Genomic DNA, 57671 nt, shown 5'->3' with positions numbered 1-57671 from the left:
AGCTTATGGATGATAGGGCTTGTGTCCGTTGTACAACTCAGATTTCTCCTAAGCGGTCAATCTACCCTACCCAAAAACCCAATTAAAAAGCTTTTGGGGACGGTAGCAGCTTGTTATAGTCGAAGTTCGATGGCGTTTCCCAACGTCCATCTTCGTCAAAGTTCGATAGCAATTTCCTTATTTCTGGAGTCATAATCATTACCTCCAACGCCCGGATAGAGCGAGTGGCCCTCCCGGTTCTATGAAAAACTAAAGTAGCTAAATCTGCCGTGTGATGCAACTGGCAAGTTCGCAGTGCGCCGAGAAAGAGAAAAAACCTTCGCTCTGTACCGGATAGAAAACACCTGATTTTCCCAGGGCAGATTTAGTGGTCACTTTAGCAGAGAAGATAGCGATGAAATGCTTTAGGCCATTCGGCTCTATCCAGTGTTAGATTTCGTTCTACAAGCCGGTTGAGTCTGGATGTTGCCTGGTATCCCAAACTCTTAAGATCTGAATTTCATCGGTTTCAATCCGATAGAAAATTTTGTAATCTCTCACGATTTTTGAGTACACATTCCGGTAATTCGTTCGTGCTCCTAAGTTCGGAAAGTTGGAAATGAGCTCAGCAGATTTTTCGAACAGCCGTTCGAGTTTTTCAGGGTAGATGTCCGATTGGTTGCGCTCAAGCCAATACTTGTAGATATTTGTTCGGTCAATAATAGAGCGGGTTGTCCACCTTATTTTTTTAGCCATTTCTTAACCAGTTGGCTTGCTTCTGAGTTTGAATAAAGATTTCCAGCTTCAGCATCTGAAATTCCTTCGTCTATGGCGTTCTTTTCAGGTTCGGATAGTTCATCCAAATGTTCAATTTCGTACTCAAGTTCAACTGCCTTCAATAGTTCATCCAAAAGGCGTGGATCATTGATGCTGTTTACCCGTTCCTTAATTTTTTCCTTAATATTCATTCCATAAAGTTAAGAAGTAGAGATGACAGTTGCTAGTGTACCGAAATGAAATCTAACATCAGGAAAAGTATCCCTGTAGCAGGTCCAACCTTTTATATTATCTACCATACAACTTACCAAAACCTACCCTTAAATGCAATTGGCTTATCCTGGAAGTCATGTCCATGCGGAGCGCAAGGCGTTTTCCGCTTACCGAAGCTCTTCCTGCATAGCGTAGGGTACCGTCTCCCTCACCATCTCCATAGTCTGTGACCACAGAGACCAGCTTTTTTGTACTTCATGGACTGACCTGTGAGGCCACAAGCCAGGGTGAAGGATTTTACTCGGAGATGATCAGTTTCATATCATTCGGGATTAAGGATAGACGTTCTAAAACGAGGTTCTTTATTTCAATAGGCATATCTTCCTTAATAAGTTGTCTTTTGAGTTCCCCTTTTCGATTAAATACCTGAAATCCATAATAATACCCCTCGCCTATTTTAAGTACAGATATCTTCTCGATAACTGTCTGATTTCTTGAATGCATCTCGACATAATATTGCCCTTCCTTGATAGGAAACTTCCTATTTGTTATTCCCTTATATTCGTTTGGAGGTATTTCTGGATAATGGGCAGTTAACATCTTAGCCTTTTCATAGTTATCCAATGATATGACTGGTTTATCCAAGGTTTCCACTTTGTAACAATTGCCTTGAATCATATCGTAATCAAAAAGCACTATTGATATGTTATACAAAGGGTAATTAAAATTATTATCGATTTGAATTAGAAACTTTGGTTGGTGATTTTGAACAGCAAATTCTCTCATATCTAAAAAAGGAAATGCATCTCCTCCTGTCAAAAAGTTCTGAATGTATTCAGCTTGATTCGCAATTTTTGTACTTTGATTGATTATTGTACTAGTCTGATCTTGGATTTTGGAGTCTCTTTCTTCGAGGGCTTTACTTAATTCATTCCTCTCCCTCCTTATCTCCTTAAGTTCATTTTTTAATTGGATATTCTCTTCTTTAGTAGTACCTATTATATCAGATTTGTCCTTTTGGGAACTAATTGATTGTCCAACAGCAAGCAATATTGCTCCAATACCACCTAAAAAAATTAGTATTAGAGAAATAATAGTTAGGAGGTTCATTTTAACGTTCATTCAACTTTATAAAAAATCATGAAGTATAATTCGCACCCTCAGAGACATTTAAAGATAACGTTTAGCTAAGGTGAGTGTGTCCTCCCTCACCTCAGCAAATGACATTGAAGATAGCTATTTGCTCTGAATTTCCAGATAACAGAAAGACACATTCACCATTGGTATCGCCTTTTATATTCATTCACCTCATTTTTCCTCACTCGTGATTTGTAGCAGTTTCTTTTCCAGTTCTTCCATTCTTTCGTCCTGCAGTTCCATCTTCTCTAGCAATTCTATCTGATAAAGTGTGAGCTCTTCAATCTTCTTCAAAAGTCGCATATTCATATCACCAAGATCAATCCCGTTCTCTCCAATTTCACTGGCTGAAGGAATTTCAGGAAGATGTTTGTTTTCTGCAAAATATTCCTTCGTTTCTTTTAGAGTTCGGAGTTCGTAATCAGGTTCAAAAACATAATCCGGTACGCTGATATCAGCTAGTACTTTTACTTCAGTCGCACGAATTTGTCCATCAACTGAAAGTTTTGATTTTGGATCAAGAGTTCCAATACCTACAAACCCGTTCTTTTTTATTGTTAATCTCGTTTGAGGGTAGTCAGTTAAGCCAGACGAAACAGCAAATCTGAAATTGCCTGTTGTCGGGTCTAGCCTAATTTCAGATGCATATCCATTTGGGTTAAGATCAGTTGAACCAGAACCTTTGCAACCAAACCCTAAGACTTCATGGCCTCCATCATGAAATGTAAATGCGCTACCAATCTGTAATTTTTCTTCCGGAGACGTTGTTCCAATTCCAATATTTCCGTCATGTCGCAGCGTTAAGCTTTTATTGGTTGAATAACCGATATCTAGATTGGCATATGGACTGTTATCTCTAGCTGTGAAAAACCAATCTGAGCCCGCATGTGTAACAGGTGCAAGGAACAAGCGTTTTATTTCTACCTCAGAACTTGGTGCTCCTGTGTGATCACTATCTCCAACTTGGAGAGTGGCATTGGGATTTGTTGTGCCGACACCTATGTTTCCACTAACAAAGAGACTAGAATTTTGGCCACCGTAACCTATAAGCACTGGCTGGCTTGTATTATAGTTAAGATATAATTGGTGAACCGATGAATTCTGATGGTGTTTTCCATCAATGTGACGAACTTTCAAATGATAATTTCCCTCTCCGCCAACATTAACATGCCCGTTTATTGTCACATCGTCAGACGTTGTTAGGGTACTACCATTATCATTCCATTGAGCTTTTGTACTGCTAAATACAAAGACAGCTAGTAATAGAAATATTATTTTTTTCATTTTGCTAAATTATGATCTTGGTGAAATTGAATATAACACTAAAAATAACCCGCAATAGCGCATATTTACCGTATAGCTTTATATTATCTGCCATACAACTTACCAAAATCCACCACTAAATGCAATTTTCGAAAATGAAATGAAACCTGGGGTTATGGAGTTCTCTCATATACAGCATATGAAAGAACCATCTATTCCGAGCTTTCACTTCTCGGCACACCGCACTCGAACGGGACGGGAAGTTTGTGAAATCTTCACCATGCACAATCTTGGCCAACCGCTATCAGCTGCTTGCCGGTCAAACCCGACAGATCATTTGCTGGAGGTATCAGATTACTTTTTACTCGCATCAGATTACTCCAATCCTCATCAGATTACTTTTCACCCCCATAAGATTACTTTCCACCCTCATCAGATTAGTCTAAACCCTTATCAGATTACTCTGAGACCCCATAAGATTACTTTTTACTCATATAAGATTACTTTTCACTCGCATCAGATTACTTGCTGACCTTTCCGGATTACTTTTTACTTGCTCCGTTTTGAGGCGTCCTAAAATAACTTGACAGGTTTTACATTAATTCTGATTGTAGTTTACAATAATAATTGATAATCCTAATTGTACTTTACCAGTATTGCTTTAATCCTGGGAGAAGTAGACAGGCTAGGATCTAGTCCTGCTTTGGGTTGTCATGTAATTTGTTATTCCTTCATTTGCTTTACAGTTTAAATGGTCATACTAATTCAGCTTTACTTGCTACCTAGTAATCCTGTTAATACTTTACGGGTTGTCAGATAATCCTAACAGGAGTTGACCCTTAAGGAGCTTAATCCTGACTGCTCTTTTCACCTTTTCTTACAGTCCTGTTTAAGCTTACCGATTCCTCAATAGCCTTAGCTGTATGTACCTGCTGTGGTGTCATTCCGTTCAGGCTATCATGAGGACGCAAACAGTTATAAGATGCTACTGCTTTTTGTACCGCCTCTTCTGCTTGATGAGGTGTATCAAAGGACTTCCCTAAGTTATAATCTCCTTTTAAGATACCGTTTACCCGTTCAGCAATCGCATTCTCATGAGGGCTCCCTCGGTGGGTCATGCTTATGCTTGCCCTATGGGTTTTCAGCATGTTTACATACCCCTGGCTGCAGTACTGCACGCCCTGATCACTGTGGTGGATCAGACTCTTCTCCACGTATAGCCTGTTCGAAAAAGCCATTAATAATGCTCTCATGGGGCCATCTGCAGAAAGGTTGTCCAGCAAGCAGTACCCCATGATTTTCCGTGAATAAGCATCTGTAATCAGGCTTAGATACATGAAACGCCCACCTACTGTCAGGTAGGTAATATCCACCACCCAAACTTGCTCTGCTCGCTTTATTTCCAGTCCTTTTACCAGGTTTGGATAGCGTCTAAAGCCATGTGTACTGTCAGTGGTCTGAGGCCTCCTGCGCTTTCTCTGCCGCACTTTCAAGCCATTACGCTCCATCACATCGAAGAGATAGTCCCGACCAATACGCAACTCGTTTTTCGCCAGCTGTTCATTAATAAGCGGCAGTAGTTTACGTGCTCCAAGCTTCTGGATACCGATATGATTACGGATGTCCTTTACCAGCTTAACCACAATGGTCTCTAGTAATGCATGGGATGTTTTGGACTGATGCCAGTGGTACCACCCTTGGCGGGTTTTGCCAAACAGTCGACAAAGGGACGCAAGCCCATTGTCTGGATATATTAATCGCATTATTTGGACTGCTTGGCCCCAGGCTTTTTTCGGATCTGGATGTTAAACTGGTCCTCAGCTACATCCACTAACGTCTCCAGAGCTGATACTTTCAGCATAGCCAGCTCTAAAGCCTTCTTCAGCTCTGCATTCTCCTTCTCCAAGGCCGAGGCGTCTTTATTTTGGTTAGAGCTTTTCATGTTGTTTAAAATACGAAAATATCCCAGATGCTCCAAGGCTTCCTGCTTAAAGGTGTGGACAGTATGGTTTTCCAGCCCATGTTTCCTGGCGATAAAGCTTGTGGACTCCCTGTCCATAACCAATTCTTCCAAAACCACTTGCTTGAACCCAGCACGATACAAGCGCTTACTCTTGTACTTTTTCTTGATTTCTAATGCTTCTGTTGTTTTCATAACTTGACTTGTTTGGTGTCAAGCTATTTCAGGACGGGACCGTTTTCAATATTGAAGGTGACCACTTGCTGACCCAGTGAGTGAGGCCCTAAAACCCGATCAATACAAACGGCGACCAATAGTAAGGATGGCTAAACGACTGGGATCGGATCAATTCGGTCTTAGAGCGGTGAAGCGCGGAGCTAAACCCACCGGTACTGTGATTTAGAAAATGCCTGTAGAAGTTAATCATCAGCTCAGAAGTGCTTCGGTCTGAGACTTTCCAGTAAGACATAAGGATATTCTCAGCTCCGGCGTATAAAAAGCCCCTGGTTAGTCCCACTACTCCCTCCCCTGTAACGAGTCTACCCAATCCAGTCTCACATGCAGAAAGCGTGACCAGCTCAGCGTTGAGATCTAAATCATACACCTCTCCGGAGTAGAGGATGCCATCTTCTTTCTCGTCAGATTGCGCTAACAATAAGCCGGAGAGTGATGGCTCCAGGGTATTTACAAAACCGTGCGTCGCAAAGTGGATAAACTGGTAGTTTTTCAGTTGCTGACGTTTAAGTGTACTTTCTTTTGCCTGCCTTCCAAGCAACAAAGTGGTTTTATACCCGGCAGAATCGAGTAAACTAACAATAGACCTGACTTCAGATGCGCTGCCTGGCAGGGGCTGCACATACCGCCCATCTTTCAAAAAGCCACGGGAGTTGGCAGATTCCAGTGATGTATACTGCGACAATGCCTCCTGATTGCTGGCCGAAAGCTCTGGCCCGGAAGAATCATCATCACTAAATATTGGAGCTAAGGCTAAAAATTGACCATTTGCTTTTTTGCCAGTTTGCAGGCTCTTAAAAAATGAAGCGGAAAGCAAGTAGGAAACTTTAAAATCTTTCACCAGATACGGGTACGTCTGGTACTCCCCTTCTGTCCTGACCTTTCCGGTAAGCAATGCCTCAAACGGAATGGTATATAAGTTTCCATCCGGAATGATGATCAGCTGGTCAATTTCTTTATCGAGCTTCGGGATCAACGTCTTTCCCAGTTCCAGTCCACTTTCAGCATAAACCTCATCCTGAAAATATAGAATCGAATTCCTGAAGCTTTTTATTTGTGACTCCAACTCACCATTCTCCATCAACACCTCATATTCTGCAGGGTCATTTTTTGTTATGGTAATCCTCAATAACTCATTTGGCCCATAAGAATAGGAAATTAACGCCGCGTGCTCCGGAAGCATGTCCTTGATCTGCCGGATGGTGTAAGGCTCTACGGAGCTGGAAGAAGCAGCATATTTAGGATAATTTTCCCGCAAGGACTTTTCAAGTGAAAGGAGTTCTCTCTTATAACCAGAAAGACTATCCAAATACGTATTGTCTTTTTCTGCCACTTTTCTTTTAGCATCCCTGATTTTAGCCTCCAGAGCCATCTTTTGGTTGATCAAGCGCTCCGGGATTTGACTTTGTCGAACGGCATTCACTTCTTTCATGGAATTCAACAAGGTGAATGCTTTCGTTTTTTCCATGTAATAAAAAGCCTGCTCTAACTCGGACTTACCTTTCACCCGCTTTTTACCCTTCATCAGCTGACCCAAAGCTAAAAGTCTGTCTTCACGGGTCTTGCTTGCAAGCAAAAAGCGATCTTCTTCGTGAATGAGGTTAGCAACCATCAGATCAACGTACCGGTCGTAATCTTCCATGGTGGCCAAAGAATCACCAAGGTGTTTCAGCTGTTTGAGGTGATGATGAAATAAAAGTAAGTCATCACAACGCCCAATCCCTTCGGCGTTAGACCCGTCCTCAAACTTCACCCAATCTTCGTATTCTTTTTGATTATCAGTGGGGGGCATGATCTCTTCGATGTAAGGAATGGTATACATGCTTTTGGCGAACAAACCCTTTCTCAAAACCTCTCCTGAGAGCACCAGGGAATTAAAATCCAGTATCTCCAATCCATCTAACAAAGCTGAGGCGGCGTTTTGCCAGTGATAATACCTGGCCAGGTCAGCTCGAAAAGCTTTCGAAAAATAGTTTAGCCTCTCCTCCTCAAGGTGCAAAACCTTTTGCTGGTAATAAAAGAAATCCTGAAGAAGGCCTTCATACTTCTTGGTGAGAGCTTTCCCTGACTCTGAGCTTCCACTGTAAGAAAGCCTTGATTCCAGGTCCTTTAACTCATCGTTTAGTCTCTCCAAAAAGGTATAATATGAAGGAAGTATGGCCTGATAAAAAGTGGCTATCTCTATGTATTGATCAGCCACTGTTGGGTGATAAGAGCCATAGGACTCTAATGTATATTCAAAGGTAGATTTATACCGCTCGGCAATGTCATCCAGGTACCTCTCATTCTCATCAAAATTTTCGACTATGACCTCAATATCCAGCTTTGTATCTTCCGTACTTTGCATTCTATTTAAGATCCGCTCAATACCTCCACTCAATCCTTTCCCTACCTTTTCCCATTTGTCTTCAATGGCCAGGTAAAATTGCTTGTTGGTTTCCAACATCAGCTTGTGGTATTGCCCCACAGATGGGTGATTAAACCCCAACCGATCCGCAGAAATATCAATCAGAGAATCGTAAAGGTCTAGCTTTTCAGTTAATCGCTCATCCTCCTTGTATTGGTTAGCCTCACCATACAACACACCAACCTGATCTACCTTCAGGTCACTTTCTGAAAACCGCACAGGATTAAACTCAAGTGCATGAAAATCACTGAAATAAATGGACGGATGGGCTGCCATCAGCCCTTCAGTTCTTATCGCCAGGGCGCTATCTGCCAGCACGTGCGATAGAGGTCTTCCTTCCCCGTCACCCCCTACACCTTCCATTTGCTTCATGGCATTGGCTTTAAGCGTCAGCGCATCAGCTAAACGTAGATCTGAGCCCTTGAGAATATCCCCCTTCATACTCAAACTTCTAGAAAACTCCTGATCTGCTTTCTTAAAATCATTAGACTGATAATGCGCAAGACCGATCAGTTCGTGCGTTCTTGCTGTAGCCAGTTGATTGGATAATCTGCTCCTTATCACCAATGCCTGTCTGTAGTGATCAAGCGCTTCATAATAGTTTCCCGTGAGGTAATAGTAATTCCCGAAGGTCTCCAGCCAAAACGCCTTTAGCTCAGTATTACCCTGCTCAAGCATGCTCTGCGCAGCATTGAGGTGAGAAAGCGCCTCAGAAACTCTGGAAAGTTTTACCTCCAGCCCGGCAGTTCTTATCAAAAGATCCGCTTTTGAAATGCTTAAGCTTCCATTGTAAAACTGAAGGCATTTTAAATAAGCAGATGCCGCATCATCAAATTTTCCTTGTCGCTTCAATACTTCAGCCAATATCAAGACCGAATCAACAGAGGCCTCATCCGTATTTTGGATTAATCCATCTATAAAATCATCACTAAGGTCAACCCGCTCATAGTCTGGGAATCCCTCAGCGCTGCGAAATTGATTACTCAGAGGCAATAGAAAGTCCCATTTTGAATAGTCAAAGCTTGAAGTCACCTGTCTTTTGACCTCCTTTTTAACCGGAGCTTCATCTGGCTCCTGCTTCATTTCTAAAAGTTCTGCTCTGAGCTCTTTGCGATAAGTATTGTAAAAGATCCCTACTCCTTTTTTCGGTTTATATTCCATTTGGCCCAAATAACCCAGAGCCTTATCCCGGTTACCCAGCCACCGGTGACCAACGGCCAGATTATACAGGCTGGCTGTAAGTACTCCCCAGTGTTTCTTTTTATCCCAACTGTATTTTTCCAGGCCTTCCTCCCAAAACTTCATAGGCTCCTCAAGCAGACTGTCTCCCTGAGTACCTCCGGTGGCTATATGTTTAATCGCTTTAAAACCCGGGATTATCCTTTTATCATACCCGGTAAAGTCATATTTCCCTTTTGAAATGGCTGCTGCAAGGTGAAGTGTTATTTTTTTCTGAACTGGTGAAAATTTTTCCAACTCCTCTTTGGCCTTTTTTAGTGCATCGGATAAGACGCTTCTTTGCATGATTGTAATGTCCCGGGAGTAATCTCCCAACATAATATCATAAGCAGAGTGATAACCGGACTGTGACTCTCCCTGTTCGTAAAGCACCTGATTAAGAAATTCGAACCCTTTTTTATCCTTCACCATAAAGCGAATGGGATAACTAAATTCCACTTGGAAATAATAAGCATGTTCCCCCCTGGAAGGGTCTTTCCTGAGCTCGGTATTAAGCATTCTGAAACTTCCAACCTCCATCGATATGACAAGGTCAGAAAGATCATGGTCTACTAACGCTTTCCCATCCAGCTTGAGCTGATTGATCCTGTAGGGGGAAGTCAAATATTCTTTAGTGTAGTCATCATTAGCAGTAACCCTGACACTATACGTCTGTAGACCATCAGGTAGCTGATAGGTAGGTTTTAATTCCGTAGAAAGGTAGTAATCTCTGGTAATAATCCGGTGACCCTGGCACGAGAAGAAGATGAGTGAAGAAAGCAGTAATATTAAACGCATAGCAAACAGCAGTATAAATTATTTTTCCTTTTTCATGTGTTCAAAGTTTCGAAATTAGCGGTTTGCCGCAACTCTTTGATTGCGGCCGGCCAGGCATACCAGGTTGGTATGGCCGCTTCGGACTCTTACGCTAAAGCTTCAGCGTCAGCGTGCGGTCCGATCAATATCTAAGTTGAGACTACGTGTCCCGGACTACGCGTCCCGGACTACGCGTCCCGGCATCATGCTCATTTCCTGTACTTTTCCATTATTTCTTCCATAACTTCAGGGATACCTGTTTCTATGTCCTTTTTTAATTCTTCCATGTAGGGGGCGTAATCATGTATGGAAGCAAGATTATCAATACTGATCAAACTATTTGGATCCACGTCAAATTTCTTTCCCCTTTCATAAACCACATTATAGCCAAGGGATTTACCGACACCTTTAACTCTTCCATTTTCCCGGGTGGTCACAAACCTTATCCCCACGCTTTTGACTACCTGTGCGTAGTTTCGTTTTTTAACTTCATGATAATCTTTTTCGTAAGTAACATTAAGGTCAGGAAGCACCAAAAAATCAATTCCCATAAGTTTCCACTCATAGCCATCTACCTCCACTTCTTCACCGAGAAATACGGTTTTTTTATGGGGAATATCCTCTATGGACATATAATAAAACTTATCCGTGTCAAATGCATCGTTTAATAAATCAACTATGAGAGCCCCGTATGTTTCCAGGACATCCTCATCAAGTGATATGGGTGTAGAATCATACTTTTCTCCGGGTAACTGTGAAAAAACACGCAGATTGATCAGTGTTGTTTTGGAAAAAGCATTAAAAATGACAGGGATCTTTTCAGACGCTTCTACCAGCTCAGGAATCTGAGGCTTTCTTACCTTTAGAGAGGTTGTGACAAGCAACAGAACCACAACAAGACAGGTATTAAATAACATTCTGAAATTCATAAGGGATCTAATTTAGTTAGAGTTACATAAGCTCCGGGAGCTGCGTTAGTGGTTTTCCCAATACCATTGATTATATTCTTTTATAATTCTATAGAGAGGTAGCTCAGACCCGGCAAAAGTATCTCTCAAAAGAGCCATTATCTTCATTGAATAGCCCTGCTTTTTTTTCTTTATTTTCTTTGCTAACTCCGGATAATCCTTGACGTACTTGCTCATCTTTCTTTTGAAACCACCCGGAAGAACCATCCACAAACCTGGGTTCACTTCATCTTCTTCCAGCTTTTGCATAGTCATGGTCTCGGTATATGTTGTGACTGGTGGAAACGAGGCGCCATTGGTTTTGGCAATGAAAAAGAGTAATTTGATGGGACCCGCAGCATATTGGGCTCGCAGAAAGAAATCTTCCTTCGTTACGATTTCCCGTTTACTTTTGGACAGCCATATTTCACCATCATACATATAACCCTTAATTTCTCCTGGCAAATACTCTTTTTCCCTCCTTCCCTCTCTAAACGAAACACCCATCTGTGGTATGTATTTCAGCTCATTGACCGCATTCAATGCTTTTGTAGCCTCCACACTTTCTACTCCTGAAAACTTACTGTACGCTGCCCGAGCTTCAGCTAATAGTTCCTTATAGGTTTCCATGTTGAGATTCCGCGTCTCGTGACTATCCCAATAGGCAAAGTTCATTTCATCAAAGAGAAACTTCACCTCTCCGTAAATTTTCTCCCCATCTTTAGTTACAATGTAGGAATACTCATCATTGGTGGTCCATATCTCATCAGCCTGTGCGCTTACTTCGCCGTAACTTAAAAGCAGAATAAAAGTGATTGCTAAAAGATATTTCATGGAGATTCTGGTTAAGAGGACTAAAAAACCTCTTGTGCAAAACTATCGAAATTAACAAATAGCACAGATCCGGTAAGCGGCGTACCACTGAACCGGACCCAAGCTATCAGAAGTGTATTTTTAGAAAGAGTAAGTATATCTATGTAGGTCACGCTAAATGTCATCATTTACAGGGTGCTTTCCTTCGTATGAAAACTTGGTAGCAGAACAAAAATTACACTTCAATAAGAAACCTAAGTTGAATCTTTCAATTATTCTCCCGGTGCCACTGGTTATACTCTTTGATGATTCTGTCAATGGGGGACTCAGATCCCGCATATGCATCTTTTATTAGAGATACCATCTTCATTGAATAGCCTTGTTCTTCATTTCTTACTTTCTGGGATAATTCCGAGTAATCGCTAACATAATCACTCATCTTTTTCTTGAAAGTTCCGGGAATGGCCAGCCACAACGTAGGACGCACCTCATCCTCATCCATTTTTTGCATTGTAACATCTTCGTTATATTCAGTGACTGGGGGGAATTTTTCTGTGTTAGCCGTTTTTGATACAAAAAAAAGTAATTTGATCGGACCCGGCGCATATTGAGTTTTCACCAGAAAATCTTCCTTTTTCAGAACCTCTCGCTTAGTTGTAGTGATCCACACATCTCCGCCATACATAAACCCTTGCAAGTCACCCGGTTCATATTCTTTTTCCCGTTTGCCATCACTAAATGAAATACCTATTTGAGGTACATATTTCAATTCATTAAGGGCATTTAATGCAAGGGCAGATTCTTCACTTTTAGCATCGGAAAATTGATTGTATTTTTCCTGCGCTTCAGAAAGGAGTTGTGCATACTTCGTCATATCCAGATCCCGGGTTTCTTGTTTGCTCCAATACTTAAACTTCATATCCTTGAATAGAAAGGTTACTTCTCCGTAAATTTTCTCACCCTTATCGGTTACAATATAGGATTGGTCGTCATCTGTGGTCCATGTCTCTCTGGTTTGAGCGCTTGCATTAAAACCAGCTATAATTAAAAAACAAATCGCAACGGTAATTTTCATTTCCAGTTGTAGTTTAGGTTATAAAAATGATAGGTTATAAAAATTATGCTGGTTAATGGAATCAAATAGGTACGAACCTAAATATTCCAAGATACAAAATTCATACTTCAATCGAAAATAAGGCTCTCCTTCATCTTTTAGTCCAAAAAATTGGAGAGCCTTATATGCATTAAAAAGAATAGGTATACCCTATAAAATACCTCATATAGGTCACGTTAACGTCATCATTTACAGGGTGCTTTCCTGCGTATGAAAACTTGGTAGCCAAAACAAAACCTCCAATTCTCAGGCCTAGCTCTGGCGAAAATCCAAAATTTGTTTTCTTTTCTGCCGGAACTACTACCTCTTCAGAACCATCATCATTTACTACGGAGATCTCGGGTGTCTCCACCTGGTATAATCCGGTAGCAATAGCTCCATAAGGTGTAAATTTTTTATCCATAAAGCTGTAATAACCTTTAACCAGGTAACCGGTCATACCTGTAGCATCCACATCACCAAAACCATCCCCTACCGTTACAATAGCTGAGGCATCGTATTCAATGCCTGCATCCAGTTTTTCATTAAACATATACCGTGCATTGAATGCATACCCGATACCGAGATTCGAATCGCTTCCAAAATCTCCGGTAGCAGTGGAGACTCCAAAATTTGCATGAAGTCTTACCTGACTAAACCCGAACATGGTTACGAACAAAGTCGAAATTGTTAATACTGTTTTTAACATAGTTTTAAGCGTAAAAAAGTGATTGTTTTTTGAATTATCTCAGGAAATTTAGAAGTTAGCCAGTATCCTTTTCAACTAAGATTTTTGAACGGATTGCTTTTCTTGGTGAATTGGTTAAAAACCTTGATAGAGGATTTTAGTGTCAAAACCCCTATATATAGGTAATTGAATAAAAACAACGGGACTAAAATCAGGTCAATCAAGTATCTTTAAAGTCCCAATCTGTTTGCTATGCCAGAATTAAAAGTCTTGATCGTTGAAGACGAACTGTTAATTGCTGAGGATTTACATAATAAACTCAAAAAATCAGGGTACTCTGTTACCGAGATTGTTGATAATGGTGTAGATGCTATAAAATCCATATCTGACAACCCTCCTGATATCATCTTGATGGACATTGGTATAAAAGGAGAGCTAAATGGTATAGAGCTTGCCGAAAAAATCCGAAAGAAGGTCCAGTGTCCATTTATCTACTTAACTCATTATTCAGACTCTAAAACCTGGCAAGAGGCTAAGAAAACAGGACCTAGTGCATACATCATCAAGCCTTTTCGTGAGCGAGACCTTAACATAGCTATTGAACTGGCCATTCAAAACTCCTATGACAAGCTCTCCGAAGGAGAAAAAAAGGAAGAAAGTGATGATGTATACCTACTAGAGGATCGTGTCTTTATCAAGCACAATCACCGGTTTGAAAAGGTAAACCTGAGGGATATTCTGTATCTCAAAGCCGATGGTAGCTATACCGAAATAAAAACCGTGGATAAGGATTACATCTTTTCGGAAACACTGAACATTTTTGAAGGAAAGCTGCCCTTCAAACAATTTATCCGCATCCATCGCAGTTGGGTCATCAACGTAGACCGAATAGAGGCTTTTGAAGAGAACTCTGTGGTTATTGGTAAGCGTACCATTCCCATTAGCAAAGTCTTTAAAAGCGAGTTTAAAAAGCGGTTTAGGTTTGTTTGATCTGAAGCGGGTTGCGAGGTGCGAGGTTGCGTGGTTATGAGTTGAGCTCCTACATCTATCCCCTTTGGGGGATTATCAATGCTATTAAGCTAAGGTTGTAATTTTATGAGATCAGTCATTCCAGCAATGGAATCTATGAATTACTAGGACGAAAATGCTCAAAATACCAAAGACTCCATTCTGGAGTGACCTTAGCTTAACAGCATTGGGGGGATTATAGGGGGGATTGGTTGCGGGTTTTTCCGTTGTGGGTCTCTCGGGTTACTAGGTTCACACCGATACACATACCGATCACCGAATACTGATTACCATTTCACCGATTACCGTTTCACACAGGTTGCGGTTTGTAGAAAGTCTATTTCTCTCCTTCAGTAACTTCTGGCCCTGATCCGGCCTATTACGAGTTGCCTATTCCTCGGTGATCTTCACAAAGGAAGCGTGATAAAGAACGCCGCTCCTCCTTCATTGGTCCGTGTCAAAGTGCCTTTGAGCTGTTTTATCAGGATCTGCACCATCTTCATACCAAATGACCTGGTTTCATCAGCAACCGGTTCTGAAAAGCCTTTGCCATTATCCCGGATACTCAGATCAACCGTATTGGAGTTTTTTCTGATTGAAATAAACAACTTGGGATCCTTTACATCCTTAAATGCATACTTAAATGCATTGCTGATCAGCTCATTGATGATCAAACCAAGTGGGATCGCCTTATCTACATTGAGTTTAAGGTCTTCCGGTACACAGTTATAATCCGTAGCTACCTGATGCTGCCCATAAGAGTCCTCAATGTTTTCGATCAATCTCTTGACATATTGCTGAAAATCCAGTTCCTGATTCTCATCCTGAAAATACAGGTCCTGATGGAGTAAGGTCATGGCCTGCACCCGCAACTCACCTTCTTTAATAGCCTCCCTGGCCTTGGTACTTTTCATTTTTTCTGACTGTAGGCTAAGCAGGCTGGACAGGATATTCAGGTTGTTTTTCACCCGGTGATGAAGCTCCCGCATCAGGAAGGTGATCTTTGCATTGGCTCGTTTCTTAATCCGGTAACGATTATAGGCAAGTCCGCTGAGTAAAAACAGCAGAACCGTACTGCCTACCAGCATATAAATTGAAATCTTCTGCTGACCAAGAAGGTCCCTTTGCACTTCATTGATCTCATTAAGCGAAGCAATGTCCCGCTCCTTTTGCTCGGTTTCATAGCGCACTTGCATCTCAGTAAGCGCTCGCTGCTTCTCAGCATTGAGAATGCTGTCCTTATAGATCGTATACAATTTATGATACTCCAGCGCATTGGAGGTCATTCCCATTTGCTCATAAAGCCGGGAAGTAAGCTCGTAGTTGTCTCTTAGAATTTCCAGCGTCCCCATTTCCTGTCCCAGAGCTTCCCCTTTTTCTAAGTATTCTTTTGCCTGACTATAATTTTTTTTCTGGAGATAAAGTTTACTCAAATCATTATATAAAATAGCTTCTGTTGGCCTATCACCAATTTCCATTGCCAGGTCCAGCGATCTGAGGTAGTGATCTTCTGCTTTTTCATGATTCCCCAACTTAAAGTAGATCTCGCCCAGGTTATTTAGAGAAGAAGCTATTCTTGCAGGATCACCAAGACGTTCTTTAATGGTTAAAGCCTTTGTGTGATAATCGAGTGCTGTGCTAAGGCTATCCATATCTTTATACACATTGCCAATATTATTCAGTGAGCTGGCTATTCGCACCGAATCATCCAAAGATTGCCTGATTTCAAGTGCCTTAAAGTGGTAATTCAGAGCTTCCTCACTTTCATTTGTATTATTATAAATGTTTGCAATTGCATTGTAACACGAAGAAAGGGAAGCTTTTCTGTCTAACCTGGAGAAGGCTTCAATGGCTTGTTGCAGGTAAGAAATGGAACGATCAAATAAAGACAATTCCTTGTAAAGAATTCCGATGTTAAGCAAAGTAGATGCTTTTTTGCCTTCTAATGTTAACTCTTCATAAATATCAAGAGATTCTTTATACAAATCCAAAGCCCTCTGATACTGGCCTTGACTGTAGTAAATCACACCACAACTCACCAATGCATCTGCGAGAAATTCCGTTTGTTGATTTTCCCTGGAATATTTAATTGACCTTTGACTATAATAAAGCGCACTATCGTAACCGTTATTTCGTAAATAAATGATCGCAAGCCTATTATAGAATATAGGGTAGTGATTTTTGGTATGCTCAGTTATGTACTCTAATGCATTCAAATATGTTTGCTTAGCCTCTGATAACCGTCCCCCAGACTCAAGTACAAGACCCAGCTGACTGTGTATTTGCAATAAAAAGTCTTCATCAACATTATTTCTTGAAATCAGTTCTCTTAAAATCTTCTCAGAATCAAGTAACTGATGATTAATATAGAGTTTCTGAGCCTCTTGCAGTAAAGAATCGGTATTAACCTGTGCAAACCCCGAAACAAACTGAAGTGAGGAAAGAGACAGAAGAAAGAAAATAAAATATCGGTTGACCATTATCTTCTTCTAAGATACACAGAATTTAATCTTGAAAATCATTCAATTTTACGGCGAAAATATACATTATAGTAATAAGAGAAGGAGCAAAAAGCTCCTTCCCAGATAAACTTTCCAAATCATCAATCTGCGGTGATACACCCGGAGCATGGAAGATCCGGATCTTCATCATCATTCCCATCAAAAGACCCTTTAAGATCATTCTTTTCAATAGAAGAATTCGGCTCTACAAGCTGCTCTTCACAGCTACTAGATCCAATGACTGTGGCCAGCATGATCATTACGATCACAGACCATTTCTTTAACGTTTTCATAACAAAATTGCGTTAAACGGCGAAAAACAAAAACTGAGAAATAACTGTGCTTTAGGCTGCACAGCAGTCATCGGAAGTAGGACCTCACCGGCCTGACCCATCAGAAAAACTTCCGAACTTTCCGGATGGATCAGAACCAGGTCCTGTGTAATGCTCACTCGTGATTGACCGGCTGATCGAATCACTTAAGCAAATTAACGGCAGGGTTACGAGGGGGTATTACTTAGAGTGTACTGAAGATTTACGCTTTTTTTACATAGTTTTTTCAAGCGTAAAATGGGCCTAAATGAAGCTTAATCGGTGATTTTTTGTAGAAGAGTAAACAAGGGATCTACGGGTCCCAGTCTTAATCGAGGTTTCGGATTGGTGGCATTGGCTAAAAATAAACGCTGAGGTTCTTCACTATTTCCATAGGTTACCTGGATCCAATATTCACCTCCATCTCCACCCATGGAAATTTCTTTTAAAGATCCCACATGGGAAATTTCGATCTGCAGATCTCCGTCAAAGTGCAGAGTGCGATTGTCGCGAAGTGACAAGACTCCCTGATCAGGGCTTCTCCAGATATCCCAAATTTTGAATTTTCTTTTGGTGCACCAAACTTTTAATGAGTCAGGGTTTGCCGTAGGTGGAGGAACTTTGTCATCCAGTTTGCCCTGATCAAAGTATTTTTGAAACTGGAAGAAATCATCAAACCCAATAAATTGCGCCAATTTATGTAAGTAGGTGGTGTTAAGTCCAATTTTGGCATTTTCATCAGATTCATTTTTTTCGATTTCTTTAAACAGGTTGTAGTACAGGTATTTTTGGTTAAAAACAGGTTCGCCGATATGTTCGTTTATTCGTTCACTGAGCACTTCCATTCCGGCATGATTCAAAGTGACTGCTGCTTTTTCAACAGCTCTTTCAAGGAGAGATCCCGCTACTTTGACATTAATCTTCATATCCGCTAACTTAACCTCATTTTACAAACCTAAGCCATGAGCTATCCATTTAAAACCGTTCTTTTTTCTCTAGTGTGCTGTCTTGTTACACAGGGCTTGTCCGGACAAGACCAGGATTTGACAGAAAATACCAAATTTTTCGAAAAGAAATTACCTGAATATAATAAATGGCTTGACCATTTCGGGCTTTTGAGTATCATAGAATTGGAAAAATTTGATGTCACGGAAAGCTCCATTACGTTCACCCTAAAAAGTAAAGGTAAGTATCGAAACCCGGAGTTTATGGCTCAGGCCTGGGTGGATATCAGAAAGGAATTTGAAGAAGCCTCTGGTTTGAGGCTCGAGAAAACACTGTTGGAAAAATTTGCCTACATCATGGAAGTAGCGCCGGATCAGTCCTTTATGGAAGTAGTCAGCGCTGTCCCTTCACTATTCCAAATTCAGGCTGGTTACAAGGCTGGGAGCTTTTATATAGAAGAAACGATGGGAGACCTGAGAGGAAATGATGACAGGATCAAAATAAATGTAAAAGACCTCAAAGCTTTGGGTAACAGGGAGCAATCTTATGGGAGCCTTGAATCAACGAAGATGCTTCTCCTAAGCAGCTTAAAGGATTTTTATCAAAATGCAGATTCCAAATTCGGTAACACACCAAAAGTAGATGTGCTGCTGGATCGTGATAAAGAATTCACACTGCTAATCTCCAACATATCAGATCAAATTATAAACACTTACTTTGAACTGATCAACCTGAATGTACATTTGACGCAGCAAGGTGATGAAATTGATATTTCTTACACGGTTTTTGGTAAATACAGTTCAGGGATCTTCTCTGCTCCCAGGGTCACCTCATCTGACTACCAGGACATGTATCCAAAGTATAGCGCAGAGTTAACACTCTATATAGATAAGCTTGGACAAAAAATTCAGGAGTACTTAAAAAAGGAAAATTGAGGGAAACACAACTAACCTATAGAATAAGTAAACTCATCCTGTTTCTTGGGGTTTTGTTTTTATTGGAACTAATTGTCTATTCAATCATAGGTGGTTTCACCGGAAGCGAATTCACAACCCTCCTGGGTATGTGTTTGCCAATGCTTCTACTCTACCTGACTGTAGTGATTAAGTTTGCTTATGAAAACCGCTACCTTGAATCCGGAGAAAAAGTAAGAACTATATTCTCTTATTTCTCCACATTCATCATACTGTTCCTTTTCATAGCAATGATGGTCTTTCTGTCCCTCAAAGCCTTATTTAACCTTATCCAATTTGAGCAACTAAAGCTGGTTATCCTTATTATCCAGTCAGGGTTTGGCATTTACGGTGGTTACATCGTTACCGAAATATTTGCTAAAAGGGTTAATAGTTAAAAAAACCAGCCAAAATTGACTGGGCTTTGTCAATCATATACGGAAAAATACGAGTGATCAGATCACAGGATTATCCTAAAAACTAATCTTCAGATAGGATGATGATTTCTGTTCGTCTGTTTGCTTCATGTTCTGAATCCGTGCAATCATCTCCACAAGATATTAGTAGGTCCTCTTCTCCCCTGGCTTTAGTTAAGATACGTTCTTTATCTATACCTTTTGCTATCAGGTATTCCCGGGCAGCATTTACCCGCTTTTCTGATAAGGTTTGGTTATAAACGGATCCTCCTCTGGTGTCTGCACGACCTGTCAACTCCACCTTAACTCTTGTGTTTTTACTTAAAAAATCCACCAGCTTATCCAGCTCAACAGAGGCCGTTTCGCTTACTGAATGCTCATCAAATTCGTAAGGAACACTACCTATAGCTTTTTCTCCAACAATATTTATACGCTCCGCCTCAAGTTTATCTTTGAGCTCTTTCAAATCTCCTTCAAATCCAATCCAACTGGTTCCATCAGAATAATAAAGCTGATTGGTAAGGCCATTTTTTGTAAAAGTATAAACCCATGTTTCAGCAATCACTTCTTCTTTCAGCTTCACCTCATACTCCAGATTTCTGTCATCCAGGCTCAGGGATTTTGTATCCACCATTAATTCGGCTACTCCATATCCCTCTGCCATCCCTTTTACGGCTATCTCAGCACCTCTCAACACTTTGATCTCGGCTGTAGAATTTTCCTGACGGCTTACAACCTTGTTTTGTGGTTGTTCCATAATCTCAATCATTCCGGAAAGCGGCTCACCTGTTTCAACATCCGTTAGCTTAAAGCTGAGCTGATAGTCAAACACTTTTACCTTATAAATATCATCGCTTCCTGAGCCACCTTCCCTGTTGCTGGAGAAGTACCCATCACGACTATCATCAGACCATACCAACCCAAAATCATCGAATTCTGTATTGATGGGATAGCCCATGTTTTCAGGCTTACTTTCTGAATCTCTAAGGTCTACCCTGAAAACATCGAGTCCGCCCAAACCGGCATGCCCGGAGCTGGCAAAGTAGAGTTTACCACTCTGAAAGAATGGAAACATCTCGTCTTTTCCCGTATTAATTCCGTTTTGAAGAGCTACCGGATCAGACCAATTTTCACCATCAAAGGTAACTTTGAAGATGTCCGTTCCACCACTTTCACCCATATCACTGGCAAAGTAAAGCTCACTTCCATCTTCACTAATCGCCGGATGCCCGCAGGAGTAGCCAGCCTTGTTAAATGGCAGCATTGTTGCCTTTTCCCATTTTCCATTTTCTTTTCGTTCTGAATAGAAAAGCTTTAAGTGATTGACAAACTCACCTGGCAATCGACTGTTGTCCCCCTCATATTGATTTCGGGTAAAGATCACTTTCGTGTCATTATCATAAAAAACTGCCGGACCCTCATGATACCTGGTATTTAGCCTTTTTCCCATTTCGCTGGGGGCCTCTCCATCTTTAATTTGGTAAAGGTCCAGGAAGCTGGAATTATCCCAGTTAAATTTGGGTGCAAGTGGATTATTGTCTGGTCGGGAAGCTACAATGACAAGGCCATCCTCATAAAACGCAGGGCTAAATTCTGATCCTGATGTATTAAAAATGGCCTCTTGAATAGTGTACGCTTCCTCATAGTGATAAAATGACTCCAGCGACTCAAAGCCCTTCACTTTGAATTGGACCCATCCGGACTTATCTCCATAATTTTTCATGATTGCACTGGCTTCATCATATCTTCCGGCACTGGCCAAAACCAATCCATAGTTAAGCATATGCTCTTCTGATAATTCTCCCATTTCAAGGGCTTTTTCATACCAGTTAAGTGCTTCCCCATGATCGTTTAGTTTCTGGTGGCATGATGCCAGCTTCACTGCGGTTTCCTGGGAGGAGTTAAGCTCAAAAGCTTCTTCATAATACCTGGCTGCTTTCTCAAAGGAATAAGCTTTAAATGCTTTGTCAGCAAAATTCAAGATCCGCTGATGCTTATTACCAGACAGTGTTTCCGGAGTAGACCTGGCAACAAATAACGCTCCTGTTAGAAGGAAAATAGAAAGTATATATTTCAGTTTCATAATAGGCTATTTTAAAAATATCTGGGTGTCAAAATTCTCTTGTTGACCTTTTCGATGATATAGCTAACCATGATCTCATGAGAGGTTGCGCCCATCTGATTCACAGTAAAGTCATGGGCATAACTCACCAGGAACCTTGGGTTGATCTGGATGCCCAGCAGGCCATCAATACTCTCAAATGACCGGTAAGAAACTCCCAACCAAACAACATTGCTAAAAAGGGCATTCAGGTTAAGGTCAACCTGAACAGGTGAGCTTTGAACTCCTTTCACTAAAATATTGGGTTTCAGATATAACTTCTCACTTACAGGGATCACCAATCCGGCACTTCCGTAGAAATGTCTGACTTGCTTTGCAAAAGAATTGTCAGGATCATCAAACTCTACTTTTTGCGCAAGCACACGAGGTACCGAAAGACCAACGTAAAACTTATCTGAATGCAATAGCAAGCCCGTCCCGAAGTTCACTTTGAAGGTATTCAGGTTTCCACTCACCTGAGTATCTCCCGGATCAAACAGGTCATTCATACCTTCCCCATAGTTCACGGAATAGTTGTGCAGGTTGGCCTGCAAACCCATGGATAACTTTACATTAGGAGCTACCTGTATCCGGTAAGCATAGGAAAAGTAGCCTCCAAACTGACTGGATATACCGATCTGGTCACGAAACAATGTGGCTCCAAGGGAGAAGTTGTAAAAACTGATCGGGCTATGGATGGTAAAAAGTTGAGTATTAGGGGCTCCTTCCACTCCCACCCACTGCTCTCTTGCCAGGGCACTGGCACTTATCCCGCCATGCACACCGGCATAAGCCGGATTCAGGAAAAGTCCATTATGCATGTACTGAGTTATCATCAGTTCCTGCTGAGCAAAACACCCAAAAAAAGAGGTTAATGCTAATAATGTGGTCAATAGTACTTTCATTTTTCTTTCTTTTAGGTTTCTTAATTCAGGACAAAAAAGCCCTTTTGTGGTTGCTCTCCCTCACGGATCAGCAGATAGAAGTAAGTTCCATCAGGTAATTCCGAACCATTGCCTGCTTTGTTGGAGATCCCCTGGAAAGATCTGCTTGGATCTTCATTGTCGTAGTTTTCCATTTCCCATACTACCCCACCCCATCGGTTGTAAATGATGACTTTATTGTTAGGGAATTTGTCTATTCCTTCAAAGACCAGGTTATCATTGAACCCATCATTATTGGTAGTTAGGATCTTTCGTGATTCCAGGTCCTGACAGCTATATGGATCCAGATAATCCGGAATACCATCTTCATCACAATCTTCTACTCCCTCATCCACATCATCAGTACCGTCATCATCCGAGTCGTTATCCATATAATTTGGGATACCATCGCCATCCGTATCGGCTAAGCCTTCCTCACTATCCGGAATTCCATCACTATCTGCATCAGATGTTCCATTTGGAATGAGTGGGAATTCATCTTCAACATCTGGAATCCCGTCATCATCATCGTCGGTATCTGCATTATTGCCGGTACCATCACCATCCGTATCTGTATCCTCATTTGGATCAAGAGGAAAGTCATCATCTCCATCAGGAGTACCGTCATTATCATCATCGGTATCTTCGTTATTGCCTGTGCCGTCTCCATCGGTATCCGTATCTTCATCGGGATCTAGCGGGAAGGCATCTTCAGTATCCGGCGTACCGTCTCCATCGTCATCTTCATCTGCGTTGTTACCCGTTCCATCTCCGTCGGTATCAGTGTCCTCATTCGGGTCAAGAGGGAAAGCATCTTCAGCATCCGGTGTACCATCATCGTCATCGTCGGTATCTGCATTATTGCCTGTACCATCACCGTCTGTATCTGTGTCTTCATCAGGGTCTAGCGGGAAGGCATCTTCTGTATCCGGCGTACCATCTCCATCGTCATCTTCATCTGCGTTGTTACCCGTTCCATCTCCGTCGGTATCGGTATCCTCATTCGGGTCAAGAGGGAAAGCATCTTCAGCATCCGGTGTACCATCATCGTCATCGTCGGTATCCGCATTATTGCCAGTACCATCACCGTCTGTATCTGTGTCTTCATCAGGGTCTAGCGGGAAGGCATCTTCTGTATCCGGCGTACCATCTCCATCGTCATCTTCATCTGCATTGTCCCCTGTTCCGTCTCCATCGGTATCGGTATCTTCAGTTTCATCAAACGGAAAGGCATCATCCTCATCTGGAGTACCATCATTGTCATCGTCAGTGTCTACATAATCGCTAGTGCCATCTCTGTCATTATCAGGATCTTTCCCGGTAATCGTTATTGTGATCATTTGTGAAGACCCATCAGATGCCGATAGGCTAATACTGTCTACTACCTGATCAACCGCATCCAAATGTTCTACAGCGGAATGTACCAGGGTATAAGTCCATGTAGTACCCGTCAGGCTAAAAGCCCCGTATCCGTTTTCTCCAGTTACACCATCTATTGCTGAGAACCCGGGGGTATCATCCGCATCTACATCACTAATTGAAATGCTTCCGGTAATCGTTACCTCCTCTTCCGGAAAGCCTTCGGTCACGTCTCCTGAAAACGTGCCAGAAATAACGGACAGGTCATCTGAACCTATAATTGTTACAACAAGCAATTGGGAATTCCCATCAGTAGCGGAAACTGAAATGGAATCAACGACCTGATCGCCACCATCAAGGTCCTGCACTGCATCCTGATCCAAAGTGTAAGTCCACACTCCGTCAGCTAATTCGAAAGAGCCATAAGCATTCAGACCAGAAATCACATTAAAATCACTAACCGCAGGTGTATCATCCGCGTCCGGATCATCAATACTTATGGTACCTGACTGAGTTGTTACATCTCCAGGGTCACCTTCTGTAACAGTTGCAGTAAATTCCCCGGCCATTTCAGAAGGATCCTCAGTTCCATTTATGGTAATCGTTATCGTCTGGTCCTTACCATCGGAGGAGGTATAGGTAATAGCATCCGAAACCTGATCGCCTGCATCGAGATCCTGAACAGTTGACTGATCCAGAGTGTAAGTCCATGATCCACTTTCCAGCACAAACGTTCCAAAACCTGAATCACCCAAGGTTTCAGACACATCTGAAAACTGTGGGGTATCATCCGCATCTACATCACTAATTGAGATCGTTCCTGTTATCTGGCTTTCATCTCCACTGTTTTTTTCACTCACGATTCCCGTGAAAGTTCCCGAAATGATTGAATTATCGTCTGTTCCTAAAATGGTTACCGTAATTTGCTGGGTTGTGCCATCGGAAGCAGTAAAAGTGATAGAATCCATTACATTATCACCAGCATCAAGATCCTGAACGGTACTTTGATCCAACAGGTAAGTCCAGATATTACCTGACAGTGTGAATGAACCATAGTTATTATCTCCCGAAGTTTCACCAACATCAGAAAAAGTAGGGTCCGTATCATCTACATCACTTATGGAAAGTGTTCCGGTTGCTGTGACCAAATCATTCTCATCCCCTTCAGAAACTGTATCGCTTACCTTTCCGGAAACTACCGCAGGATCATCTACCGCCTCCACTGAGACTGAAGATGCTATACTTAAAGAGCCGGTATCATCACCTCCATTGGCTATACCGCCACTATCTACCAGGCTGTTAATGGTCACTACCCTGTCCAATGTGCCTGGGTCTTCACTGGCATTTTCATAACTAAGATCATTAACCAGATCCTGTAGTTCTGTACTACTTAAAGCACCATTGACAAAGGAAACAGTGGCTGTTGTACCTGAATAGGACACACTTGCTTCAAGGCCATTGTTGCTAGTTGTGGTTTGTGATCCATCGAGTAGTAAAATGGTTGAACCATCGACATTTAACTGTTCTTCTATTCCATCAGTTACGTTTGTGATGGAAACAGTGAAAGTAGAGTAAGTCTGACCATCTTCTACGGTTGACGCGGAGGCTCCGGTAAATAACACAGCTTCAACGCCTCCTTCCATGAAAGCGGGGTTTGTGCCAGTTGCTGTTAAAGTTGGTTCGTCATTCACACTCACTATCGTGACCGTGGAAGCTACAGATAGGGATTGAGTATCATCTCCATCATTGGCAGTACCTCCACTGTCCTGGATGGAGGTAAGCGTTACCACCCGGTTGGAAGTAGAAGGAGTGTTGCTGTTGTTCTGATAGCTAATGTTGTCAATGAGTGTCTGAGTGGTGGACGTGCTCATGGTCCCGCCTGTCAGCGCTATAGTCGCAGTAGTGCCGACCACAGAGGTCGTATAGCTCAGGCTGTTTCCGGCCGTACTGCCACTGGTGCCATGGGTGAGGACAATGGCAGTACCATCAATGTTGATCACTTCGTTGATCCCGTTCACTACATTGGTGACGGTAAAGGTCAGTCCTTTGATGGTCTGGCCGGATTCGATAGTACTGATGCTGGTACTGCTGTACAAGCTGGCTGCGGATCCTCCTTCTGTGAAAGTAGGATTGCTGCCGGTCGCAGTTAATGTGGGTTCATCGTTGTTTTGAACCACTGTTACTGTAGAAGCAACTGCCAGTGAGCCGGTGTTGTCCCCACCATTGGCCGTGCCGCCACTGTCCTGGATACTGGTTAAGGTAACTACCCTGTTCGAGGTAGACGGACTGTTGCTATTGTTTTGATAGCTCAGGTTGTCTATCATGGTCTCTGCGTCCGTTAGACTCAGATTGCCGCCAGTCATGGAGACCGTAGCAGTGGTGCCGATGACCATTACACTGTAGTTCAGGCTGTTGCCTGCGGTGCTACCGTTGGTTCCATGGGTCAATACGATGGTGGTGCCATCGATGTTGATCCGTTCGTTGGACCCGTTAGTCACATTAGTTATGGTGAAGCTCAGCCCTGTAATATTCTGTCCGGCCTCTACCGTGTTGATGTTGGTGCTGGTGAATAAGCTGGCGGCTGATCCTCCTTCGGTGAAGGTGGGGTTGCTAGCATTGGCGGTGAGCGTAGGCTCGTCGTTGACGCCCACTACGGTCACTGTGGAGGCTACTGACAGGGATTTGGTATCATCTCCGCCATTCGCCGTGCCACCACTGTCCTGGATGGAGGTAAGTGTCACTACCCGATTGGAAGTAGAAGGAGTGTTGCTGTTGTTCTGATAGCTAATGTTGTCAATGAGTGTTTGGGTGGTGGCAGTGCTCATAGTCCCTCCCGTCAATGCTACGGTTGCGGTGGTGCCAACCACTGATGTCGTGTAGCTTAAACTGTTGCCTACAGTACTACCACTTGTTCCATGGGTGAGGACAATGGCAGTACCATCGATGTTGATCACTTCGCTGATGCCGTTCGCTACATTAGATACGGTGAATGTAAAACCCTTGATCGTCTGGCCGGATTCTATCGTGCTGATGCTGGTACTGCTGTACAAGCTGGCTGCGGATCCTCCTTCTGTGAAAGTAGGATTGCTGCCGGTCGCAGTTAATGTGGGTTCATCGTTGTTTTGAACCACTGTTACTGTAGAAGCAACTGCCAGTGAGCCGGTGTTGTCTCCACCATTGGCCGTGCCGCCACTGTCCTGGATGGAAGTAAGTGTGACCACCCGGTTCGAGGTAGAAGGACTGTTGCTGTTGTTTTGATAGCTCAGGTTGTCTATCATGGTCTCTGCGTCCGTTAGACTCAGATTGCCGCCAGTCATGGAGACCGTAGCGGTGGTACCGATGACCATTACACTGTAGTTCAGGCTGTTGCCTGCGGTGCTACCGTTGGTGCCATGGGTCAATACGATGGTGGTGCCATCGATGTTGATCCGTTCGTTGGACCCGTTAGTCACATTAGTGATGGTAAAGGAAAGTCCGGTAATATTCTGTCCGGCCTCTACCGTGTTGATGTTGGTACCAGTGAATAAACTGGCCGCTGATCCTCCTTCGGTGAAGGTGGGGTTGCTGGCTGTGGCAGTTAGTGTAGGTTCATCATTGACACCTACGACTGTCACCGTAGAAGCTACTGATAAGGATTTCGTGTCGTCTCCGCCATTGGTAGTCCCACCACTGTCCTTAATGCTGGTTAAAGTAACTACTCTATCGCTTGTACCAGGATCATTGCTGACGTTACTGTAGGTAATGGCATCTACTAAAGTTTGAGTTGCCGAAGTAGATAGTGTGCCCCCGGTAAGTGTAAGTGTAGCGGTATTCCCGGATACACTGACCGTGTAACTTAAGCTGTTTGTATTTGTAGTACCGTTGGTACCATGGGTCAATCGAATGTTTTTTCCGTCTACTCTAATGATCTCATAGATTCCATCGGTCACGTTGGTGATGGTTGCTGTTAGAGCGCTGATGGTCTGACCAGATTCGACCGTGCTTACGCTGGTTCCGCTAAACAAACTAACTGCCGAACCTCCTTCAGTGAAGGTAGGGTCGCTTCCGGTCGCCGTTAAGGTGGGTTCATCGTTGTTTTGAACCACTGTTACTGTAGAAGCAACTGCCAGTGAGCCGGTGTTGTCTCCACCATTGGCCGTGCCGCCACTGTCCTGGATACTGGTTAAGGTAACTACCCTGTTGGAAGTAGACGGACTGTTGCTATTGTTTTGATAGCTCATGTTGTCTATCATGGTCTCTGCGTCCGTTAGACTCAGATTGCCGCCAGTCATGGAGACCGTAGCGGTGGTACCGATGACCATTACACTGTAGTTTAAGCTGTTACCTGCCGTGCTTCCATTGGTTCCATGGGTCAATACGATGGTGGTGCCATCGATGTTGATCCGTTCGTTGGACCCGTTAGTCACATTAGTGATGGTAAAGGAAAGTCCGGTAATATTCTGTCCGGCCTCTACCGTGTTGATGTTGGTACCAGTGAATAAACTGGCCGCTGATCCTCCTTCGGTGAAGGTGGGGTTGCTGGCTGTGGCAGTTAGTGTAGGTTCATCATTGACACCTACGACTGTCACCGTAGAAGCTACTGATAAGGATTTCGTGTCGTCTCCGCCATTGGTAGTCCCACCACTGTCCTTAATGCTGGTTAAAGTAACTACTCTATCGCTTGTACCAGGATCATTGCTGACGTTACTGTAGGTAATGGCATCTACTAAAGTTTGAGTTGCCGAAGTAGATAGTGTGCCCCCGGTAAGTGTAAGTGTAGCGGTATTCCCGGATACACTGACCGTGTAACTTAAGCTGTTTGTATTTGTAGTACCGTTGGTACCATGGGTCAATCGAATGTTTTTTCCGTCTACTCTAATGATCTCATAGATTCCATCGGTCACGTTGGTGATGGTTGCAGTCAGAGCACTGATGGTCTGACCCGATTCTACTGTGCTTACACTGGATCCGCTAAATAAACTAGCTGCCGAACCCCCTTCAGTAAAAGTAGGGTTGCTGCCGGTAGCAGTCAGCGTGGGCTCATCGTTGTTTTGGACCACGGTCACCGTAGAGGCTACTGCCAGTGAGCCGGTGTTGTCTCCACCATTGGCTGTGCCGCCACTGTCCTGGATACTGGTTAAGGTAACTACCCTGTTGGAAGTAGACGGACTGTTGCTATTGTTTTGATAGCTCATGTTGTCTATCATGGTCTCTGCGTCCGTTAGACTCAGATTGCCGCCAGTCATGGAGACCGTAGCGGTGGTACCGATGACCATTACACTGTAGTTCAGGCTGTTGCCTGCGGTGCTACCGTTGGTGCCATGGGTCAATACGATGGTGGTGCCATCGATGTTGATCCGTTCGTTGGACCCGTTAGTCACATTAGTGATGGTAAAGGAAAGTCCGGTAATATTCTGTCCGGCCTCTACCGTGTTGATGTTGGTACCAGTGAATAAACTGGCCGCTGATCCTCCTTCGGTGAAGGTGGGGTTGCTGGCTGTGGCAGTTAGTGTAGGTTCATCATTGACACCTACGACTGTCACCGTAGAAGCTACTGATAAGGATTTCGTGTCGTCTCCGCCATTGGTAGTCCCACCACTGTCCTTAATGCTGGTTAAAGTAACTACTCTATCGCTTGTACCAGGATCATTGCTGACGTTACTGTAGGTAATGGCATCTACTAAAGTTTGAGTTGCCGAAGTAGATAGTGTGCCCCCGGTAAGTGTAAGTGTAGCGGTATTCCCGGATACACTGACCGTGTAACTTAAGCTGTTTGTATTTGTAGTACCGTTGGTACCATGGGTCAATCGAATGTTTTTTCCGTCTACTCTAATGATCTCATAGATTCCATCGGTCACGTTGGTGATGGTTGCAGTCAGAGCACTGATGGTCTGACCCGATTCTACTGTGCTTACACTGGATCCGCTAAATAAACTAGCTGCCGAACCCCCTTCAGTAAAAGTAGGGTTGCTGCCGGTAGCAGTCAGCGTGGGCTCATCGTTGTTTTGGACCACGGTCACCGTAGAGGCTACTGCCAGTGAGCCGGTGTTGTCTCCACCATTGGCTGTGCCGCCACTGTCCTGGATGCTGGTTAAGGTAACTACCCTGTTGGAAGTAGACGGACTGTTGCTATTGTTTTGATAGCTCATGTTGTCTATCATGGTCTCTGCGTCCGTTAGACTCAGATTGCCGCCAGTCATGGAGACCGTAGCGGTGGTACCGATGACCATTACACTGTAGTTCAGGCTGTTGCCTGCGGTGCTACCGTTGGTGCCATGGGTCAATACGATGGTGGTGCCATCGATGTTGATCCGTTCGTTGGACCCGTTAGTCACATTAGTGATGGTAAAGGAAAGTCCGGTAATATTCTGTCCGGCCTCTACCGTGTTGATGTTGGTACCAGTGAATAAACTGGCCGCTGATCCTCCTTCGGTGAAGGTGGGGTTGCTGGCTGTGGCAGTTAGTGTAGGTTCATCATTGACACCTACGACTGTCACCGTAGAAGCTACTGATAAGGATTTCGTGTCGTCTCCGCCATTGGTAGTCCCACCACTGTCCTTAATGCTGGTTAAAGTAACTACTCTATCGCTTGTACCAGGATCATTGCTGACGTTACTGTAGGTAATGGCATCTACTAAAGTTTGAGTTGCCGAAGTAGATAGTGTGCCCCCGGTGAGTGTAAGTGTAGCGGTATTCCCGGATACACTGACCGTGTAACTTAAGCTGTTTGTATTTGTAGTACCGTTGGTACCATGGGTCAATCGAATGTTTTTTCCGTCTACTCTAATGATCTCATAGATTCCATCGGTCACGTTGGTGATGGTTGCTGTTAGAGCGCTGATGGTCTGACCAGATTCGACCGTGCTTACGCTGGTTCCGCTAAACAAACTAACTGCCGAACCTCCTTCAGTGAAGGTAGGGTCGCTTTCGGTCGCCGTTAAGGTGGGTTCATCGTTGTTTTGAACCACTGTTACTGTAGAAGCAACTGCCAGTGAGCCGGTGTTGTCTCCACCGTTCGAAGTGCCGCCACTGTCCTGGATACTGGTTAAGGTAACTACCCTGTTCGAGGTAGACGGACTGTTGCTATTGTTTTGATAGCTCATGTTGTCTATCATGGTCTCTGCGTCCGTTAGACTCAGATTGCCGCCAGTCATGGAGACCGTAGCGGTGGTACCGATGACCATTACACTGTAGTTTAAGCTGTTACCTGCCGTGCTTCCATTGGTTCCATGGGTCAATACAATGGTGGTGCCATCGATGTTGATCCGTTCGTTGGACCCGTTAGTCACATTAGTGATGGTAAAGGAAAGTCCGGTAATATTCTGTCCGGCCTCTACCGTGTTGATGTTGGTACCAGTGAATAAACTGGCCGCTGATCCTCCTTCGGTGAAGGTGGGGTTGCTGGCTGTGGCAGTTAGTGTAGGTTCATCATTGACAGCTGTTAAAACAACCGTTCTGGTATCTGAGCTACTGGCTGCATTTTTATCAGTAGCGGTAAATGTAACCGTACGATTTGATGTACCAGGGTCATCGGTCGCATGATCATATCTAACTGATTGTAAAACTTCTTGCACATTGGCATTGGTGGCATCCGAATCAAAGGTGATAGTTAATTTTGTGCCTCCAGTAACGATCCCGCCTGAAGCGCTTAGATCTCCGATATCCGTTCCATTGGCAAATATGTTAGTCCCGCTTATCGTAATGGCTGTTCCATCCCCATCCGAGTCTACAACGCTTATGCGATCTCCAGCTACGGCATTTGCCGTAATTTGAACAGATAATGAACCTCCGTCCCACTCCGCATCCCCATCTGAATCTGAAACGGTGGCTGCTCCATCAATTTGACCTGCCGCACTTCCTTCAGTGTAAGAAAGGTTGGCGTCAGCTATAGAGATCGTCGGAAGGGTGTTAGATTTTGTATTCGAGAAATACAACCGGTGAAAGCCATAATTGAGCAGGTTGATTTCCGTTACTTCGGTATCTGTTATTTCTACGTCAAAATAGTCCAGGCCGGTGAAATTGCTGAAATCCGGGAGGCTACTCCACCCCGGATCCCCGGAAGCATTGCTTCCGGAAGTAGTGACGGTGGTACCTGATGGTTTATGACCGGTGAAGGTGACGGAAAATGATCCTGATGTAGACACCCCACCCACATATTTATATACCATAAAATCCACCAGGTCAAATTCTGCCAGGTCTGATCCATCCCCTGCCACACGAAAGGTGGCGGTCTCACCATTGGTGCTTCCGTTTACCCAAAACCCTTCGTCAGATGCTATAAGTGATATATTCTGTGAGGTTTGTTTAGTGATCGTCAGATTATCTGCGGAATGGGACCCCGCGGTAGTTAATGATGATGGCCATCCGTCTGCCGTGGTAAATTGGTATTCACCATCTTCCGGCCCCGATTCATCCTGATCGGTCAAATTGATGGTTAAGCTGGCCGTGGATTGATTGACACCATCATCCGCCTGAATAGTCAGATTGAAGGTGCTGGTTCCTTCGTAATTCAAGTCTCCCGGGTCATTAACGATTATTTTTCCGGAAGAGGCATCAATTCTGAAGGGTAGCAAATTGCTGTTTACCACGCTGGAACCATTGTCTGAATCCTTGTCTGTATTGCCAGCAGTAATACTATAGGTTACATCTGCATCCGTACTGCCACCATCTCCATCGTTGGCATTTACATCATATATGAGTTTACCCAAGGGACTGTTTTCGGATAGGCTAACACTATGTGATCCGTCACTCAGGTCTGATTCAAAGGAAGGGGCACTATCAGGCACTACGGCCGGGCCAAAAACAAATGTGTCGAAAATGTCAAAGAATCCTCCGCTGTTAGAAGTGATGATCATTTTGTCTACATTATCAAACAACGTATTACTCAAAGTCACGGTAGCCGTGCCGGAACTCGGGAAACCGGAAGATTGGGTGCCTACCAAGCTTCCATCTTTATAGGCTGCAATAGAGGATATGCCACCTCCATAATTATTTGTATAAAAGGAACGAAAGTCCATTTCAGAACCATCTACGGTTTCAACCGTGATGGTCTCTACCCCAGAATATTCACCTGAAAAAATAGCATTACTGCTATTTTCACCAGACGATGCATACGTATACCAGTTTCCAGCGCTGTAGGTGATACTGATATTACTTTGTGTATACGTATCGGATCCGTAATCTGCTCCGTCGGAAAAACTCTGATCATCAAAGTCGATGGTAGTTTCTGTCGCTGAAGCGCTGGAAACGATCCCCACAAATAGGAGGAATAAGAATGAGGGTAAAAGCTGTTTCAACATCTGTGCTATTTTAAGTTGGGGGCTGATCTGTTATTCCCAGTAGATCATACAACTAGTTATTAGCAAATGTATTTTGTACTTTTTTGCTGTACATCAGAAATAAACCCAAATTCAACCAATAGGTCTTTTACCTACTTTTATCCTGATTTTACTTAATTGAAAGCACATTATACACGTTTTTGCTGGTATTCGAGAATGAAACAACTTTCAAATCATCATAAAATACTACCCAACTCAATAGAAAGAAAATTGTACTTTTCTAATTTTGCAAACTAAGGATGAATGCTGCAATTTGCCCGATAAAGCATTCCTTTATCAGGTTGTTTGGTAAGATTTTATCGACAAGGCTTATAAAAGAAAAACCAGCCCAATGTAATCTTGGCAGGTTAGGAGGAAACCTGACTTCTTCGAGAAATTTGCTAGAGATTTCTACCGAGATTTATTGTCTGTAAGCTGCACTTTTCCAAAATAAAAGTACAACATCGATCCAACAATGGGAATAAACAAAACCACAATCACCCAAAGGAGCTTGGACTGAATCGTAAAAGAACTTCGAAAAATGCTGACCAGACAAATGACCGGTAAAACAAAAACAGCAAACAGGATAAGCAGGATCGCAGCCTGGATGACCATAAGCGTAGACTCATCAGCAATGACTTCCATAAGGCGGACACAGTGGTTTACACTCCCAAAATAAAGGATATTAACTCCTTATTAAAGAGTTATATGGTAATTTCTTCTCCAAACATGATCCGATGACCATCAATCGTCTGAATAGCAAACTCGCGCTGGCCCCATGGCTGATCATGCGGTACAGTCCTGATCTTTACTTCTTTCTTTTTAAACTCCTCGTATAAAGCATCCACATTGTCTACTTCTATATAAGCAAAATACGAGTGATCTCCGAGATCTGATACTGGCATCTCATCAGCACATTCACCCATCATAATGAAACACTTACCGCGTTCAACAAAGTGCCACCCCTCCCCTGACCATACCGATCGGAAGCCTAATTGGTTTTGATAAAAGTCTGCTGATTTCTGAAGGTCTTTTACGGCAAGTACATACCTCGTACCAATGATTTTGGACGGCTTTTCCATTAGAATTGATTTTTCTCAATATAACACTTATTGGCTTCCCAATCCCTTATATCCCAGATGGTTTTCCGACTGACTGGTGCTATTATTGAATTGCCTCTGTCATTCTTATTGTTCATTTAGATCAACGACTCTACCTATTCGGAAAGAGTTGCCAGAAGGTGCTGATATCGGGGCAATCAAAAAGATGTTTCTATCAATCCGCAGGCTCTACATGGATCAACACATCTGATATCTCCGGATAGGTTTCACGGAGTTTTTCCTTTACTTGATGAGCTACCTCGTGCCCTTGTCGCACCGAGATGCTACCATCTACAATGAGATGCAAGTCTACCAGGAAGGAAAGCCCGGATTTCCTGACATAGCACTTTTCTGTATCTACTACTCCCGGTACTTCACCAGCTTCTTGTCTTATTTCATCAATAAACTCGCCGTATACGTGCTCATCCATGATCTCACTGAGTGCTGGTCTGAAAATCAATAGGCATTGTATATGATGAATCCTGAAGCAACCAACGCAGCCCAGTCGTCCGCTGTCTTGTATCCTTTTCCCATGAAAATAGCAACTGAGATACCTACAAGTGCCATAAGCGATGTGATGGCGTCACTTCGGTGGTGCCAGGCATCAGCTTTGAGTGAGGAGCTCTTCGTCTCATCACTTTTTCGGGAAACGAAACGATAAAACACTTCTTTGATCACCACAATTACCCCAAAACGATCAGCGTGTAGGGCTCAGGCACTTTGTGGGGAGTGCGGATATTCTCTATCGATTCAGTAGCAATAATGGTAGCTGAACCACTAGAAACCCTACAACGGCAAAGGTGATCAACGGCTCGGCTTTTCCATGACCGTAAGGATGATTTTCATCGGGAGGTTTTGTAGAATAACGCAACCCTACCAAAACCAGCAACGAGGAGAATACGTCAGTGGTAGATTCAATAGCATCCGCTATCAGTGCGTAGGAGTGTCCAAAATAACCAGCGATCCCTTTGCATATCGCTAAAAAAGCATTCCCAAAAATGCTCAGCAAAATGGCTTTTATCGCTTTGTTCCTATTCTGGTCCATACGGTAATTATCTAAAGCAAAGTAACCTAATTTTGAGGGCGCTCCCTATAACATAAAATCTAGATATCCTTCTAAAGGAAAATCCTGGACCAGACTATCAAGCTTGACCTCCCTGCACAGGGAGGCTTATTTAACTACACTAAGCTCCCATTCGTCCCCTTCGTAAGTCCAGTTCACAGCAATCATATTATCCTTTTCATGCCTTATCAATTCAATGTCTATGTTTTCAGTACCCAAATCCAGATTCCTAATAGTAATTCGCTCGAGGTACTTCGGTAAAAGTGGTTTATGAAAGGATATCTGCTTCCTCGAATAACTAATAGAGACCTGTAATACCGATTGTAATAACAAGTAAACTGCTGCCACAGACCAAGCCTGCGGTGAACATGCCACCGGATAAGCAGTGGGCCCTTCTCCTTTACGACAATCCATCCCACAAAAAAGCTCCGGAAGCCTCTGAAGTTGAATAAATAACGAAGCATCAAAAAGTTCTGTCATCAGTTGAAGGGCTTGATTTTGATAACCATACTTACCCATGCCACATGCTATCAGGGCCACATCATGGGGCCAGACAGAACCATTATGATAAGACATAGGGTTATACCTTAACTCTTTTGAAGACAGGGTCCGGATACCCCAGCCGTAAACATATCAGGCTTCACAAGGTGTATCAATGAGTTGATTGGCTTTTTCCGGATCAGCGATCTCTGTAAAACAGTACCTGACCTGCATTGGAGGTTTTAATACGGCAGGACTGCTTATGGCCATCAAGAGCTATGACATAACACCCTAGCTCCTCATCCCAAAAATCCTCATTAAATTGCTGCTTAAGCAGCCTGGCTTCCTCTTTCCACTTGTCAGCAGCAGGTTGTTCACCAAGCTCTATAGCCAGGTTTGCTGCATGCATCTTCGCACTATACACATATCCCTGAACCTCACACAAAGCTATAGGGGGTTCTGCCAGGTTTCTGTTGGCATGGGATACGGAATCATGGCTATCTTTCCATCCCTGGTTCGTCAGTCCATTTTTTGACTTGTGGATATACTCAATATACCCATCCCCATCTATATCTCCGTATTGGTTGATCCATAAAAAAGGCAGTCACATTTCTGTAACTGCCTGATTATCAAGAGCCCCCTGTCGGATTCGAACCAACGACCTACTGATTACAAGTCAGTTGCTCTGGCCAGCTGAGCTAAGGAGGCTTAGCTTTTAAGTCCCTCCTCATTATGAGAAGGGTATTTTATGTCCTCAAGTCAGTTGCTCTGGTCGGAACGTCGGATTGCCGTATCACAAACCGCATCTGACCTAAGGAGGCCTAACAAGCGATAATTAATCGCTTTGTCTTAGTTCGCTTGTTTCAAAAGCGAGTGCAAATGTATCACTCCCATCAAATAATCCAAAGTCAAAGAAGAAAAAATTTAAGCCTGATTCAAAACATCTAATTGTCTCCTCAATTCCTCAAGCTCTCCTTCTGCTTTTTCAATCTTATCCTGAAAATCATCCTTGAGCTGGTCCGCATTCCTAGAGTCTGCAAAAAACTCCATATTGGTCTTCCAGGTACTTATATCATTTTCAATGTTGGCAATCTTTCGCTTGATGGCATTTTCCTTCCGATTGATTTTCTGATTACCATGAGGGCTGTTTTTAAGCTTACTGACCTGTACCTGCATTTTAATCTCTGCCTGCTGTTCATCGGTGAGCTCCTCCAGGCTGATCAACTCATTTGTGACTTTATCATACCGCTCATGAATCTTTTTGATCGCATTTCTGGGCACAAACCCTATCTCAGCATACTGATCCATCAAGTCATACACCTGCTCCAGATCAATAGTGTCTGAGTTGAGATAAGCCTCCAGCATTGCACAGATCTCTTCTTTCTTTTTAAGGTTTGTCTCATATTCTTTGTTATGCTCAGAACCTTTGGCTCTTTTTCGCTCAAAGAAATGATCACAGGCTGCCTTAAACTGGTGATAAACCTCATTCCTGTGTTTTTCCGGTACTGGCCCTATCTCCTTCCACTGTGACTGTAGTGACTTAAGCTCATTGGCTGTTTTATTCCAATCCTCGCTATCCTTAAGTATTTCAGCTTTTTCCAGCAATGCTTGTTTCTTTTTGAGGTTTTCTTCTCGTTGCCCTTCCAGGGTTTTGAAAAAAGCATTTTTATTGCTAAAAAACTTCTTAAAATTTCCCCAAAAGTGTTTATTTACCTCCTTGGCTCGCTCTCTTGGCAACCCGCCAACAGCATCCCACCGCTTCTGTAATTCAAGGATCTCCTTGGTCTTTTTATTCCACTCTGTAATCCTATCTGAATCAAATGCTGCAAAGACCTCAGCTTCATCACCCAAAGCAAGCTTCTTCTCCATGTTCTCATAGAGATCTTTTTTCAGGTGATCAAAGTATTCTTTTCGCTTAGCGTATATTTTGTCTGATGCTGCCTTAAATCTCTGCCATAGTGGCTCTTGCTCTTCCTTGGGTACAGGCCCAATATGCTTAAACTCTTCGTGGAGCTCGTTTAGCTGAAAGATGGCTTCCTTGATATTTTCATAATTATCAAGATCCTCGGCACGATGGCATAGTTCGATCTTAGCCTCAAGGTTTTTCTTACGATCGAGCTCCTTCAGCTCAAAATAGATACTTCTGTTGTCATAAAACCTGTCAAGGAGCGCATTGTAGTTTGCCCAAAGGCTCTTAGCATACTGCCCCGGCACCTGCCCGATACGTTTCCATTCAGATTGAAGTTCCTTTAAAGCACCTAGTGATGTAGTGCTTTCCTCCCCATCTACCAACTCTCTGAGTCGCTCAAGAACCTCATTTTTTCTCTGAAGGTTATCGTCTTTGGCTTTATTTAGCTGGGAAAAATAGGCCTGTTTTTTATCTCGAAGTTTATTGTACAGGTAGAAAAACTGCTGATCTATCTCATCTCCCTTGTAATCAAAATCCGCTTCATCGTTCCCTTCTTCTTTGAAGACTTCCAGGGCAGCTTCTTCTTCTTTTTTATGTATTTTATCAAAATGCGGTCTGATCTCCTTCAGTGCCTTATCCAGTACACGCATGTTTTCCACCGAGGAAAACTTTTTTAAATCCTGATAAAGCTCCTCTTTAGAAGCCTCCTCCAAACTAAGTGATTCAAGCAACTTTTGCTCTTCATCAATATCGTCATGATCCTCCTCATCAGCATCGTCCTGAGGTTCGCTTTCCTCAGGGGGAGTTTCTGCTTTTTCTTCAGACTTTACTTCTTCAGAAGATGGTTTCTCAGATTCCTCAGGAGAGGATGTTGCTTCTTCACTTACTCCTTCCTCCTGGTCCTGAGGTGCTGACGTTTCTGCTTTTTGCTCTTCATCGATATCGCGATGGTCCTCCTCATCAGTATCATCCTGAGGTTTGCTCTCTGCAGCGGGGGTTTCTGCTTTTTCTTCAGACTTTACTTCTTCAGAAGAGGGTTTCTCAGATTCCTCAGCAGAGGATGTTGCTTCTTCACTTACTCCTTCTTCCTGGTCCTGAGGTGCTGACGCTTCTGCTTTTTGCTCTTCATCGATATCGCGATGGTCCTCCTCATCAGTATCATCCTGAGGTTTGCTCTCTGCAGCGGGGGTTTCTGTTTTTTCTTCAGAAGAGAGTTTCTCAGATTCTTCAGCAGAGGATGTTGCTTCTTCACTTACTCCTTCTTCCTGGTCCTGAGGTGCTGACGCTTCTGCTTTTTGCTCTTCATCGATATCGCGATGGTCCTCCTCATCAGTATCATCCTGAGGTTTGCTCTCTGCAGCGGGGGTTTCTGTTTTTTCTTCAGACTTTACTTCTTCAGAAGAGAGTTTCTCAGATTCTTCAGCAGAGGATGTTGCTTCTTCACTTACTCCTTCTTCCTGGTCCTGAGGTGCTGACGCTTCTGCTTTTTGCTCCTTTCCGTCTTCTCTGGCTGATTCATTCTCAGAGGAATCGGCCTTACCACCATTTAATTCAGCTTTTGACTGAACTTCTTCCTGATTCTCAGTTTCGATATCCTGGTTTTCAGTCTCTTTGTTTTGCTTGTCTTCCATAATGGACCTTGTCTATTGGCTACCAATCTATAAAATTAATGAATATGAAGTATTATGTGAAGACTAATTGAGGCGCGGATCTAGCGGATAATTAGAAATTACCCGATATTTCCCACCCATATTTTGCAATACTTCAGCCCATAAGGCTTCCGGGTTTGGATTAAACACCAGATCAGGGGTTGCCTTTTTATAGACAATCCATGATTTGGCTTCCATTTCTTCCATCAATTGGCCCGGAGACCAGCCGGAATAACCTACGAAGAATTTAAGATCGGTCGGATCTACCTGATTAAGATTAATCGCACTTAGTAACCCCTCAAAGTCTATTCCCCAAAAAACACCTTTAGCAATCTCTCTGTCACCGGCGAGTTGCTGATCTTTTCGATGTAAAAAATGTAAAGTATTTTGCTGTACTGGCCCACCCACAAACACATCCGAGTTAAATCCATCAGCTTCTTCAATGAGATCAGGCAATGAAGCATCTGACTGTTTGTTTAAAACAAATCCAAACGAACCGTTTTCATCATGCTCACAAAGCAAAATGACAGTTCGCTCAAAATTCGGGTCCGGTAGGTAGGGCTCAGATATTAGCAAGTCTCCTCTTTCGGGCTCAATCAACTTGTCGGTTCCAAAGTAATCCATTAATGCAAAGCAGGTTTTAATGGTAAATTTTTTATAACCTCCGCCTCATCCAAAGTCATCTTCTCCAATCTAGTATAGACATCCTTTTCATCAAAATAGTTTAAAGCCATTTTAACAAAGATCTCCCCATGCCGAGCTTCAGACGCCCACAGCATATGATAAAAGTCTTTTAGTTCCTTATCTTCCAAAGCTTCATAAACCAGGCGAAAACGCTCCGCACCACGTGTTTCTACAAGTGATGCGAGTAGTAATCGATCCATAAAACGCTCTTCTCTACCACTACGACACTTATCCAAAAGCGCTTTGATATACATATCCTGACCTATCTCATGAGAGAGTTTAAGGCCACGCTTCTCCATGATCTTATATACGTCCCTGAAGTGCTCCAGCTCTTCAACTCCTGTCTCTATCAGCTCAGGAATGATCTCTACCCGGTCCGGATACTTTGCCACAAAACTCATAGCCATGGCGGAAGCCTTACGTTCACAATCCGCATGATCTTGCAGAAAGGAATCAAAATCCTTCATCACTGTATTGATCCATTCCTTACTGCTTTCCGCTGCCAGATCTATTCTCAATTTCATCAGTTCCTCTTTTACCTGTAGTTATTTGAATGAAAATCTTTTTTAGAGATTTACAACTGTGTTTTAAAACAAATAAAACAATTTTAAACCTTAATTCTTTATCAGACTAAAAAAGAACATTATCAGTGGATATTGCCTCTTTAAGAAAAGAATACACCCAGGCCTCACTGGATGTAGACACAGTAGATAAATCACCTGTAGAACAGTTTAGAACATGGTTTGAGGAAGCCACCAAAGCTGAGGTTCTGGAGCCAAATGCTATGGTCCTGGGAACCTCCTCTGCATCAGGTTATATAACCCAGCGCACAGTACTTCTGAAAGCGTTTGACGAAAAAGGGTTTGTATTTTATACCAATTACAACAGCAAAAAATCACAACAGATTTCGGAAAATCCGCAGGTCTCCCTTCTGTTTCCATGGTACGCATTAGAGCGACAGGTATCAGTTACTGGGACGGTAGAAAAAGTCTCTACCGCAGAATCAGTCAGGTATTTCCTAAGCAGGCCCTTTGGAAGCCAGCTGGGGGCGTGGGTATCTCACCAGAGCCAGGTGATCAGCTCAAGAAGCATCCTGGAAACCAAGCTCCATGAGATGAAGCAAAAATTTAAAGAAGGCAAAGTGCCATTACCAGACTACTGGGGAGGCTATCGTGTAATTCCGGATTCCTTTGAATTTTGGCAGGGCCGGTCCAGCAGATTGCATGATCGTATTTACTACTCTGATGGTCCTGACTGGAAAATAGAACGGCTTTCACCTTGAGTTCTCTCTACCTGAAACGCTACGCATGGCCAGATCCAGTCTTAGCGGACTACTCTAAGTATTCAGCCATTGAGATGGTAGTGGTAATACCCTGCCACAACGAGCCCAACATCCTTTTGGCTCTGAATGCACTTCACCGTTGTACCCCTCCAACTAAACAAGTACTGGTACTGGTAATAGTCAACGAGTCAGAAAAATGCCCTGAAGAAATATCCGCACAAAACGCTAAGTCTGTTCGATCGGTCAGTTCATTTAAAAGCTGGTTTCAGCTGGAAGTCAGCTACACAAAGCTACCTACAAGGAAAGCCGGAGTAGGCCTCGCCCGAAAGATTGGTATGGATGAAGCTGTCAGAATATTTCGGAGCGCAGAAAAAGAGGGGGTTATCATTTGCTTTGATGCAGACTGTCAGTGTACTCCAAACTACTTTTTAGCAATAGAGTCCTTTTATACAAACCCAAAAAACCAGCTGGGACTTATCTACTATGAACACCCGCTGGAAACCCAAAACCAGGATGCAATTATCCGCTATGAGCTTTTCTTGAGATATTATATTAATGCACTGAGATATGCGGGATTTCCTCATGCTATTCAAACACTGGGATCCTGTATTACTGTCAGGTCAGAGGCTTACGAAAAGCAGGGAGGAATGAATACCCGAAAGGCCGGAGAAGACTTTTACTTTATCCATAAGGTGATACCACTTGGTGGCACAGGTGAAATCAACGATGCAAGTATAATCCCCTCTGCCCGGGTTTCAGGCCGTGTACCTTTCGGCACAGGACATGCTATCAACAAGTACCTGAATCATAATGAGGAGATTGAGGCCTATGCTCCACAGACATTTGATGATCTAATGAAGGTATTTCAAACCGCTCACAAGCTCTTTGAAGGTTATGGCCTCTCTGAACTAACATTACCCAAAAGTGTGGCGGCCTTTTATAAGGAAAATCAATTTGAAAAAGCACTCAGTACCATTCTTGATCAATCCAATAACCTCAAAAATTTCAATAACCGATTTTTCGCATGGTGGGACGCTTTTCGTGTGCTGAAGTTTGTTCATTTTGCCAGGGACCACTTTTTTCCCAATATATCTCTGACCAGAGGAACAACATGGCTTGGTCAGGAGTATTTCAACACGAACCTGGAAAACGTCAGCATGAAGGATCGACTGATTTTTTACCGGAAAATGGACAGAAATGCCAGTTACTATATAAAGTGATAAAGATCCTTTACCCCCACATCGATCTTTGTGGTAAAACCTTCAGCATATTTTACGCCTATCCTATGCCCATATTCCATTGCCCGGGCTTCAATCATATCTAAAAACTCAGGACGGGAAATGTAAGTTTGAGGCTCCTGACTCTGCGGATCGTAGAACTGAGACTTATAAGCCTTTATGGCTTTCATCTTCAGCTCATGAGCTTCAGATATATCCACGAAGAAATCAGGCGTAATGGAAACACTCTGAATTGCGTGAAAGACTTTTTTTGGCCTCCAGGCTTCTTGCTTTTCCCCATTTTCACCGACGGTTTCTACCTTCTTAAGTCCGGCTTTGAAACACGCCTCTTCTACAAGAGCGCTGCCTCTTACGTGATCAGGATGCCGGTCATAAATGGCATTGGCTAAAATAATATCCGGCTGGTATTGGCGTATCTTAGTGATCAGCTTCATCTGATGTTTTCGGTCATTGACGAAAAACGAGTCCTCGAAATTCAGATTATCCCGAATGGTAAGTCCCATTATCTCAGCTGATGCTTCAGCTTCCTTCTCGCGTTCTTCAGAGGTTCCCCTGGTGCCCATCTCCCCTCTCGTCAGATCAATAATGCCGGTAGTGTAGCCTTTTTTCTTATGAGAGATCAGGGTCCCGGCACAAGAAAGCTCAACATCATCAGGATGAGCGGCTATAGCAAGTATATTTATCTTCATTTAAATGTGTGGAGTCTTGCAGACAATAGTAAAGCCTTTAAAAAAGAACCCGCGTTGGTGCGCGGGATCCGGTATTTTTATGATTTTTAAATTCAGACTATAATCAAACGGCAGCTTCCTGTCCGTGAGACTCCTTCTGCATGAGTTCTACCTCTTTTTCAGCAATAAATTTTTCTGCATCCAGTGCTCCCATACATCCGCTTCCTGCAGCTGTCACAGCCTGACGGTATATTTTATCCTGGGCATCACCCGTAGCAAAAACACCGGGAACGTTTGTTTTGGAAGTGCCTGGTATGGTTTTGATATAACCAGCCTCGTCCATATCCAGGTATTTTTCGAAGATATCAGTATTCGGCTGGTGTCCGATAGCCACGAAAAAACCAGTTACCGGTATTTCTCTTTTCTCTCCTGTAATCGTGTCTTTCACGCGTACGCCGGTTACCTCCTCATCTCCGAGTACTTCATCCGTCTCTGTATTCCAGAGCACCTCTATGTTAGGAGCGTTCATTACCCGCTGCTGCATAATCTTACTGGCCCGCATCTCATCTCTCCTTACGAGCATGTATACTTTCTTCACAAGCTTAGAAAGGTACGTAGCCTCTTCAGCAGCTGTATCACCTCCACCTACGATGGCTACTTCCTGGCCCCTGAAGAAAAAGCCGTCGCATACCGCACAGGCTGACACTCCTTTACCATTTAGTCGCTGCTCGCTTTCGAGTCCCAGCCATTTTGCAGAAGCGCCCGTAGATATAATCACCGCTTCAGCTTCGATCTCCTTTTTATTATCAACAGTCACTTTATGCGGCCATCCTGAAAAATCCACAGCAGTGACCATCCCGGACCGGATATCGGTCCCGAATCGTTCAGCCTGCTTTTGAAAATCCACCATCATCTGAGGTCCCATGATACCCTCAGGGTATCCCGGGTAGTTTTCCACATCAGTGGTAATAGTAAGTTGTCCGCCCGGTTGTCCACCCTGATACAAGACAGGACTCATACCTGCTCTTGCGGCATAAATTGCAGCTGTAAAACCTGCCGGACCAGAACCTATAATCAATACTTTTTCTCTTTCCTTAGCCATTATCTAAATCTTCAGTATTTATTATCTTCAGTATTTATTTTTTTGTAACAACGTCTTATTTCCTTTTTTGTAACAAAGAAAAAGCAAGAATGTCTCCAAATGTCAGAAGGATTACTATCCAAGGTAAGGTTTCAGAGACTTACTTCGCGTCGCATGCCTCAGTCGCCTGATTGCCTTTTCTTTTATCTGTCTTACCCTTTCTCTTGTCAGATCAAAACGTGAGCCTATTTCCTCAAGAGTCTGCGCTTGTCCTCCGTTCAACCCAAAATACAGACTAACTACATCTGCCTCCCGGGGTGTAAGGGTCCCCAGGGCTCTCTGCACTTCTCTGCAAAGGGAATCATTGATTAAAGTACTATCCGGAGTACTTACACCTTCATCCTCTAAGATATCCAATAAGCTATTTTCTTCGCCATTTGCGAATGGGGCATCCATTGAAATATGACGCCCTGAAATCTTCATCACATCCAAAACATCTGACTCAGATATATTTAAAACCTGGGCCATCTCATCTGCTGATGGCTCCCGCTCATATTTTTGTTCGAGCTCAGAAAATGTTTTGGAGATCTTATTTAGCGACCCTACCCGGTTCAGGGGAAGCCGCACAATCCTGGACTGCTCTGCAAGAGCCTGTAAAATAGATTGTCGAATCCACCATACCGCGTAGGAAATAAACTTAAATCCCCTGGTTTCATCAAATCGTTGGGCTGCTTTGATCAGTCCCAGGTTACCTTCATTGATAAGGTCTCCCAGCGTGAGTCCCTGATTTTGATATTGTTTTGCTACTGAGACCACAAATCTCAGATTCGCTTTTGTTAACTTTTCAAGTGCAAGCTGATCTCCCTCCTTTATCTTTCGGGCCAGCTCTACTTCCTGTTCGGCGGTGATTAACTCAACCTTACCAATTTCCTGCAAATACTTATCCAGAGATTCACTCTCCCTATTAGTAATTTGCTTGCTGATTTTAAGTTGTCTCATTTAGTCGGCGGTTAGATTAAAAGTCCGGTGTAAGTCTCTCACCGGACCTGTAACTATCGCCACTAAATTTAATCAGCTTTGTTCGTTTTCTCCGGCTTAGGCAATAAAACTTTTCGTGAAAGTCTGTATTTGCCGGTTTTCTTATCAATATCTATGAGTTTCACCTTTACTTCTTCACCTACTTCCAGTACTCCATCCATGCTTTCGAGACGTTCCCATTTGATCTCAGAAATATGAAGAAGACCATCCTTGCCTGGTAAAATCTCTACAAAAGCTCCAAATGGCATGATGGCTTTTACTTTGCCTTCATACACTTCACCAATTTCAGGTACGGCTACTATAGCTTTGATACGCTGCATAGCATTATCAAGAGCTGATTTATCAGATGCAAAAACAGTAACCAGACCTCCTTTATCTGTTTCTTCAATATTTACAGTAGCTCCGGATTCTCGCTGGATCTCCTGAATGATCTTTCCTCCAGGTCCAATGACTGCCCCGATCATATCTCTCTCAATCTCCAGCTGAACGAGACGAGGAGCAGATTCCTTCATCTCAGCACGAGGTTCAGAAAGGGTCTTGTTCATTTCACCTAGGATATGTATTCTTCCTCTGTTAGCCTGTGCCAAAGCTTCTGCTAAAACATCATAAGACAATCCATCGATCTTGATATCCATCTGGCAGGCAGTGATACCTTTTTCCGTACCTGTTACCTTAAAGTCCATGTCGCCGAGATGATCTTCATCACCCAGAATATCCGAAAGTACGGCGTACCGCCCTGTTTCACTATCCGAAATCATCCCCATAGCAATGCCCGAAACAGATCTTTTGATCTGGATGCCGGCGTCCATTAGTGCAAGTGCGCCTGCACAAACAGTAGCCATTGATGATGAACCGTTAGACTCCAGGATATCCGACACTATGCGTATGGTATAAGGGTTGTCTTCTGTGGGGAGCATCGGTTTCAAAGCTCTCATCGCGAGGTTACCATGACCTACTTCTCTACGTCCCGGACCTCTGTTCGGTCTTACTTCACCAGTAGAAAACCCGGGGAAGTTATAGTGGAGGATGAACTTGTTGTAACCGGAATGAATAGCTCCGTCGATCATTTGCTCATCCAGCTTTGATCCTAGCGTAACTGTGGTAAGGGACTGGGTCTCACCTCTGGTAAATACAGCCGATCCATGAGCTGAAGGAAGGTAATCTACCTCTGTCCATATGGGTCTGACCTCTTCAAGATCACGACCATCCAACCTCTTCTTAGTATCTAAAACGCAATTTCGAACGGCATTTTTCTGAACATCATGGAAGTATTTATTCACCAGGAACTCATTGAGCTCCTCCAGTTCTTCCTCCGTATAGGTTTCCAGAAAAGATTCTTTTACAGCATCAAACTCTTCTGCTCTTTGTGTTTTATTAGCAATGCCTTTCTTGGCTATTTCATAGCAAGCATCATAACAGTGCTTCTCAATCTTAGCCTGTAGTTCTTCGTCTTTCGGCTCGTGATCGTACTCACGTTTTTCAGTAGCTCCTACCTCCTCAGCCAGCTCTACTTGAGCCTTGCACTGAACTTTGATCGCTTCATGAGCTACTTTGATCGCTTCCAGCATTTCAGCTTCGGAGACTTCTTTTGACTCTCCTTCTACCATCATGATATTGTCAGCAGAGCCGGCTACAATCAGATCCAAAACTGATTCTTCCATCTGCTTTGGTGTAGGGTTGACGATATAATCATCTCCGTGTTTAACTACCCTGACTTCAGAAATTGGCCCGTCAAAAGGGATGTCAGAAACGGAAATTGCCGCTGAGGCTGCCAGAGCCGCCAGTGCATCTGGTAAAACTTCTGAGTCTGCCGAAATCAGGGAAATCATAACCTGTGTATCTGCATGATAATCTGAGGGAAATAAAGGTCTTAATGCCCTATCAACCAACCTACAGATCAGCACTTCGTAATCAGAAAGCTTGCCTTCGCGCTTAAGAAATCCACCCGGGATCTTTCCTGCAGATGCAAATTTTTCCTGATAGTCAACTGACAGGGGTAGAAAATCTACTCCTTCTCCAGCTTCTTTCCTGGATACTACCGTAGCAAGAAGCATGGTGTTTCCCATACGCACTACTACTGATCCGTCAGCTTGCTTGGCCAGGCGACCTGTTTCAATGGTAATTTCTCTTCCGTCAGGCAACGGAAATTTTTTTTCTGTGTATTGAGGCTTCATAATTGTGAATGGTTAAAATGATGTTTAAGGAGCCCCATATCATTACTTTCTTCTTCAGGCGCCTTAGACAAAAAAAGGGAATCCTGAGTTGAATTCCCCTTATGGTTTCTCTTGTTTTCTTATTTTCGGATTTTTAACTCCGCGATGATGCTTCTGTAACGCTCGATATCATTTTTCTGAAGATAATCAAGCAACCTTCTTCTTTTACCTACTAACTTCATCAGGCCCAATCTAGATGAATGGTCCTGCTTATTTGATTTCAAATGCTCAGTGAGGTGATTGATTCGGTAAGTAAAAAGACCGATCTGGGCTTCTGCAGAGCCAGTATCTTCCTTCCCTTTGCCGTGTTTAGTGAAGAATTCTTCTTTCTTTTCCTTCGTTAAATACATTCTTTATCTTTTCTCTTTGTTTGTCGCTTAAATCAAAGCGCAAATTTAGAGTTGTTTGTGGTGAAAAACAATATATTTTAAGATCATCTTTTGGAAAACCGCTCTTTTAGCTTATCGATCCATACATTGTAAAAGTCCGTATCGAATAACCGGGCATCAATCCGAGCCTGTCTGAGGAAAAACAATCCAATCGGTAAAAGCATCAGATCCGCTATCCAAACGGATAGGATCGGGTCCATAAGACCTTCTTTTGCCCACTTCTCACAGGTGATATTGATTACGTAGTAGGTTAAAAAGAACAAAATAGATACTATAACAGGCACTCCAAGCCCACCTTTTTTGATAATGGCTCCCAGAGGCGCTCCAATCAAAAACATAACTATACATGCAAAAGCCTGGCTGAATTTCTTCCACTTTTCGATTGACCACTTACTGACATCACGCTGGAGGTTATCTACCCTGGCATTGGTTGAGGATAAGTTTACTTTGATATTTTGGACCTGATTTTTGGCATTTTGTATCACTTCTCCTTTACGTGTTCCTATCTTGTTATTTAAAAAATCCCAGGTCAAGCTATCAAAACCTACCTTTCCATCCTTTTCAGCAAGCTTAGGCCTGCTTCGGGATTTCTTATACTTAACCAAATTGGTGGTATCTATTACTGCCGGACGCTCCCTGTCTATCTTGAGCCCGCTTTTTGGCCGGACCAATGTATCCTTTTGTATCCGGGATTTTTCTGGTGACCGTTGAAAAAAAGGAAACATAGAAGCTGTGATGGTCCCTTTTTCTATAGTTGTATCTTTTTTGATGCTGTCAGCTTTATTTTTCCCAGGGTCCCACCTGTCCAGTTCAAAATCTTTAAGGTGGTAGGTGAAAAAGCCTTTGGCATTGAGAATGAATCCCTGCTTGGCCTTGTAAATCGAATTATTCAATGAGTCGATATCACTGGTAAGCTCTTTCACATTTTTCATTTGGCGGTTGTTCTGAAACAACTCCTCCTTGGTTCTTTTTAAGTCAAAAGAGGAAAGGCTGAAAACCATATCCATTCGGTCAAAATTAGTCCGAAAGAACTGGTCTACGGGTTCTCTGGGTTGAGGTTCTTCACTATAGTAGTTGCCATCATATAGCTCAAGTTTCAGGTACTTTTCATTCAGGATGGTATACATCCTGCTGGAATCTGCCAGGATCACACGGTTGTTTCCCCTTCCTTCGGTATGGTCATATATCAGCACCTTTTTCATGGTTTTCCCATCAGGCAGTTTCTCTTTCACTTTGATATTATAATCAGGAATCCCATTATAAAAAACGCCCTCTTTTATATCAAGAGCTGGTTTTTTATGCTTAATATCATATAAGAGACTGTAAGCTTTCAGGTTTGCCGCCGGGACCACATGGTTATTGAAATTGTAGGCCGCAAAAGTCAAAATGACCACAAAAAAGAAAATGGGTCGCAAAGCTCTGAGGAGTGAAATACCTGCACCTTTAATAGCTGTCAGCTCAAAGTTTTCACCCAGATTGCCAAAAGTCATCAGTGAAGAAACGAGCACACCAAGTGGCAAAGCCACCTGAAGCATATTCAGACTGAAATAAAAGAGTAATTCTGCAAAGACTTCAAAACCAAGATCCTTCCCTACAAAATCGTCGAAATACTTCATCATGTACTGAATGAGCAAGATGAAAGTAGCTACAACGGTAGTGAGAATAAAAGGACCTATAAAGGATTTTATTATAAGAGTATCCAGCTTACGCATGCGTCACAAAGATGCTAAGAAATATCAAAAAGGCATACGAAAGACCTGGGCAGTTGGTTACCCGCCAACAATTTCCTTCAGGTCATGAATCAGGCTTTCGTATAGTTCTTCTGCTTCATCCGGGTCCATGTCACTGGAGTCAGTAACTCGAATGAAAACTTCCTGGGTTAGTTCGTTCATCTCCAGCTTAAACTCCACAAACGGAGGATCATCCGGATCCCCACCATCCAAAAACTCAAACCTGACATGAGAATTTGTCCTGCTTGATACCAACCTAGCCTTGTTCTCATCTCCATCCCAGAAAAAAGTAAATACTTTATCCTCATTGATGTTTACATCATCAGCAAACCACTGAGCTAAGCCCGAAGCGGTGCTCAGATACGGATATAGCATTTTTTTTGATGCATTGATGGGATACTCGCCAATAAACTTATCATTTGCCATGGGCGAAAAATTTTTTGATAAGGTAAATAAAAAATTGAAATCCCCAATATGCTGGGATAAAAAAGAAAACTTTTTAGATTTGCACTCCTTTTCAAATCCACCAGAGATACGGGCTGGATTTAAAGGGGAAATCGCGGGGTCCCGAATAACTATCGGGACGCGCCCCGGATGGTTAGAGCGTCGGATTCATATCCGCCAGCTGGTGGACGGCAGTTCGGTTAAAAAAGAGAATAAGAGAAGGCAACTTCTCGATTGAAATTACTAAAATGGCGGGGTAGCTCAGATGGTTAGAGCGTCGGATTCATAACCCGGAGGTCGGCAGTTCGATTCTGCTCCCCGCTACTTTTTCTGCTTCATGTACTATCACTGCGTCTATTGTATTTACTCACCCGAAAACAAGAAAATCTATATAGGGAGGTCTGAAAATGTTAAAGGAAGGTTGTTGAGCCACTTTTACTTCTCCAGAAAAGAATACACCTCAAAATTTAGACCTTGGAAATTAGCCTATCTCGAAAAATGCGATTCTCTAAAACATGCAATGTTGAGGGAAAAACAACTTAAATCAGCAAAAGGAAGGGAATTCTTGTGGAAAAGAATTCATGATCGGTTTAAAACCTAAGCGCCGGATTCATATCCGCCGGCTGGCGGACGGCAGTTCGATTCTGCTCCCCGCTACTTTTTCTTCACCTTTCCTTACAAAACTCACTAAAATCAGTGCTTTAACGTTAATCTACCATAAAGTCGGATATCTTTAAGGTAAAATTCTGAACAGTATGAAGCTGAACTCATTTTTGATTGGATTATTTGGTCTTTTAGCAATAGCAGCAATGGTCGCTTGCGGAGATGACGCTGAAAAGGAAAATCTTGCTAAGCTGGAGGGGTCATGGTTGGCCACCGCGTACCTACTTAGCGATTGTGATAACGAAGATCAAAACGTGAACAGAGTACTGGATTGCACCCAGCAGGAATGTATAAAATATACCTTCAGTGTTGACTCGACAGGTACAAGAACATATGTCAAGCAGGAAACTGTAGGCGGAGTAACTCAATCTGAGGCGGGTAAATTTTCTGTTGGAGAAAGTTCTGTTTCATTTTGCCAGGAAAATGATGGAGAAGAAACCTGTACCAAATCCAGCCTTGATATTTCCAAAACAAATCTTACTCTTACAACCAGTTTGGAAGACTCCGGCTGCACCGAGGTAATCCGCTTTGAAAAGGAAGAAGAGGAAGAGTAGTACGCCAAGACCCAATTTTTCATTACATTTATAAACACTGCATTTTAAAATCGCCGCCTGATGTCGTCTAATCAGACTAAAAATCCTCTGATGCTTATTTGGTATCGTCTGAAAAACCTGGACGATCTGAAGGATTTCCTGGAAACCAGGCAGTTTCAATGGACGATCATTTCCCTGATTATCCTCAATGCTATTACCATTGGTCTGGAAACCTCTCCTGCCATAAGTGATGCGGCAGGCCCCTGGCTCAATGAGATAGATAAATACATACTGGTCATTTTTACACTGGAGATCTCACTAAAGATCTTCGCTTACCGGCATAAGTTCTTTGCCAATGCCTGGAATATTTTTGATTTTTTGATCGTTGCTATCGCTCTGATACCGGCAGCCGGACCGCTACATATTTTAAGGACCCTAAGAATACTGCGTACAGCCAGGCTGATAAAAAATGTACCTAAGCTCAGGCTGATCATCGAGTCGTTATTGAAGTCTATCCCCAGCATTGGCTGGATTGCTGTGCTTCTTTTCATGATTTTTTACATTTTCGCCGTGATAGGCACAGACCTGTATCAAGACAGCTTTCCACAATATTTTGGGGATATGGGTAAGACTTTTTTTACACTATTTCAGGTAATGACCCTGGAAAGCTGGTCTTCGGGTATAGCTCGCCCTATGATGCTGGAAGTTCCTTATGCTTACCTGTATTTTGTTCCATTTATCTTATTGGCCACGTATACCACACTAAATGTGTTTATAGCTATAGTGGTTAACACAATGAACGAAATCAACCGTGCTGAAATGAAAAATGAGGAGGAAAGAGTTAAGGAATTTGTCCATACTGAGCACCAGCAAATGCTTGCCTACCTTAAAAATATCCAATCCAAGATCAATCGCCTGGAAAGCCGACTCGATGCACAAGAAAAACCTAAAGAAGTCGAAGAAAGATGATTAATCGATTTCAGGGTTTTTATCTACCAACTCACCATTTTCATACCTGTATGCTATAGAAAGGTTACCTTCCTGATCATACCACTTAGCAAGACCTTCCAACTGACCATTTTCATAATAAGATTCCTGCATGAGCGTTCCGTTTTTGTAGTACTTTATGAAAAGCCCATTTAGCTCACCACCCTGGTATTGCCGTCTTTCCACAATGTTTCTGTTTTCATACACCAGGTATTCTCCTTCCAACTGATCGTTGTGGTAGTATGCTTTTACTTCTATGCTACCTCTGTTATCAAAGTCCAGCTCAACCCCTTGCTTTCTCCCCTGATAGTAGGTGGTAGAGATCATTGGCAGTCCTTTTGCATCATGGGTAATCCAGGATCCATGCTTCAAGCCATTGAGGATATCTCCCTCAGATACGATAACTCCATTGTTTTTCTCTACAGCTTTCATCAGGCCTGGAATATCCTCGTATGGATAGGTTTCAGCCGTTAGCGGTAGCTCTGCGGTATCATAAACTGCATTTTCTGATGGTGAAGAAGTACACGATAAAATAATGACCATCAGTAATAAAAATAAACGATTCATTAGCGTAAAACTTAAACGTGTTTGATTTTCTTACTAAATACCTTAAAATTAAAAATCTATTTTTGTTATTTCCAGTGGCTTTGAAGTCATTTTTCTGCAATTATCTCTCTAAGGTCTTATGAAAAGAAATATTTGGTGGTACGGACTGGCGATGGGGTTGCTGCTACTTGTACTGCAGGTTACTCACTACCAAACACTTATACGAAACACAAGGATCGAACTTTTTGGCTTGATTGTAGCTACCATCTTCATGGCAATTGGCATTTGGTTTGGGCTGAGTATCTACAAACGGCAACAAAAAAGAAATCTAAGCAAGGTATCTTACAACAGCGAACGGCTAAGCAACAGGGAGCTGGAAGTACTGACACTGCTGGCAGAAGGGGATTCTAACCAGGAAATAGCAGATAAACTTTTCGTATCGCTAAATACGATCAAAACCCACCTCTCAAGTATTTATCAGAAATTGGAAGTAAAGCGAAGGACCCAGGCCATTCAAAAAGCACGAGAACTTGGAGTTATCACCTCCCCCGAAAGTATGAATTAAGGGAATCACCCGAAAGTGTGACTTTATTTCAAAAAAAATTGCTGTAATTGGCATCCTGAATCATTGCAAAGTTTACTAAAGCCAAAAATATGAAACAGTTTAAAACCGCATTGATCTATGGAGGTATCGCCGGTCTTATCATGACTAGCAGTTGGTGGTTATTTGCTCTCTTTTTCGGAGATAATTTAAGTCTTGGACAGCAGGAATTCATTGGCTATGCAGCCATGATCCTTGCGCTTTCTACGGTATTTATAGGTGTGAAAAGATACCGTGATCAAGAAGGGGAAAATGGATTTTCGTTTAAGAAAGCCTTCTTAACCGGACTTTACATTGTGTTGGTTGCATCTGTGATCTATGTGGCAGGATGGATGATCTATTACCCTAACTTCATGCCAGATTTTGCGGATGATTATGCTGCTGCACAAATCGCTCAATATGAAACTTCGGATATGAGTGCCAGTGAAATAGAAGTCAAAAAGAAAGAAATGCTTGACTACATGGAAATGTATAAAAATCCTTTTTTCATGGCTGGTGTGACTTTTATGGAAATTTTCCCGGTGGGTCTTGTCATCGCTTTGATCTCAGCATTCTTCCTCAAAAAGAAAACTGCCTAACTCCTAAATCGATCAAATTAATACGGCAAAACCTCTTTGGGAGTCAGCCATTTATCCAGGAGCTCTTTGATATCCTCGGATTTAAATGGCTTACTTACAAAATCATTCATGCCTGATTGCAAGCATCTTTCTTTATCTTTTTCGAATGCATGGGCAGTCATCGCCAAAATTGGCTTTGTAGCATTAGGACCCTTCTCAGACCGCACCATTCTGGTAACCAGGAGTCCATCCATCACCGGCATCTGTATATCCATAAAAATAATATCGTACTCATCCTGCATCAGCTTATCCAGTGCCTTGCCACCATCCTCGGCTATATCTATCTCATGTCCGAGTTTTAAAAGCGTCAATTTGGCTACCAGCTGATTAGCACGATTGTCCTCAACTACCAGTATTCTTGGCTTCACACATTCTTCATTATCTTCATTCACCGTATCGGATACGAAGCTGTTTTCGCCATTGATCGAGGATTTACTTTTCGTTAATAATAAGACACTCAATACCTCACTCAGCATCTGGCAGTCTACTGGTTTTGGTAGAGAGCCATAGACAGGAACATTATCCAGCAAAGTGAAAGCGCTTACATAAGGATCCATAAAAACGATCCTGCCCCCTCTGTTAGCTACGAAATCAAAATTTATGGAACTGCCTAAAGCCTTATCCAATAAGATTACATCAGGTTGTAACGCTTCAATTTTATGCTCAAACTCTGCCGGATCACTACTGGAATACATGGTAATCTTAGCTGAATCAAATGCACTCAGGATAGTTTCACATATGGTTTCCGACTCATCTAAAACCAGAACTACCCTTCCATCCAGTTTTCCTGCTTTACTCAGCTCCTGGCTGTAGTCAGTACTACCATTAACTACTTTTAATGGCACCGAAATTTTAAACATACTGCCTTTTCCTTCCTCACTCTCCACCTCTATGGTACCACTCATCAGGTCGATAAATTTTTGTGAAATAGCTAAACCAAGCCCTGTTCCCCCATATTTGCGGGTACTTGAAGCATCAACCTGCGAAAAGCTCTCAAATATCTTCGTGAGAAATTCTCCTGGTATACCTACACCGGTATCTTTTACATACATTTCAAGTTTTCCATCGTTGCAGGCTACTCTTAAAACAACCTCCCCTTTTTCTGTGAATTTTAAAGCATTGCCAATAAGGTTGGTCAGCACTTGCCTGATTCGTACGGGATCAATATGAATGTTTATCGGCACATCCGGTGCGACACTATATATTAGCTCCAGTCCTTTATTCAAAGCCTCCAGTTTAAAAGGAGAGATCGCTTCCTTAATAAGGATAGGCAGATTCACCTCCTCTTCATTCAGTATATATCTGCCAGCTTCTAATTTTGAGAAATCCAGAATGTCATTTATAATTTTCATTAGTGATTCACCAGATTGCAGGATTACGGACTGATATTCCCGTTGTTCTTCATTGAGGGTTGTATCCAGCATGATCTCACTCATCCCAATGATCCCGTTCATAGGGGTCCTGATCTCATGACTCATATTTGCCAGAAATTCACTTTTGGCTCTATTTGCTTCCTCGGCTTTCTCCTTAGCAAACCGTAACTCCTTCTCCTGGAATTCTAAAATTTCATTTTTATGTTTTGATTCCAGCTCCGCCTTCTTGATCTCACTAATATCCTTGGTCACACCAAGGATCCCTATGCAATGTCCTTTCCCATCGTAAAGCGGAAGTTTGGTGGTGACTACCCACCTTTCAGGGCCGTCCAAAGGTATGTCATGCTCCAAAATCCCTATTAATGGCTTGCCAGTAGCTATAATCCTCTGCTCTGCTTCATATTTTCTCTGAGCATCTTCAATCGGAAACCGGTCAAAGTCGGATTTTCCGATCAGCTCGCTGGCATCGCCTGAAGGTGTAACCTCCTTCATGGAATCACTTACCCGAATAAACCGGCTATTTAAGTCTTTGAAATAGATGTGATCCGGCACATTGTTCATGATCGCATCGAAGAAGACATTTTCATTCTGAAGTTCTGCAGTCTTAGAAGCTACCTCTAAAGCAAGCCTTTTCCTCTGCGCTGTGACGGCCATCAATCGTGAAGAATGTAAAACATAGATGGTGATCAGAATAAAAAAAACTATTCCTACCTTAAAATAGACCGTCTCCCACCAGTGCGGGTCGATTGTAATTTTTAGTTCTCTTGGTTTACTCCACGTAACGCCATCAGGAGAAGACTTAACCATGAAGGTATACTCCCCGGAGGGAAGGGAATTATAAGTAGCAATCCGACTGTTCCCTACCTCATTCCATTTGTCTTCATAACCCTCAAGAAAATATGCAAAGAAACTTTCTGTGTTTTTATCAAGATCCAGGGTAGTATAACTGATCATAAGATTTCGTTGATTTTCCTTCAGGTGGATTTCTTCAGTCCCTGCCAGGGAATTGGTCAGTATCTCCTTATCTCCAACTTCGGCTCCTTTTCCATTAACTGTGAGCTCCTTAAGCTGAATCATGAGTTTTTGGGGAGTTGTTTCTACGCTATCGGGATGAAACCTGATAAGTCCATTTATACCTCCAAAATATAATTCACCTGTTTCGCGGTTTTTCATTGCAGCTGTTACATTAAACGGATAGCCAAAAAGCCCGTCCTTTCCACTAAAATTCAGGAAGGTTCCTTGTTTGGGGTCCAGGCGCGATACTCCCTTATTGGTACCCAGCCAAATAAATCCCCGGTCGTCTTCAAGAATACTCACAACGACATCATCTATCATACCTGAAGCAGATGAGTTATAAGAAATAAAATCATTGGCGCTTCTGTTGTACTTGTTGAGGCCATTTTCAGTACCTACCCATACGGTACCATCACTTGCTTCCAGCAAACAAAAAATCAGGTCATTACTCAGTGAATTGGGATCTTCCGGATTAAAACGATAGCGTTCAAATTTCCCATCCTTCAGGCGGTTTAGTCCCCGCCTTTGGGTACCAACCCAAACCTCATCATAAATCTCCGAAACCAACACGCAGTTGGTCTCATCCTTACTTAAGGAATAAGGATCTTCAGGATTGTGAGTGTAAGAAGTAATCTTCGTGCCATCGATATGATGCAAACCTCCGTATTCACCTTCTGCAGTTACCCATATCGATCCGTCAGCTGCCTCTGAAAGCGTACTGAAATCTCCCAGATCCGGACCATAAAGATCAGCAATTCTGCCGCCCTCACCGTCAGAAAAATGGTAGATATGAGCATATGTTCCCAATACTCCCAACCAAACCTCATCTTTCGAGGTAATAAACAGCCTCCACAGGTCCGTAATTTTCGTGTTAGCATCTATCAAGCTAGACTGTATTTTGAGACTCTGCTCATCAGTCTTCCCATCTATCCTGATAGTACCATTCCTTAATCCAATCCACACGTTGCCTGACTGATCCTGACTTATTCCCGAGATATTGGCATTTGAAAG

General features: G+C 42.9%; 48 protein-coding genes and 2 tRNA genes (1 of these 50 only partly in view). 12 read left to right on the top strand and 38 right to left on the bottom strand.

The annotated features are described in order from the left end of the window. Window positions 1-441: 441 nt before the first annotated feature. The 12 genes from AC3E9V_RS08205 to AC3E9V_RS08150 form a co-directional block, all read right to left on the bottom strand. Window positions 442-735 (bottom strand): type II toxin-antitoxin system RelE/ParE family toxin, encoded by a 294-nt coding sequence (locus AC3E9V_RS08205; RefSeq protein ID WP_488752705.1) that lies wholly within the window; start codon window positions 733-735, stop codon window positions 442-444. Further along, window positions 720-947, bottom strand: coding sequence for a hypothetical protein (locus AC3E9V_RS08200; RefSeq protein ID WP_488752704.1), 228 nt, complete (start codon window positions 945-947; stop codon window positions 720-722). The genes AC3E9V_RS08205 and AC3E9V_RS08200 overlap by 16 nt, the downstream gene beginning before the upstream one ends. A gap of 97 nt (window positions 948-1044) precedes the next feature. Continuing rightward, the gene (locus AC3E9V_RS08195; RefSeq protein ID WP_488752703.1) at window positions 1045-1203 is read right to left on the bottom strand and encodes a hypothetical protein; all 159 of its coding nucleotides are present in this window, start codon (window positions 1201-1203) and stop codon (window positions 1045-1047) included. Between the two features lie 63 nt (window positions 1204-1266). Next, window positions 1267-2079, bottom strand: a complete 813-nt coding sequence (locus tag AC3E9V_RS08190; protein WP_488752702.1) for a hypothetical protein — start codon at window positions 2077-2079, stop codon at window positions 1267-1269. Window positions 2080-2277: 198 nt separating this feature from the next. Then, complete coding sequence (locus AC3E9V_RS08185; protein WP_488752701.1) at window positions 2278-3390, bottom strand: hypothetical protein; 1113 nt, start codon at window positions 3388-3390, stop codon at window positions 2278-2280. A gap of 827 nt (window positions 3391-4217) precedes the next feature. Next, the gene (locus AC3E9V_RS08180) at window positions 4218-5132 is read right to left on the bottom strand and encodes an IS3 family transposase (protein WP_488748822.1); all 915 of its coding nucleotides are present in this window, start codon (window positions 5130-5132) and stop codon (window positions 4218-4220) included. Further along, complete coding sequence (locus AC3E9V_RS08175; protein ID WP_488748821.1) at window positions 5132-5524, bottom strand: hypothetical protein; 393 nt, start codon at window positions 5522-5524, stop codon at window positions 5132-5134. Before AC3E9V_RS08175 ends, AC3E9V_RS08180 begins: the two co-directional genes overlap by 1 nt. A gap of 88 nt (window positions 5525-5612) precedes the next feature. Continuing rightward, window positions 5613-9986, bottom strand: a complete 4374-nt coding sequence (locus AC3E9V_RS08170; protein WP_488752700.1) for a CHAT domain-containing protein — start codon at window positions 9984-9986, stop codon at window positions 5613-5615. A 227-nt stretch (window positions 9987-10213) separates the two neighbouring features. Then, window positions 10214-10933: a hypothetical protein gene (locus tag AC3E9V_RS08165; RefSeq protein ID WP_488752699.1), complete on the bottom strand. Its 720-nt coding sequence runs from the start codon at window positions 10931-10933 to the stop codon at window positions 10214-10216. A 45-nt stretch (window positions 10934-10978) separates the two neighbouring features. After that, entirely contained in the window at window positions 10979-11785 is an 807-nt protein-coding gene (locus AC3E9V_RS08160; RefSeq protein WP_488752698.1) for a hypothetical protein, read from the bottom strand. 247 nt (window positions 11786-12032) lie between these two features. Then, window positions 12033-12839, bottom strand: a complete 807-nt coding sequence (locus AC3E9V_RS08155; RefSeq protein ID WP_488752697.1) for a hypothetical protein — start codon at window positions 12837-12839, stop codon at window positions 12033-12035. 169 nt (window positions 12840-13008) lie between these two features. Further along, window positions 13009-13566 (bottom strand): hypothetical protein, encoded by a 558-nt coding sequence (locus AC3E9V_RS08150; RefSeq protein WP_488752696.1) that lies wholly within the window; start codon window positions 13564-13566, stop codon window positions 13009-13011. A 231-nt stretch (window positions 13567-13797) separates the two neighbouring features. Between AC3E9V_RS08150 and AC3E9V_RS08145 the strand changes: the two genes are divergently transcribed. After that, on the top strand, window positions 13798-14535 hold the full coding sequence (locus tag AC3E9V_RS08145; protein ID WP_488752695.1) for a LytR/AlgR family response regulator transcription factor: 738 nt from the start codon (window positions 13798-13800) through the stop codon (window positions 14533-14535). A gap of 425 nt (window positions 14536-14960) precedes the next feature. On the opposite strand, the gene AC3E9V_RS08140 is transcribed toward AC3E9V_RS08145, so the two are convergent. The 3 genes from AC3E9V_RS08140 to AC3E9V_RS08130 form a co-directional block, all read right to left on the bottom strand. Beyond that, the gene (locus AC3E9V_RS08140) at window positions 14961-17033 is read right to left on the bottom strand and encodes a tetratricopeptide repeat-containing sensor histidine kinase (RefSeq protein WP_488752694.1); all 2073 of its coding nucleotides are present in this window, start codon (window positions 17031-17033) and stop codon (window positions 14961-14963) included. A gap of 122 nt (window positions 17034-17155) precedes the next feature. Continuing rightward, complete coding sequence (locus AC3E9V_RS08135; RefSeq protein WP_488752693.1) at window positions 17156-17347, bottom strand: hypothetical protein; 192 nt, start codon at window positions 17345-17347, stop codon at window positions 17156-17158. Window positions 17348-17640: 293 nt separating this feature from the next. After that, the gene (locus AC3E9V_RS08130; protein ID WP_488752692.1) at window positions 17641-18291 is read right to left on the bottom strand and encodes a hypothetical protein; all 651 of its coding nucleotides are present in this window, start codon (window positions 18289-18291) and stop codon (window positions 17641-17643) included. Between the two features lie 36 nt (window positions 18292-18327). On the opposite strand from AC3E9V_RS08130, the gene AC3E9V_RS08125 reads away from it, so the two are divergent. Beyond that, complete coding sequence (locus AC3E9V_RS08125) at window positions 18328-19245, top strand: hypothetical protein (RefSeq protein WP_488752691.1); 918 nt, start codon at window positions 18328-18330, stop codon at window positions 19243-19245. Then, entirely contained in the window at window positions 19242-19661 is a 420-nt protein-coding gene (locus tag AC3E9V_RS08120; protein WP_488752690.1) for a hypothetical protein, read from the top strand. Before AC3E9V_RS08125 ends, AC3E9V_RS08120 begins: the two co-directional genes overlap by 4 nt. Before the next feature lie 82 nt (window positions 19662-19743). Here the strand turns inward: AC3E9V_RS08120 and AC3E9V_RS08115 are convergent, their stop codons facing one another. The 14 genes from AC3E9V_RS08115 to AC3E9V_RS08050 form a co-directional block, all read right to left on the bottom strand. Next, a complete protein-coding gene (locus AC3E9V_RS08115; RefSeq protein WP_488752689.1) occupies window positions 19744-21762 on the bottom strand; it encodes an OmpA family protein in 2019 nt (672 codons plus the stop codon). Between the two features lie 11 nt (window positions 21763-21773). Beyond that, complete coding sequence (locus tag AC3E9V_RS08110; protein WP_488752688.1) at window positions 21774-22685, bottom strand: PorP/SprF family type IX secretion system membrane protein; 912 nt, start codon at window positions 22683-22685, stop codon at window positions 21774-21776. Between the two features lie 20 nt (window positions 22686-22705). Then, window positions 22706-33340 carry a VCBS domain-containing protein gene (locus tag AC3E9V_RS08105; RefSeq protein ID WP_488752687.1) on the bottom strand — a complete coding sequence of 3545 codons (10635 nt, stop codon included), beginning with the start codon at window positions 33338-33340 and terminating at the stop codon, window positions 22706-22708. Between the two features lie 429 nt (window positions 33341-33769). Further along, window positions 33770-34003: a PLD nuclease N-terminal domain-containing protein gene (locus AC3E9V_RS08100; RefSeq protein ID WP_488752686.1), complete on the bottom strand. Its 234-nt coding sequence runs from the start codon at window positions 34001-34003 to the stop codon at window positions 33770-33772. Window positions 34004-34062: 59 nt separating this feature from the next. Then, window positions 34063-34440, bottom strand: a complete 378-nt coding sequence (locus AC3E9V_RS08095; RefSeq protein ID WP_488752685.1) for a VOC family protein — start codon at window positions 34438-34440, stop codon at window positions 34063-34065. A 193-nt stretch (window positions 34441-34633) separates the two neighbouring features. Continuing rightward, complete coding sequence (locus tag AC3E9V_RS08090) at window positions 34634-34918, bottom strand: cation diffusion facilitator family transporter (RefSeq protein ID WP_488752684.1); 285 nt, start codon at window positions 34916-34918, stop codon at window positions 34634-34636. Next, entirely contained in the window at window positions 34915-35139 is a 225-nt protein-coding gene (locus tag AC3E9V_RS08085; RefSeq protein WP_488752683.1) for a cation efflux transmembrane domain-containing protein, read from the bottom strand. The genes AC3E9V_RS08090 and AC3E9V_RS08085 overlap by 4 nt, the downstream gene beginning before the upstream one ends. Window positions 35140-35200: 61 nt before the next feature. After that, entirely contained in the window at window positions 35201-35503 is a 303-nt protein-coding gene (locus tag AC3E9V_RS08080; RefSeq protein WP_488752682.1) for a cation diffusion facilitator family transporter, read from the bottom strand. Between the two features lie 126 nt (window positions 35504-35629). Beyond that, window positions 35630-36097 (bottom strand): amylo-alpha-1,6-glucosidase, encoded by a 468-nt coding sequence (locus AC3E9V_RS08075; RefSeq protein ID WP_488752681.1) that lies wholly within the window; start codon window positions 36095-36097, stop codon window positions 35630-35632. A 103-nt stretch (window positions 36098-36200) separates the two neighbouring features. Then, window positions 36201-36446, bottom strand: coding sequence for a hypothetical protein (locus AC3E9V_RS08070; protein WP_488752680.1), 246 nt, complete (start codon window positions 36444-36446; stop codon window positions 36201-36203). A gap of 189 nt (window positions 36447-36635) precedes the next feature. After that, window positions 36636-36709 (bottom strand) — tRNA-Thr (locus AC3E9V_RS08065). 216 nt (window positions 36710-36925) lie between these two features. After that, window positions 36926-39541, bottom strand: coding sequence for a DUF349 domain-containing protein (locus tag AC3E9V_RS08060; RefSeq protein WP_488752679.1), 2616 nt, complete (start codon window positions 39539-39541; stop codon window positions 36926-36928). 63 nt (window positions 39542-39604) lie between these two features. Beyond that, window positions 39605-40183, bottom strand: a complete 579-nt coding sequence (locus AC3E9V_RS08055) for a YqgE/AlgH family protein (RefSeq protein WP_488752678.1) — start codon at window positions 40181-40183, stop codon at window positions 39605-39607. Then, window positions 40183-40767 carry a MiaE family protein gene (locus tag AC3E9V_RS08050; protein ID WP_488752677.1) on the bottom strand — a complete coding sequence of 195 codons (585 nt, stop codon included), beginning with the start codon at window positions 40765-40767 and terminating at the stop codon, window positions 40183-40185. Before AC3E9V_RS08050 ends, AC3E9V_RS08055 begins: the two co-directional genes overlap by 1 nt. Window positions 40768-40892: 125 nt before the next feature. Between AC3E9V_RS08050 and pdxH the strand changes: the two genes are divergently transcribed. Together pdxH and AC3E9V_RS08040 are read left to right on the top strand one after the other, a co-directional pair. Beyond that, window positions 40893-41525, top strand: a complete 633-nt coding sequence (gene pdxH, locus AC3E9V_RS08045; RefSeq protein ID WP_488752676.1) for a pyridoxamine 5'-phosphate oxidase — start codon at window positions 40893-40895, stop codon at window positions 41523-41525. Further along, complete coding sequence (locus AC3E9V_RS08040) at window positions 41522-42745, top strand: glycosyltransferase family 2 protein (protein WP_488752675.1); 1224 nt, start codon at window positions 41522-41524, stop codon at window positions 42743-42745. The genes pdxH and AC3E9V_RS08040 overlap by 4 nt, the downstream gene beginning before the upstream one ends. On the opposite strand, the gene bshB1 is transcribed toward AC3E9V_RS08040, so the two are convergent. From bshB1 to AC3E9V_RS08005, 7 genes are all read right to left on the bottom strand, one after another. Further along, window positions 42733-43452, bottom strand: coding sequence for a bacillithiol biosynthesis deacetylase BshB1 (bshB1, locus tag AC3E9V_RS08035; protein WP_488752674.1), 720 nt, complete (start codon window positions 43450-43452; stop codon window positions 42733-42735). The genes AC3E9V_RS08040 and bshB1 overlap by 13 nt on opposite strands. A gap of 103 nt (window positions 43453-43555) precedes the next feature. After that, on the bottom strand, window positions 43556-44533 hold the full coding sequence (trxB, locus tag AC3E9V_RS08030) for a thioredoxin-disulfide reductase (protein ID WP_488752673.1): 978 nt from the start codon (window positions 44531-44533) through the stop codon (window positions 43556-43558). 114 nt (window positions 44534-44647) lie between these two features. Further along, window positions 44648-45511, bottom strand: coding sequence for a sigma-70 family RNA polymerase sigma factor (locus AC3E9V_RS08025; RefSeq protein ID WP_488752672.1), 864 nt, complete (start codon window positions 45509-45511; stop codon window positions 44648-44650). A 68-nt stretch (window positions 45512-45579) separates the two neighbouring features. Then, window positions 45580-47724 (bottom strand): polyribonucleotide nucleotidyltransferase, encoded by a 2145-nt coding sequence (pnp, locus tag AC3E9V_RS08020; protein WP_488752671.1) that lies wholly within the window; start codon window positions 47722-47724, stop codon window positions 45580-45582. Window positions 47725-47843: 119 nt separating this feature from the next. Continuing rightward, window positions 47844-48113 (bottom strand): 30S ribosomal protein S15, encoded by a 270-nt coding sequence (gene rpsO, locus AC3E9V_RS08015; protein ID WP_488752670.1) that lies wholly within the window; start codon window positions 48111-48113, stop codon window positions 47844-47846. 83 nt (window positions 48114-48196) lie between these two features. After that, window positions 48197-49864, bottom strand: coding sequence for an LptF/LptG family permease (locus AC3E9V_RS08010; protein ID WP_488752669.1), 1668 nt, complete (start codon window positions 49862-49864; stop codon window positions 48197-48199). A gap of 57 nt (window positions 49865-49921) precedes the next feature. Then, on the bottom strand, window positions 49922-50308 hold the full coding sequence (locus AC3E9V_RS08005) for an START-like domain-containing protein (protein ID WP_488752668.1): 387 nt from the start codon (window positions 50306-50308) through the stop codon (window positions 49922-49924). On the opposite strand from AC3E9V_RS08005, the gene AC3E9V_RS08000 reads away from it, so the two are divergent. The 5 genes from AC3E9V_RS08000 (at window position 50307) to AC3E9V_RS07980 (ending at window position 52491) form a co-directional block, all read left to right on the top strand. Next, the gene (locus tag AC3E9V_RS08000) at window positions 50307-50564 is read left to right on the top strand and encodes a hypothetical protein (RefSeq protein ID WP_488752667.1); all 258 of its coding nucleotides are present in this window, start codon (window positions 50307-50309) and stop codon (window positions 50562-50564) included. The genes AC3E9V_RS08005 and AC3E9V_RS08000 overlap by 2 nt on opposite strands. Before the next feature lie 12 nt (window positions 50565-50576). Beyond that, window positions 50577-50650 (top strand) — tRNA-Met (locus AC3E9V_RS07995). A 13-nt stretch (window positions 50651-50663) separates the two neighbouring features. Then, window positions 50664-50927, top strand: a complete 264-nt coding sequence (locus AC3E9V_RS07990) for a GIY-YIG nuclease family protein (RefSeq protein ID WP_488752666.1) — start codon at window positions 50664-50666, stop codon at window positions 50925-50927. Between the two features lie 154 nt (window positions 50928-51081). Next, window positions 51082-51543 (top strand): hypothetical protein, encoded by a 462-nt coding sequence (locus tag AC3E9V_RS07985; protein ID WP_488752665.1) that lies wholly within the window; start codon window positions 51082-51084, stop codon window positions 51541-51543. Window positions 51544-51603: 60 nt separating this feature from the next. After that, entirely contained in the window at window positions 51604-52491 is an 888-nt protein-coding gene (locus tag AC3E9V_RS07980; protein ID WP_488752664.1) for an ion transporter, read from the top strand. Here AC3E9V_RS07980 and AC3E9V_RS07975 read toward each other — a convergent pair whose 3' ends face one another. After that, window positions 52492-53076: a toxin-antitoxin system YwqK family antitoxin gene (locus tag AC3E9V_RS07975; RefSeq protein WP_488752663.1), complete on the bottom strand. Its 585-nt coding sequence runs from the start codon at window positions 53074-53076 to the stop codon at window positions 52492-52494. It abuts the gene before it with no gap. Window positions 53077-53194: 118 nt separating this feature from the next. Here AC3E9V_RS07975 and AC3E9V_RS07970 point away from each other — a divergent pair, with 118 nt between their 5' ends. After that, complete coding sequence (locus tag AC3E9V_RS07970; RefSeq protein ID WP_488752662.1) at window positions 53195-53620, top strand: response regulator transcription factor; 426 nt, start codon at window positions 53195-53197, stop codon at window positions 53618-53620. 89 nt (window positions 53621-53709) lie between these two features. Beyond that, on the top strand, window positions 53710-54234 hold the full coding sequence (locus AC3E9V_RS07965) for a DUF4199 domain-containing protein (protein WP_488752661.1): 525 nt from the start codon (window positions 53710-53712) through the stop codon (window positions 54232-54234). Window positions 54235-54251: 17 nt separating this feature from the next. Here AC3E9V_RS07965 and AC3E9V_RS07960 read toward each other — a convergent pair whose 3' ends face one another. Next, on the bottom strand, window positions 54252-57671 hold the 3' portion of the coding sequence (locus tag AC3E9V_RS07960) for a hybrid sensor histidine kinase/response regulator (protein WP_488752660.1). Its footprint extends 990 nt past the window's final position; the window shows 3420 of its 4410 coding nt (coding positions 991-4410); its start codon lies beyond the right edge, outside the window; its stop codon occupies window positions 54252-54254.

It is taken from the genome of Marinoscillum sp. HNIBRBA16962 (assembly GCF_057801515.1).
The sequence above is the reverse complement of the archived record's forward strand: the minus strand, read 5'-3'. Positions and strand labels throughout refer to the sequence as shown.

Excerpts from the sequence above, each read along its gene's own strand:
- bshB1 (WP_488752674.1), bottom strand. The coding sequence starts at position 43,452 with ATGAAGATAAATATACTTGCTATAGCCGCTCATCCTGATGATGTTGAG.
- AC3E9V_RS08185 (WP_488752701.1), bottom strand. The coding sequence starts at position 3,390 with ATGAAAAAAATAATATTTCTATTACTAGCTGTCTTTGTATTTAGCAGT.
- AC3E9V_RS08055 (WP_488752678.1), bottom strand. The coding sequence starts at position 40,183 with ATGGATTACTTTGGAACCGACAAGTTGATTGAGCCCGAAAGAGGAGAC.
- AC3E9V_RS08010 (WP_488752669.1), bottom strand. The coding sequence starts at position 49,864 with ATGCGTAAGCTGGATACTCTTATAATAAAATCCTTTATAGGTCCTTTT.
- AC3E9V_RS08130 (WP_488752692.1), bottom strand. The coding sequence starts at position 18,291 with ATGAAGATTAATGTCAAAGTAGCGGGATCTCTCCTTGAAAGAGCTGTT.
- AC3E9V_RS08080 (WP_488752682.1), bottom strand. The coding sequence starts at position 35,503 with ATGGACCAGAATAGGAACAAAGCGATAAAAGCCATTTTGCTGAGCATT.
- AC3E9V_RS08145 (WP_488752695.1), top strand. The coding sequence starts at position 13,798 with ATGCCAGAATTAAAAGTCTTGATCGTTGAAGACGAACTGTTAATTGCT.
- AC3E9V_RS08180 (WP_488748822.1), bottom strand. The coding sequence starts at position 5,132 with ATGCGATTAATATATCCAGACAATGGGCTTGCGTCCCTTTGTCGACTG.
- AC3E9V_RS08125 (WP_488752691.1), top strand. The coding sequence starts at position 18,328 with ATGAGCTATCCATTTAAAACCGTTCTTTTTTCTCTAGTGTGCTGTCTT.
- AC3E9V_RS07985 (WP_488752665.1), top strand. The coding sequence starts at position 51,082 with ATGAAGCTGAACTCATTTTTGATTGGATTATTTGGTCTTTTAGCAATA.
- AC3E9V_RS07990 (WP_488752666.1), top strand. The coding sequence starts at position 50,664 with ATGTACTATCACTGCGTCTATTGTATTTACTCACCCGAAAACAAGAAA.
- AC3E9V_RS08150 (WP_488752696.1), bottom strand. The coding sequence starts at position 13,566 with ATGTTAAAAACAGTATTAACAATTTCGACTTTGTTCGTAACCATGTTC.
- AC3E9V_RS08060 (WP_488752679.1), bottom strand. The coding sequence starts at position 39,541 with ATGGAAGACAAGCAAAACAAAGAGACTGAAAACCAGGATATCGAAACT.
- AC3E9V_RS08095 (WP_488752685.1), bottom strand. The coding sequence starts at position 34,440 with ATGGAAAAGCCGTCCAAAATCATTGGTACGAGGTATGTACTTGCCGTA.
- AC3E9V_RS08050 (WP_488752677.1), bottom strand. The coding sequence starts at position 40,767 with ATGAAATTGAGAATAGATCTGGCAGCGGAAAGCAGTAAGGAATGGATC.
- AC3E9V_RS07980 (WP_488752664.1), top strand. The coding sequence starts at position 51,604 with ATGTCGTCTAATCAGACTAAAAATCCTCTGATGCTTATTTGGTATCGT.
- AC3E9V_RS08110 (WP_488752688.1), bottom strand. The coding sequence starts at position 22,685 with ATGAAAGTACTATTGACCACATTATTAGCATTAACCTCTTTTTTTGGG.
- AC3E9V_RS08025 (WP_488752672.1), bottom strand. The coding sequence starts at position 45,511 with ATGAGACAACTTAAAATCAGCAAGCAAATTACTAATAGGGAGAGTGAA.
- AC3E9V_RS08135 (WP_488752693.1), bottom strand. The coding sequence starts at position 17,347 with ATGAAAACGTTAAAGAAATGGTCTGTGATCGTAATGATCATGCTGGCC.
- AC3E9V_RS08205 (WP_488752705.1), bottom strand. The coding sequence starts at position 735 with ATGGCTAAAAAAATAAGGTGGACAACCCGCTCTATTATTGACCGAACA.
- AC3E9V_RS08165 (WP_488752699.1), bottom strand. The coding sequence starts at position 10,933 with ATGAATTTCAGAATGTTATTTAATACCTGTCTTGTTGTGGTTCTGTTG.
- AC3E9V_RS08000 (WP_488752667.1), top strand. The coding sequence starts at position 50,307 with ATGGGCGAAAAATTTTTTGATAAGGTAAATAAAAAATTGAAATCCCCA.
- rpsO (WP_488752670.1), bottom strand. The coding sequence starts at position 48,113 with ATGTATTTAACGAAGGAAAAGAAAGAAGAATTCTTCACTAAACACGGC.
- AC3E9V_RS08155 (WP_488752697.1), bottom strand. The coding sequence starts at position 12,839 with ATGAAAATTACCGTTGCGATTTGTTTTTTAATTATAGCTGGTTTTAAT.
- AC3E9V_RS08115 (WP_488752689.1), bottom strand. The coding sequence starts at position 21,762 with ATGAAACTGAAATATATACTTTCTATTTTCCTTCTAACAGGAGCGTTA.
- AC3E9V_RS08075 (WP_488752681.1), bottom strand. The coding sequence starts at position 36,097 with ATGTCTTATCATAATGGTTCTGTCTGGCCCCATGATGTGGCCCTGATA.
- AC3E9V_RS07965 (WP_488752661.1), top strand. The coding sequence starts at position 53,710 with ATGAAACAGTTTAAAACCGCATTGATCTATGGAGGTATCGCCGGTCTT.
- AC3E9V_RS08175 (WP_488748821.1), bottom strand. The coding sequence starts at position 5,524 with ATGAAAACAACAGAAGCATTAGAAATCAAGAAAAAGTACAAGAGTAAG.
- AC3E9V_RS08160 (WP_488752698.1), bottom strand. The coding sequence starts at position 11,785 with ATGAAATATCTTTTAGCAATCACTTTTATTCTGCTTTTAAGTTACGGC.
- AC3E9V_RS08200 (WP_488752704.1), bottom strand. The coding sequence starts at position 947 with ATGAATATTAAGGAAAAAATTAAGGAACGGGTAAACAGCATCAATGAT.
- pnp (WP_488752671.1), bottom strand. The coding sequence starts at position 47,724 with ATGAAGCCTCAATACACAGAAAAAAAATTTCCGTTGCCTGACGGAAGA.
- AC3E9V_RS08005 (WP_488752668.1), bottom strand. The coding sequence starts at position 50,308 with ATGGCAAATGATAAGTTTATTGGCGAGTATCCCATCAATGCATCAAAA.
- AC3E9V_RS08105 (WP_488752687.1), bottom strand. The coding sequence starts at position 33,340 with ATGTTGAAACAGCTTTTACCCTCATTCTTATTCCTCCTATTTGTGGGG.
- trxB (WP_488752673.1), bottom strand. The coding sequence starts at position 44,533 with ATGGCTAAGGAAAGAGAAAAAGTATTGATTATAGGTTCTGGTCCGGCA.
- AC3E9V_RS08170 (WP_488752700.1), bottom strand. The coding sequence starts at position 9,986 with ATGCGTTTAATATTACTGCTTTCTTCACTCATCTTCTTCTCGTGCCAG.
- AC3E9V_RS08140 (WP_488752694.1), bottom strand. The coding sequence starts at position 17,033 with ATGGTCAACCGATATTTTATTTTCTTTCTTCTGTCTCTTTCCTCACTT.
- AC3E9V_RS07970 (WP_488752662.1), top strand. The coding sequence starts at position 53,195 with ATGAAAAGAAATATTTGGTGGTACGGACTGGCGATGGGGTTGCTGCTA.
- AC3E9V_RS08190 (WP_488752702.1), bottom strand. The coding sequence starts at position 2,079 with ATGAACCTCCTAACTATTATTTCTCTAATACTAATTTTTTTAGGTGGT.
- AC3E9V_RS07975 (WP_488752663.1), bottom strand. The coding sequence starts at position 53,076 with ATGAATCGTTTATTTTTATTACTGATGGTCATTATTTTATCGTGTACT.
- AC3E9V_RS08100 (WP_488752686.1), bottom strand. The coding sequence starts at position 34,003 with ATGGAAGTCATTGCTGATGAGTCTACGCTTATGGTCATCCAGGCTGCG.